Source organism: Rhizobium album (assembly GCF_003122325.1).
GTDB lineage: Bacteria > Pseudomonadota > Alphaproteobacteria > Rhizobiales > Rhizobiaceae > Metarhizobium > Metarhizobium album.
The window spans coordinates 1-55,458 of record NZ_QFBC01000013.1 but is presented as its reverse complement, the minus strand read 5'-3'; the positions used below and the strand labels follow the sequence as shown (position 1 = coordinate 55,458).

General features: G+C 63.5%; 56 protein-coding genes and 3 pseudogenes (1 of these 59 only partly in view). 46 read left to right on the top strand and 13 right to left on the bottom strand.

From position 1 onward, the window contains the following. Together DEM27_RS23215 and DEM27_RS23210 are read left to right on the top strand one after the other, a co-directional pair. Positions 1 to 508: the 3' portion of an aspartate aminotransferase family protein gene (locus DEM27_RS23215; protein WP_109460632.1), read on the top strand. It extends 776 nt beyond the left edge of the window; the window shows 508 of its 1,284 coding nt (coding positions 777–1,284); its start codon lies beyond the left edge, outside the window; it ends in the stop codon at positions 506 to 508. Positions 509 to 512: 4 nt separating this feature from the next. Further along, positions 513 to 1,511 carry a phosphotransferase enzyme family protein gene (locus DEM27_RS23210; protein ID WP_109460631.1) on the top strand — a complete coding sequence of 333 codons (999 nt, stop codon included), beginning with the start codon at positions 513 to 515 and terminating at the stop codon, positions 1,509 to 1,511. A gap of 98 nt (positions 1,512 to 1,609) precedes the next feature. Here DEM27_RS23210 and hpaR read toward each other — a convergent pair whose 3' ends face one another. Then, entirely contained in the window at positions 1,610 to 2,083 is a 474-nt protein-coding gene (gene hpaR, locus DEM27_RS23205) for a homoprotocatechuate degradation operon regulator HpaR (protein ID WP_109460630.1), read from the bottom strand. 128 nt (positions 2,084 to 2,211) lie between these two features. Between hpaR and DEM27_RS23200 the strand changes: the two genes are divergently transcribed. From DEM27_RS23200 to DEM27_RS23145, 13 genes and pseudogenes are all read left to right on the top strand, one after another. Then, positions 2,212 to 2,598: a 5-carboxymethyl-2-hydroxymuconate Delta-isomerase gene (locus tag DEM27_RS23200; RefSeq protein WP_109460629.1), complete on the top strand. Its 387-nt coding sequence runs from the start codon at positions 2,212 to 2,214 to the stop codon at positions 2,596 to 2,598. A 57-nt stretch (positions 2,599 to 2,655) separates the two neighbouring features. Further along, positions 2,656 to 4,170 carry a 5-carboxymethyl-2-hydroxymuconate semialdehyde dehydrogenase gene (gene hpaE / locus DEM27_RS23195; protein WP_109460628.1) on the top strand — a complete coding sequence of 505 codons (1,515 nt, stop codon included), beginning with the start codon at positions 2,656 to 2,658 and terminating at the stop codon, positions 4,168 to 4,170. A 54-nt stretch (positions 4,171 to 4,224) separates the two neighbouring features. Next, on the top strand, positions 4,225 to 5,205 hold the full coding sequence (hpaD, locus tag DEM27_RS23190) for a 3,4-dihydroxyphenylacetate 2,3-dioxygenase (RefSeq protein WP_109460627.1): 981 nt from the start codon (positions 4,225 to 4,227) through the stop codon (positions 5,203 to 5,205). A 163-nt stretch (positions 5,206 to 5,368) separates the two neighbouring features. Beyond that, positions 5,369 to 6,235 carry a fumarylacetoacetate hydrolase family protein gene (locus DEM27_RS23185; protein ID WP_109460626.1) on the top strand — a complete coding sequence of 289 codons (867 nt, stop codon included), beginning with the start codon at positions 5,369 to 5,371 and terminating at the stop codon, positions 6,233 to 6,235. A 3-nt stretch (positions 6,236 to 6,238) separates the two neighbouring features. Beyond that, positions 6,239 to 7,042: a 2-oxo-hept-4-ene-1,7-dioate hydratase gene (hpaH, locus tag DEM27_RS23180; protein ID WP_109460625.1), complete on the top strand. Its 804-nt coding sequence runs from the start codon at positions 6,239 to 6,241 to the stop codon at positions 7,040 to 7,042. 48 nt (positions 7,043 to 7,090) lie between these two features. Next, a complete protein-coding gene (gene hpaI / locus DEM27_RS23175; RefSeq protein WP_109460624.1) occupies positions 7,091 to 7,903 on the top strand; it encodes a 4-hydroxy-2-oxoheptanedioate aldolase in 813 nt (270 codons plus the stop codon). 146 nt (positions 7,904 to 8,049) lie between these two features. After that, entirely contained in the window at positions 8,050 to 8,271 is a 222-nt protein-coding gene (locus tag DEM27_RS23170) for a hypothetical protein (RefSeq protein WP_128755553.1), read from the top strand. Beyond that, positions 8,235 to 9,743: pseudogene (locus DEM27_RS23165) on the top strand (TonB-dependent siderophore receptor); the annotation flags it as partial. The gene DEM27_RS23170 and the pseudogene DEM27_RS23165, both read left to right, overlap by 37 nt. A 5-nt stretch (positions 9,744 to 9,748) precedes the next feature. Beyond that, positions 9,749 to 10,633, top strand: coding sequence for a siderophore-interacting protein (locus tag DEM27_RS23160; protein WP_109460767.1), 885 nt, complete (start codon positions 9,749 to 9,751; stop codon positions 10,631 to 10,633). Next, the gene (locus DEM27_RS23155; RefSeq protein ID WP_109460622.1) at positions 10,630 to 10,842 is read left to right on the top strand and encodes a hypothetical protein; all 213 of its coding nucleotides are present in this window, start codon (positions 10,630 to 10,632) and stop codon (positions 10,840 to 10,842) included. Before DEM27_RS23160 ends, DEM27_RS23155 begins: the two co-directional genes overlap by 4 nt. Next, on the top strand, positions 10,843 to 10,986 hold the full coding sequence (locus tag DEM27_RS34135) for a hypothetical protein (protein WP_165823543.1): 144 nt from the start codon (positions 10,843 to 10,845) through the stop codon (positions 10,984 to 10,986). A 154-nt stretch (positions 10,987 to 11,140) separates the two neighbouring features. Continuing rightward, positions 11,141 to 11,560 carry a hypothetical protein gene (locus DEM27_RS23150; RefSeq protein WP_128755552.1) on the top strand — a complete coding sequence of 140 codons (420 nt, stop codon included), beginning with the start codon at positions 11,141 to 11,143 and terminating at the stop codon, positions 11,558 to 11,560. A gap of 125 nt (positions 11,561 to 11,685) precedes the next feature. Continuing rightward, on the top strand, positions 11,686 to 12,333 hold the full coding sequence (locus DEM27_RS23145; RefSeq protein ID WP_109460620.1) for a hypothetical protein: 648 nt from the start codon (positions 11,686 to 11,688) through the stop codon (positions 12,331 to 12,333). Between the two features lie 51 nt (positions 12,334 to 12,384). Here the strand turns inward: DEM27_RS23145 and DEM27_RS23140 are convergent, their stop codons facing one another. Further along, the gene (locus tag DEM27_RS23140) at positions 12,385 to 13,488 is read right to left on the bottom strand and encodes a saccharopine dehydrogenase family protein (RefSeq protein ID WP_109460619.1); all 1,104 of its coding nucleotides are present in this window, start codon (positions 13,486 to 13,488) and stop codon (positions 12,385 to 12,387) included. 123 nt (positions 13,489 to 13,611) lie between these two features. Here DEM27_RS23140 and DEM27_RS23135 point away from each other — a divergent pair, with 123 nt between their 5' ends. From DEM27_RS23135 to DEM27_RS23085, 11 genes are all read left to right on the top strand, one after another. Continuing rightward, positions 13,612 to 14,043, top strand: a complete 432-nt coding sequence (locus DEM27_RS23135) for an Lrp/AsnC family transcriptional regulator (RefSeq protein ID WP_109460618.1) — start codon at positions 13,612 to 13,614, stop codon at positions 14,041 to 14,043. Positions 14,044 to 14,149: 106 nt separating this feature from the next. Continuing rightward, a complete protein-coding gene (locus tag DEM27_RS23130; protein ID WP_109460617.1) occupies positions 14,150 to 15,031 on the top strand; it encodes a PaaX family transcriptional regulator C-terminal domain-containing protein in 882 nt (293 codons plus the stop codon). A 193-nt stretch (positions 15,032 to 15,224) separates the two neighbouring features. Beyond that, a complete protein-coding gene (pcaF, locus tag DEM27_RS23125) occupies positions 15,225 to 16,430 on the top strand; it encodes a 3-oxoadipyl-CoA thiolase (protein ID WP_205908950.1) in 1,206 nt (401 codons plus the stop codon). Between the two features lie 25 nt (positions 16,431 to 16,455). Beyond that, on the top strand, positions 16,456 to 17,460 hold the full coding sequence (paaA, locus tag DEM27_RS23120) for a 1,2-phenylacetyl-CoA epoxidase subunit PaaA (RefSeq protein ID WP_109460615.1): 1,005 nt from the start codon (positions 16,456 to 16,458) through the stop codon (positions 17,458 to 17,460). A 75-nt stretch (positions 17,461 to 17,535) separates the two neighbouring features. Then, a complete protein-coding gene (gene paaB, locus DEM27_RS23115) occupies positions 17,536 to 17,820 on the top strand; it encodes a 1,2-phenylacetyl-CoA epoxidase subunit PaaB (RefSeq protein WP_109460614.1) in 285 nt (94 codons plus the stop codon). Further along, positions 17,820 to 18,602 carry a 1,2-phenylacetyl-CoA epoxidase subunit PaaC gene (paaC, locus tag DEM27_RS23110; protein ID WP_109460613.1) on the top strand — a complete coding sequence of 261 codons (783 nt, stop codon included), beginning with the start codon at positions 17,820 to 17,822 and terminating at the stop codon, positions 18,600 to 18,602. The genes paaB and paaC overlap by 1 nt, the downstream gene beginning before the upstream one ends. Positions 18,603 to 18,614: 12 nt before the next feature. Further along, the gene (paaD, locus tag DEM27_RS23105; protein ID WP_109460612.1) at positions 18,615 to 19,139 is read left to right on the top strand and encodes a 1,2-phenylacetyl-CoA epoxidase subunit PaaD; all 525 of its coding nucleotides are present in this window, start codon (positions 18,615 to 18,617) and stop codon (positions 19,137 to 19,139) included. 20 nt (positions 19,140 to 19,159) lie between these two features. Next, on the top strand, positions 19,160 to 20,236 hold the full coding sequence (paaE, locus tag DEM27_RS23100; protein WP_109460611.1) for a 1,2-phenylacetyl-CoA epoxidase subunit PaaE: 1,077 nt from the start codon (positions 19,160 to 19,162) through the stop codon (positions 20,234 to 20,236). A 29-nt stretch (positions 20,237 to 20,265) separates the two neighbouring features. Beyond that, positions 20,266 to 21,021, top strand: coding sequence for a Phenylacetic acid catabolic protein (locus tag DEM27_RS23095; RefSeq protein ID WP_109460610.1), 756 nt, complete (start codon positions 20,266 to 20,268; stop codon positions 21,019 to 21,021). A gap of 57 nt (positions 21,022 to 21,078) precedes the next feature. Next, complete coding sequence (gene paaZ, locus DEM27_RS23090) at positions 21,079 to 23,136, top strand: phenylacetic acid degradation bifunctional protein PaaZ (RefSeq protein WP_109460609.1); 2,058 nt, start codon at positions 21,079 to 21,081, stop codon at positions 23,134 to 23,136. A 40-nt stretch (positions 23,137 to 23,176) separates the two neighbouring features. After that, the gene (locus DEM27_RS23085) at positions 23,177 to 23,659 is read left to right on the top strand and encodes an acyl-CoA thioesterase (RefSeq protein WP_109460766.1); all 483 of its coding nucleotides are present in this window, start codon (positions 23,177 to 23,179) and stop codon (positions 23,657 to 23,659) included. A gap of 15 nt (positions 23,660 to 23,674) precedes the next feature. Here the strand turns inward: DEM27_RS23085 and DEM27_RS23080 are convergent, their stop codons facing one another. The 4 genes from DEM27_RS23080 to paaG all read right to left on the bottom strand — a co-directional run bounded on the left by DEM27_RS23080 (position 23,675) and on the right by paaG (position 26,963). Continuing rightward, entirely contained in the window at positions 23,675 to 24,271 is a 597-nt protein-coding gene (locus DEM27_RS23080; protein ID WP_109460608.1) for a TetR/AcrR family transcriptional regulator, read from the bottom strand. 104 nt (positions 24,272 to 24,375) lie between these two features. Continuing rightward, the gene (paaK, locus tag DEM27_RS23075) at positions 24,376 to 25,686 is read right to left on the bottom strand and encodes a phenylacetate--CoA ligase PaaK (RefSeq protein ID WP_109460607.1); all 1,311 of its coding nucleotides are present in this window, start codon (positions 25,684 to 25,686) and stop codon (positions 24,376 to 24,378) included. Positions 25,687 to 25,722: 36 nt separating this feature from the next. Further along, a complete protein-coding gene (paaI, locus tag DEM27_RS23070; RefSeq protein WP_109460606.1) occupies positions 25,723 to 26,172 on the bottom strand; it encodes a hydroxyphenylacetyl-CoA thioesterase PaaI in 450 nt (149 codons plus the stop codon). Next, positions 26,169 to 26,963 carry a 2-(1,2-epoxy-1,2-dihydrophenyl)acetyl-CoA isomerase PaaG gene (gene paaG / locus DEM27_RS23065; protein ID WP_109460605.1) on the bottom strand — a complete coding sequence of 265 codons (795 nt, stop codon included), beginning with the start codon at positions 26,961 to 26,963 and terminating at the stop codon, positions 26,169 to 26,171. The genes paaI and paaG overlap by 4 nt, the downstream gene beginning before the upstream one ends. 100 nt (positions 26,964 to 27,063) lie before the next feature. Between paaG and paaN the strand changes: the two genes are divergently transcribed. The 15 genes from paaN to DEM27_RS22990 all read left to right on the top strand — a co-directional run bounded on the left by paaN (position 27,064) and on the right by DEM27_RS22990 (position 45,374). Next, the gene (gene paaN, locus DEM27_RS23060) at positions 27,064 to 28,725 is read left to right on the top strand and encodes a phenylacetic acid degradation protein PaaN (protein WP_109460604.1); all 1,662 of its coding nucleotides are present in this window, start codon (positions 27,064 to 27,066) and stop codon (positions 28,723 to 28,725) included. A gap of 46 nt (positions 28,726 to 28,771) precedes the next feature. Continuing rightward, positions 28,772 to 29,920, top strand: coding sequence for an ABC transporter substrate-binding protein (locus DEM27_RS23055; protein WP_109460603.1), 1,149 nt, complete (start codon positions 28,772 to 28,774; stop codon positions 29,918 to 29,920). A 75-nt stretch (positions 29,921 to 29,995) separates the two neighbouring features. Then, positions 29,996 to 30,868, top strand: coding sequence for a branched-chain amino acid ABC transporter permease (locus tag DEM27_RS23050; protein ID WP_109460602.1), 873 nt, complete (start codon positions 29,996 to 29,998; stop codon positions 30,866 to 30,868). A gap of 2 nt (positions 30,869 to 30,870) precedes the next feature. After that, complete coding sequence (locus tag DEM27_RS23045; protein WP_109460601.1) at positions 30,871 to 31,827, top strand: branched-chain amino acid ABC transporter permease; 957 nt, start codon at positions 30,871 to 30,873, stop codon at positions 31,825 to 31,827. Continuing rightward, positions 31,824 to 32,609, top strand: coding sequence for an ABC transporter ATP-binding protein (locus DEM27_RS23040; RefSeq protein WP_109460600.1), 786 nt, complete (start codon positions 31,824 to 31,826; stop codon positions 32,607 to 32,609). Before DEM27_RS23045 ends, DEM27_RS23040 begins: the two co-directional genes overlap by 4 nt. Next, positions 32,596 to 33,297, top strand: coding sequence for an ABC transporter ATP-binding protein (locus tag DEM27_RS23035; protein WP_109460599.1), 702 nt, complete (start codon positions 32,596 to 32,598; stop codon positions 33,295 to 33,297). The genes DEM27_RS23040 and DEM27_RS23035 overlap by 14 nt, the downstream gene beginning before the upstream one ends. Positions 33,298 to 33,301: 4 nt before the next feature. Further along, positions 33,302 to 35,365 carry a 3-hydroxyacyl-CoA dehydrogenase NAD-binding domain-containing protein gene (locus tag DEM27_RS23030; protein ID WP_109460598.1) on the top strand — a complete coding sequence of 688 codons (2,064 nt, stop codon included), beginning with the start codon at positions 33,302 to 33,304 and terminating at the stop codon, positions 35,363 to 35,365. A gap of 75 nt (positions 35,366 to 35,440) precedes the next feature. Then, entirely contained in the window at positions 35,441 to 36,358 is a 918-nt protein-coding gene (locus tag DEM27_RS23025; protein WP_109460597.1) for a helix-turn-helix domain-containing protein, read from the top strand. A 109-nt stretch (positions 36,359 to 36,467) separates the two neighbouring features. Then, positions 36,468 to 37,871: an aldehyde dehydrogenase family protein gene (locus tag DEM27_RS23020; protein WP_109460596.1), complete on the top strand. Its 1,404-nt coding sequence runs from the start codon at positions 36,468 to 36,470 to the stop codon at positions 37,869 to 37,871. A gap of 39 nt (positions 37,872 to 37,910) precedes the next feature. Further along, positions 37,911 to 39,887 (top strand): copper amine oxidase, encoded by a 1,977-nt coding sequence (locus DEM27_RS23015; RefSeq protein ID WP_205908949.1) that lies wholly within the window; start codon positions 37,911 to 37,913, stop codon positions 39,885 to 39,887. Between the two features lie 129 nt (positions 39,888 to 40,016). Next, a complete protein-coding gene (locus DEM27_RS23010) occupies positions 40,017 to 40,691 on the top strand; it encodes an HAD family hydrolase (protein ID WP_109460764.1) in 675 nt (224 codons plus the stop codon). Positions 40,692 to 41,023: 332 nt separating this feature from the next. After that, on the top strand, positions 41,024 to 42,250 hold the full coding sequence (gene repA / locus DEM27_RS23005; RefSeq protein ID WP_109460595.1) for a plasmid partitioning protein RepA: 1,227 nt from the start codon (positions 41,024 to 41,026) through the stop codon (positions 42,248 to 42,250). Beyond that, on the top strand, positions 42,247 to 43,272 hold the full coding sequence (gene repB / locus DEM27_RS23000; protein ID WP_109460594.1) for a plasmid partitioning protein RepB: 1,026 nt from the start codon (positions 42,247 to 42,249) through the stop codon (positions 43,270 to 43,272). The genes repA and repB overlap by 4 nt, the downstream gene beginning before the upstream one ends. Positions 43,273 to 43,493: 221 nt before the next feature. Further along, entirely contained in the window at positions 43,494 to 44,834 is a 1,341-nt protein-coding gene (repC, locus tag DEM27_RS22995; RefSeq protein WP_109460593.1) for a plasmid replication protein RepC, read from the top strand. Positions 44,835 to 44,882: 48 nt separating this feature from the next. Continuing rightward, a complete protein-coding gene (locus DEM27_RS22990; RefSeq protein ID WP_109460763.1) occupies positions 44,883 to 45,374 on the top strand; it encodes a GAF domain-containing protein in 492 nt (163 codons plus the stop codon). Between the two features lie 11 nt (positions 45,375 to 45,385). Here DEM27_RS22990 and DEM27_RS22985 read toward each other — a convergent pair whose 3' ends face one another. From DEM27_RS22985 to DEM27_RS22965, 6 genes and pseudogenes are all read right to left on the bottom strand, one after another. Beyond that, positions 45,386 to 45,799 (bottom strand): hypothetical protein, encoded by a 414-nt coding sequence (locus tag DEM27_RS22985; protein WP_109460592.1) that lies wholly within the window; start codon positions 45,797 to 45,799, stop codon positions 45,386 to 45,388. A 187-nt stretch (positions 45,800 to 45,986) separates the two neighbouring features. Then, positions 45,987 to 46,766, bottom strand: a complete 780-nt coding sequence (locus tag DEM27_RS34745; protein ID WP_165823557.1) for a siderophore-interacting protein — start codon at positions 46,764 to 46,766, stop codon at positions 45,987 to 45,989. A gap of 273 nt (positions 46,767 to 47,039) precedes the next feature. Beyond that, positions 47,040 to 47,267: pseudogene (locus tag DEM27_RS34740) on the bottom strand (PadR family transcriptional regulator); the annotation flags it as partial. A gap of 248 nt (positions 47,268 to 47,515) precedes the next feature. Beyond that, on the bottom strand, positions 47,516 to 47,818 hold the full coding sequence (locus tag DEM27_RS22975) for a DUF6522 family protein (protein ID WP_245446054.1): 303 nt from the start codon (positions 47,816 to 47,818) through the stop codon (positions 47,516 to 47,518). After that, the gene (locus DEM27_RS22970) at positions 47,815 to 48,282 is read right to left on the bottom strand and encodes a group III truncated hemoglobin (RefSeq protein ID WP_109460590.1); all 468 of its coding nucleotides are present in this window, start codon (positions 48,280 to 48,282) and stop codon (positions 47,815 to 47,817) included. The genes DEM27_RS22975 and DEM27_RS22970 overlap by 4 nt, the downstream gene beginning before the upstream one ends. A gap of 96 nt (positions 48,283 to 48,378) precedes the next feature. Next, on the bottom strand, positions 48,379 to 48,828 hold the full coding sequence (locus tag DEM27_RS22965; protein ID WP_109460589.1) for an RrF2 family transcriptional regulator: 450 nt from the start codon (positions 48,826 to 48,828) through the stop codon (positions 48,379 to 48,381). 217 nt (positions 48,829 to 49,045) lie between these two features. On the opposite strand from DEM27_RS22965, the gene DEM27_RS22960 reads away from it, so the two are divergent. Further along, the gene (locus DEM27_RS22960) at positions 49,046 to 49,423 is read left to right on the top strand and encodes a DUF488 domain-containing protein (protein ID WP_109460588.1); all 378 of its coding nucleotides are present in this window, start codon (positions 49,046 to 49,048) and stop codon (positions 49,421 to 49,423) included. Between the two features lie 25 nt (positions 49,424 to 49,448). On the opposite strand, the gene DEM27_RS22955 is transcribed toward DEM27_RS22960, so the two are convergent. Further along, positions 49,449 to 50,027, bottom strand: coding sequence for a TetR/AcrR family transcriptional regulator (locus DEM27_RS22955; protein WP_109460587.1), 579 nt, complete (start codon positions 50,025 to 50,027; stop codon positions 49,449 to 49,451). Between the two features lie 197 nt (positions 50,028 to 50,224). On the opposite strand from DEM27_RS22955, the gene DEM27_RS22950 reads away from it, so the two are divergent. The 4 genes and pseudogenes from DEM27_RS22950 to DEM27_RS22935 all read left to right on the top strand — a co-directional run. Continuing rightward, complete coding sequence (locus tag DEM27_RS22950) at positions 50,225 to 50,722, top strand: (2Fe-2S)-binding protein (RefSeq protein WP_109460586.1); 498 nt, start codon at positions 50,225 to 50,227, stop codon at positions 50,720 to 50,722. Further along, positions 50,719 to 51,777 (top strand): FAD binding domain-containing protein, encoded by a 1,059-nt coding sequence (locus tag DEM27_RS22945; RefSeq protein WP_109460585.1) that lies wholly within the window; start codon positions 50,719 to 50,721, stop codon positions 51,775 to 51,777. Before DEM27_RS22950 ends, DEM27_RS22945 begins: the two co-directional genes overlap by 4 nt. Continuing rightward, a complete protein-coding gene (locus DEM27_RS22940; RefSeq protein ID WP_109460584.1) occupies positions 51,767 to 54,016 on the top strand; it encodes a xanthine dehydrogenase family protein molybdopterin-binding subunit in 2,250 nt (749 codons plus the stop codon). The genes DEM27_RS22945 and DEM27_RS22940 overlap by 11 nt, the downstream gene beginning before the upstream one ends. 166 nt (positions 54,017 to 54,182) lie before the next feature. Next, a pseudogene (locus DEM27_RS22935) lies at positions 54,183 to 54,810 on the top strand (IS701 family transposase); the annotation flags it as partial. Between the last annotated feature and the right edge of the window lie 648 nt (positions 54,811 to 55,458).

Genomic DNA, 55,458 nt, shown 5'->3' with positions numbered 1-55,458 from the left:
CGGCATCGTGCCTGACGTGGTGACGCTGGGCAAGCCGATGGGCAACGGCCATCCGGTCGGCGGCGTGGTCACGGGTGCGGAAACGCTGAATGCCTTCCGCAAGGCCTTCCGCTACTTTAATACTTTTGGCGGCAATCCCGTATCCTGTGCGGCGGCCATGGCGGTGCTCGACGTGCTGGAGGAGGAAAAGCTGCAGGACAATGCCCGCGAGGTTGGCGCCTATGCCGTCGAAGGACTGGCAAAGCTGGCGGATAAACACGCGATCATCGGCAATGTGCGTGGCAGCGGTCTCTTCTTCGGTGCCGAACTCGTCCTCGACCGGGCCGAAAAGACGCCGGCCACCGATATCGCCACGCGGGTGATCAACGGCATGCGCGAGCGGGGGGTGCTGATGGGCAAGCTTGGCATCCACCAGAATGCCACCAAGATCCGGCCGCCGATGCCGTTCACGAAAGAGAATGCCGATTTCATGCTGTCGATCCTCGACGACGTGCTGGCGGGGCTCTGACGGCATGGGCGACATCATCGAGACGCTGACAACGCGGGCGCAAGCCGTCGCCCGGCATTGGCGCCTGCCGCCGCAGGCGCCGCACCTGCTGAAATACCGCGAGAACGCGGTGTTCAAGGTGACGCTGCCGGACGGCGGCAAGGCGGCACTGCGTCTGCACCGGCCGGATTATCACTCACCCGACGCGCTGGCCTCCGAACTCGCCTGGATGGCAAGCCTGCGCCGGAGCGGCATCGCCGTGCCGGAACCGGTGGCCACGGCGGATGGCCGCCTGCTGGTCGCTTTCGACATCGAAGACGGCAAACGGCAATATGCCGACCTGATCGGCTGGGTAGACGGCGAGCCGCTGGGTGAAAGCGGCACGCCGCTCCGCCGCGGCGGCAGCGAATTGCAGGCAGTTTTCGGTGCCATCGGCCGCGAAATGGCGCGCCTTCACCAGGCGGCCGATGGCTTCATGGTGCCGGAAGGTTTCGAGCGGCCCGCTTGGGATGCGCAGGGGCTGCTCGGCGAGGCGCCGTTCTGGGGTCGCTTCTGGGATTGCCCAGGGCTCCATGAAGATGATGCCGTTTTCCTGGCCGGGCTGCTCCGGCAACTGCGAGATCGGCTGGCTTCCCTCGCCCCGTCGCTCGACTACGGCCTGATCCATGCCGATATCGTGCGGGAAAACGTACTGGTCCGCGGTACGGATGTCGCTTTCATCGATTTCGACGATTGTGGTTTCGGTTTCCGACTGTTCGATCTGGCAACGACGCTGCTGCGCAACCGGCTGGAGCCGGACTATCCGCTGATCGAAGCGGCATTGCTGGATGGTTATACAAAAATCCGGCCGCAGATGCGGGCGGAGTTCCGGCACCTGCCGCTGTTCCTGCTGCTGCGCAGCCTCACCTATATCGGCTGGGCCGGCGCGCGACCGGAGCTACCGGATACCGTGGATCGGTTGCGACGTTACGTCGCTGATGCCCGGGATCTCGCGGACATGCAGGAATGGACTGCCGCGCCATAACGTAATCCCAGCAGAAATGGGCAGCGATTTTTGTGTCCGGAATTGCATAAGAACAAAGAGATAGAGCGTTTTTGCGTTTAGGAGGGAAGCGGAAATGCTCAGTCGTGGATGGTTGCGAGTTCGTCGAGCATGTCGAGAAGCTGGTCGATGCGTTCGCGGCCGAAGCGCTTTTCGAGCGTTTCGTAGATCAGCCGGCTTTCCGGCGCCACTTCGTTGATGATGGCGAGGCCGGCCGGGGTGATCTGCAGCAGGACGCGGCGGCCGTCATTGTCGTCCTTGGCCTTGGTGATCAGCCCGCGCTCTTCCAGCGAGCGGATGATGCGGGTCAGGCTCGGTGCCAGGATGAAGGCGCGGTCGGCCATCTCGGAGGCGTCGACGGTGCCGGCCTCGGCGAGGATGCGGATGACGCGCCACTGCTGCTCGGTGATGTCGTGTTCGGCCAGCATCGGCCGGAAATGCGTCATCACCGCTTCGCGCGCCCGCAAGAGGGCGATCGGCAGGGAGCGGCGCGTGTTGCGCGGCAGCAGTGCATCCTGCTGCACTTTGGGTCTGGAAGGGGAGTGGTCGGTCATGGCGGTTGTATCGTTTATTTCCCGCGGCTTTGCAATCGCACCCGGCTCTTCGGAGCGACAAGACACTTGACGCCGTCGACCGATATCTTTAACATGTTAAATATAATAAGAAGCGTTCGGGAGGACAAATGCCTCATTTCACCATGGAATATTCCGCCAACCTCGATGCGTCGGTGGATCTTGCCGGCCTTTGCCAGGCCGTGCACGGAACGATCCTGTCGACCGGCCTGTTCGAACTCGGGGCCGTGCGTGTGCGCGCCATCCGCTGTGAGGCTTATGCGGTGGCCGACCTCTTGCCGGAAAACGGTTTCATCGACATGTCCTTTCGCATCGGCAAGGGCCGGAGTGCCGAAGAGAAGCGGCAGGCCGGCGAGGCGATCTTCGCCACCGTGACGCAGTTCCTGGCGCCGCTGTTTGCAACGCCGCATTTCGCCCTGACGCTGGAGATCCGCGAGATCGATGCGGAGTTGAGCTGGAAGAAAAACGCCATCCATCCCCGGCTTCGCCAGGGTTGACATCAAAGATCCTCCCGCCGAACCCGCGCCGGTTACCGCCATCCCATGGAGACACGCATGTCCAAGCTTGACGAAAACATTGCCAAGGCGAAGGCCTATCTCGCCAAATTCGAAAACGGTGTGCTCAACCGCATCAATGGCGAAGATGTCGCTGCCAGCGATGGTGCGACCTTCGAGACCATCTCGCCGGTCGACCTGAAGCCGCTGGCCAGGGTGGCGCTCGGCAAGGCTGCCGACATCGATCGCGCCGCCAGGGCCGCCAAGGCCGCCTTTCCGGAATGGGCTGCCCTCCCCGGCGATGCGCGCAAAAAATTGCTGCATAAGATCGCCGATGCCATCGTTGCCCGCGCCGAAGAAATCGCCTTTATCGAATGCATGGATACCGGGCAGTCGCTGAAATTCATGGCCAAGGCGGCGTTGCGCGGCGCGGAAAACTTCCGCTTCTTTGCTGATCGCGCCCCCGAGGCCCGTGATGGCAAGGCGCTGCGCGGCCCCGGCCAGGTCAACATGACGACCCGCGTGCCGATCGGTCCGGTCGGCATCATCACGCCGTGGAACACGCCGTTCATGCTGTCGACCTGGAAGATCGCCCCGGCGCTCGCCGCCGGCTGCACCATCGTCCACAAGCCGGCGGAATTTTCGCCGCTGACGGCGCGCCTGCTGGTCGAGATCGCCGAAGAGGCCGGCCTGCCCAAGGGTGTCTGGAACCTCGTCAACGGTTTTGGCGAGGATGCCGGCAAGGCGCTCACCGAACATCGCGACATCAAGGCCATCGGCTTCGTCGGCGAAAGCCGCACCGGCTCGATGATCATGAAGCAGGGTGCCGATACGCTGAAGCGGGTGCATTTCGAACTCGGCGGCAAGAACCCGGTCGTGGTCTTTGCCGATGCCGACCTGGAACGCGCGGCGGACGCCGCCGTTTTCATGATCTACTCGCTCAACGGCGAGCGCTGCACCTCCTCCTCGCGCCTCCTGGTCGAGGACAGCGTCTACGACAGGTTTACGGCGCTGGTTGCCGAGAAGGCCAAGCGCATCAAGGTCGGCCACCCGCTCGATCCGGAAACCGTCGTCGGCCCGCTGATCCATCCGGTGCACGAAAAGAAGGTGCTGGACTATATCGAAATCGGTCGTGGCGAAGGTGCGACGGTTGCCGCCGGCGGGGCGAAATTCGATGGTCCGGGCGGCGGTTGCTACGTCTCGCCGACGCTGTTTACCGGCGCCAACAACCAGATGCGCATCGCGCAAGAGGAGATTTTCGGCCCGGTGCTGACCGCCATCCCGTTCAAGGACGAGGCGGAAGCGCTGTCGCTTGCCAACGACGTGCAGTACGGCCTGACCGGTTACCTCTGGACCGGCGACGTCACCCGCGCCTTCCGCTTCACCGACGCGCTGGAAGCCGGGATGATCTGGGTCAATTCCGAAAACGTCCGGCATCTGCCGACGCCCTTCGGCGGCGTCAAAAGCTCCGGCATCGGCCGCGACGGCGGCGACTGGTCCTTCGATTTCTACATGGAAACCAAAAACATCGCTTTCGCCACCGCAGCACACGCAATCCAGAAACTCGGCGGCTGAGACCGGCACCTTGACGCCTGTTTCGCCGCATCTGACACATTGAGGAGGAAACCCATGCCTTTGCCGACACCCAATCTCCACCCGCCGTTCAACATCGTGCGCTTGAGCCACGTCGAACTGGCCGTCACCGATCTCGCCAAGTCACGCGCCTTTTATGTCGATACGCTCGGCCTGCAGGTGACCGACGAGACCGCCGACACCATTTACCTGCGCGCCATGGAAGAGCGCGGCCACCATTGCATCGTTCTGAAGAAGTCCGATACGGCGGTTGCCCGTGATCTCGGTTTCAAGGTCTACTCGGAAGACGATCTCGACAGGGCCGAGCACTTCTTCAAGACCAAGGACCTGCCGGTGGAATGGGTGGAGCGGCCCTACCAGTCGCGCACCTTCCGCACCCGCGATCCGCACGGCATTCCGCTGGAATTCTATTCCAAGATGGACCGCCTGCCGCCGATCCACCAGAAATACGCGCTCTACAAGGGCGTGAAGCCGCTGCGCATCGACCACTTCAACTGCTTCTCGCCGAACGTCGATGAGAGCGTCGCCTTCTACAACGAGATCGGCTTCCGGGTGACGGAATATACCGAGGATGCCGAAACCGGCCGCCTCTGGGCTGCCTGGACGCACCGCAAGGGCGGCGTCCACGACATCGCCTTCACCAACGGCCGCGGCCCGCGCCTGCACCACACCGCCTTCTGGGTGCCGACGCCGCTGAACATCATCGACCTGCTCGACCTGATGTCGACGAGTGGTTGGCTCGCCAACATCGAGCGTGGTCCCGGCCGCCACGGTATTTCAAACGCCTTCTTCCTCTATATCCGCGATCCGGACGGCCACCGCATCGAGATCTATTGCTCGGATTACCAGACGGTCGATCCGGACCTGGAGCCGATCAAGTGGGACCTCAAGGACCCGCAGCGCCAGACCCTGTGGGGCGCGCCGGCGCCAAAATCGTGGTTCGAGGAAGGCAGCCTGTTTGCCGGTGCCGAACCGCGCGAATCGATCCTCAAGGCACAGCCGATCGTGGCGCCTTGAGGTGCTGGCTAACACTCCCCTCACCCTGGTCCTCTCCCCGAGGAGAGAGGGGACTGGAGTGCTCGGCGGAGCCACACCACTTTCTCCCCAGCGGGGAGAAGGTGCCGGCAGGCGGATGAGGGGCTTCCGGCCCACATAAAGACATCAGGAAAGCGAGGCGCAGATGGCCAGAATTTTGAGTTTTTCGACCGCCAGCGGCAGCGGTTACGGTTTGCTGAAGCAAGACGGCGTCGTCGATCTGTCGGCGCGACATGGCAAGACCTGGCCGACCCTGCGCGAGGTGATCGAGGCCGGTGCGTTGACGCGGCTTGCCGAAGAGGGCGAAAGCCTGGCCGCCGATGTGCCGCTCTCCGAGATCACCTACGAAATCCCGATCCCTTCGCCGGAAAAGATCATCTGCGTCGGCGTCAATTTTCCCGACCGCAACGAGGAATACAAGGATGGGCAGGCAGCCCCCTCCAATCCGTCGCTGTTCATCCGCTTCCCGCGCTCCTTTACCGGCCATGACCGGCCGCTGATCCGCCCGCCGGAAAGCCCGCAGCTCGATTACGAAGGCGAGATCGTCATCGTCATCGGCAAGGGTGGCCGCCGCATCGCCGAAAAGGATGCGCTCGACCATGTCGCTGCGCTCTCGCTCTGCAATGAAGGCACGATCCGCGACTGGGTGCGCCACGCCAAGTTCAACGTCACCCAGGGCAAGAACTTCGATGCGACCGGCTCGATCGGTCCCTGGCTGGTGCCGTTCACCGACGAAAGCCAGCTTGCCGACATCCAGCTGACGACACGCGTCAATGGGGAGGTGCGCCAGCAGGACCGCACCAGCCGGATGATCTTTTCCTTCCGCAAGATCATCAATTACATCTCCACCTTTACAACGCTGGTGCCGGGCGACGTCATCGTCTGCGGCACGCCGACCGGGGCGGGCGCCCGCTTCGATCCGCCGATCTGGCTGAAACCGGGCGATGTGGTCGAGGTGGAGGCCGACGGCATCGGCATCCTTCGCAACACGATTGCCGACGAAAAGGTCTGAGCCATGCTGACGAAAGACGAGATCGCAGCCGCCGCCACAGCACTTGACGGAGCCGAAAAGAGCCGCAGGCAGATCGGCCTGCTGTCGCTGAAACACCCCGACATGACGATGGACGATGCCTATGCGGTGCAGGCCGCCTGGGTGAAGCAGAAGATCGCCTCCGGCCGCAAGGTGATCGGCTGGAAGATCGGCCTGACCTCCAAGGCGATGCAATATGCGCTGAACATCGACATTCCCGATTCCGGCGTGCTGTTCGACGACATGGGGTTCGAGGACGGCGCCGTTATCCCTGCCGACCGTTTCATCCAGCCGCGCATCGAGGCGGAAATCGCCTTCGTGATGAAGGCGCCGCTGAAGGGGCCGAACGTTTCAATCTTCGACGTGCTGAACGCCACGGATTACATCACTCCGGCGCTGGAGATCCTCGACACCCGCATCCTGCGCGTCGATCCCGAGACGAAGAAGGCGCGCAGCATCGTCGATACGATCTCCGACAATGCCGCCAATGCCGGCATCGTCATCGGCGGTCGGCAGATGCGGCCGGACCAGATCGACATGCGCTGGATGGGCGCCATCGTTTCCCGTAATGCAGAAGTCGAGGAAACCGGGCTCGGCGCCGGCGTGCTCAATCATCCCGCCCGCGGCATCGCCTGGCTTGCCAATCGGCTGGCGCACTATGGCGATGGCATCGAGGCCGGGCAGATCGTGCTCGCCGGCTCGTTCATCCGGCCGGTCGAAGCCCGCCACGGCGATACGATCAATGCCGATTTCGGGCCTTACGGCACGATTGCCTGCCATTTTCTTTAAGTTCTGCCGGTATTCCAGTCCGCTGGAATGGCGCGTTAGGAGGTTTTCATGCCGGCTCCCAAAAACCTGTTCAAAGCTGCGTTGAAGGAAGGCCGCGCCCAGATCGGCCTGTGGCAGGCGCTTGCCAGCCCCTATACGGTGGAGATCAGCGCCGGCGCCGGTTACGACTGGCTGCTGCTCGATGGCGAACACGCGCCGAACGACGTGCCGATGCTGGTCGCCCAGCTTCAGGCGATGAAGGGCACGGCGTCGCATGCGGTCATCCGGCCGCCGGTCGGCGAGACCTATATCGTCAAGCAGCTTCTCGATATCGGGGCGCAGACGCTGCTGATCCCGATGGTCGACAGTGCCGAACTGGCCGAAGCAATGGTCAGGGCCGTTCGTTATCCTCCCCACGGCGTGCGTGGCGTCGGCGCCTCGCTGGCGCGTGCCTCGGCTTTCAGCCGCATTCCCGACTATCTGCAGACGGCCAATGACGAAATCTGCCTGTTGCTGCAGGTGGAAAGCCGCGCTGGAATTGCCAATCTCGACGCGATCGCTATGACTGAGGGCGTCGACGGCGTGTTCATCGGCCCGGCGGATCTTGCCGCCGACATGGGTTATCTCGGCAAGCCGGGCGCCCCGGAGGTGCAGGCAGCGGTCGAGGACGCGCTGAAACGCATCCAGGGACATGGCAAGGCGGCCGGTATCCTCACGGCCGATCAATCGCTCGCCAAACGGTATCTCGAACTCGGCGCGACCTTCGTTGCCATCGGTTCGGATGTCGGCGTGCTGGCCAACGCTACGGCCAAGCTGCTTGCCGACTTTCACAAGGCCACCGCCGCGGCGCCCGGGCAATCCATAGACGCAAAGGTCTATTAAGGGCGCCGATGACCGGTGGGCGGATGGCTTCGGTTCGCGGCATGCCATGACCGTCGAAAAATTCATGACTTCAATTGTCATATTATCTTGCTGATGCCGGCGATTTGGTTCACAAAGGCGCTACCAGCGGGATGACGGGCGCGGCCATGGGTTTCAGCAGACCGAATATCGATGTCGAAGAGGCAAACCTCGGCGAAGGCGGCATCGAAGCCGCCAAGGCCCAGCTGGATGCGGCGTTCAGCCTCTATTACCAGGAGATCCGGCGTAGCTCGGCAACAACGACCGCTACCAGACGCAATTCGATTTTTCCGGCCCCGTCGCCGGCAATGACGAGTTGCTCTATCGCCTCACCGGTGTCGGCCGATTGAGCGACACGGAAATCGAGGCCGTCCCGGATGATCGGGCTTTCTTCGCGCCCGCCCTGACCTGGAAGCCGGACGAAGACACGAAGTTCACGCTGCTCGGCGAATATTCCGCCTCCAAAAGCGGCGGCAATCCGGCCTATTACAACGACAGCTACGGACACGTCAGCAACTACATCAACGGCGACCCGGCCTTCACCGACCTGATCCACAAGCAGGGCCGCATCGGCTACGAATTCGAACACAAGTTCAACGACACCTTTACCTTCCGCCGGAATGCCCGCTTCTCGACCCAGGATATCGACGCGAAATACACCTATATCTGGCGCAGGAACCCGGCCGACCCGACCCTGCTCGATCGCGGCGCCGGCCGCGACATCCAGCGCCTGAACAGCTTGGTCATCGATACGCAGTTCGAAAGCCGCTTCGATACCGGCCCTCTGGACCACACGCTGCTGGCCGGGCTCGATATCACCACCGTGCGTTACAATGCGCTCTCCGGCACGGGCGATATCGCGCCGCTCGATACGCTCGATCTGAATTACGGCGATCCCATCACCTCGCCGACGCTGACGTCGAAGGTGCACCAGAGCCAAGTGCAGACCGGTATCTACTTGCAGGACCAGATCCGTTATGACGCCTGGACCCTGACGCTCGGCGGCCGCTACGATTGGGTATCGACCGATACCGACAACACCGACCTTTCCTCCGGCGCTCTGGATTCGCTCGACCAGACGGACGGGGAGTTTTCGGGCAGGATCGGTCTTACCTACGAAACCTCCTTCGGTGTCGCGCCTTATGCCAGCTATTCGACGGCATTCTCGCCGAATGTCGGCTTCAACAAGACGACCAATGCGCCGTTCAAACCGACGACCAGCACCCAGGAAGAAATCGGCGTCAAATATCTGCTGCCGGATGCCAATGTCATGCTGACGGCGGCCGTTTTCAACATCGACCAGGAAAACGGCCTGTTCTACGAGGCATCGCATACCGGCACCGTGCAGGTGCAGCGCGGCAAGCTGCGTTCGAAAGGCGTAGAGCTGGAAGCGACCTCGACGCTCGACAACGGCCTGTCGTTTACCGCCGCCTATACCTACACGGATCTCAGGATCCTCGAAGGGCCGAGCAACACCATCGACAACTATGTATCGAGCGTGCCGTTCCATTCCGCTTCGGCCTGGGTCGATTACACGGCCCCGGATGACAGCCCGCTCCATGGCTGGAGCGGCGGTTTTGGCGCACGTTTTGCCGGGTCGAGCTACGGCGACGATACCAACACGCTGAAGAATACCGGCCGGACCTTCTTCGACGCGGCGCTACGCTATGATTTCGCCGCGCTGAATTCGAAATTCGACGGCGTCAAGCTGCAGATCAACGCGACAAACATCTTCAACCGTCAGGATACGACCTGCACATCCGGTTATTGCTACCGGGATCAGGACCGGACGGTCATCGGTTCGTTACGATATACATGGTGAGTGGCATGGGGAAGACTTTTCATAATGTGACGGTAGCCCGGCATCAGGTTCTGACGCCGGGCATGGTCCGCTTGACCTTCGCGGGCGAAGAGCTTGCGGATTTCCGGCCGACCGGCATCGGGGACGAATATCTCCGGCTGTTCTTCCCCAATGAGGAAACCGGCGAAGTCGTGTTGCCGATCATCGACGGCCAGGGCAATTGGAGTTACCAGGACGGCAAGCCGCCGGTGCGCTGCGCCACCTACACCGTCCGCCGCTTCGATGCCGACGGCCGGGAGATCGATATCGACTTCGTCGTGCATGAGGGCGGCGTCGCCAGCGAATGGGCCCAGAAGGCCCGCCCCGGCGATCCGATGATCATCAACAATCCGCGCGGCCTGTATGCGCCGCCGGAGGATTTCGCCTGGCAACTGCTGATGTGCGATGCGACAGGCCTGCCCGCTCTTGCGCGGATCCTGGAGGAGACGCCGCGGCACGTCACCTCGCGCCTCATCATCGAGGTTGCCGGGCCGCAGGACCAGCAGGCGCTTCCCGCCCATCCGGGCGCGACGGTGACCTGGCTGCATGGCGGCAACGGCATGGCCCCAAGCCGCCTGCACGAGGTGATGCTGGCGCTGAAACTGCCGCCGGCACCCGGCTATATCTGGGTGGCCGGCGAGCAGAAAGCCGTGCGCGCCATCCGCAAATATGTCCGTCAGGACCTGAAGCTGCCGGCCGAACGCTACAAGCTCGTCGCCTACTGGATCGAAAAGCGCCAGGAATGGGATGCCGCCTGGGAAGCGCTCGATGCGGATGTGAAGCAGCAGATCGAAGCCGCCTGGTCTTCCGGCCGCAACGAGGAAGAGATCCGCGACGAGGTGGAAGCCACGCTGGAGAAATACCGGTTGTGACCCTGTCTTTCGGCCATCCGGTCCACGAAGACGGCGACTATCCCCGGTGGCTGCGCCGCACCGACCTCGCTATTTCCCTGGCGATGCTGGCCGCCATCTGCCTGCTGAGCCTGGCGGTCGGCGCCCAGCCGATGTCGCCCGGACGGGTGATCGCCGCCCTGGTCACCGATCCGCCGACGGACGATTACGCCGTGGTCAGCGGATTGTGAATGCCGCGGACGCTTCTTGGCATCGTCGCTGGCATGGCGCTCGGTGTCGCAGGGGCGCTGATGCAGGCCGGCATCGTCACGGCTTTTGTCGGGGCGCCCATGCTGATCCTGCTCGCCAACAATCGCCGGATGAAACGGTCGTGACCGGCGCTCCGAACCGGGATTCGCCGATCGATTTTGGCCGGCCGCTCGTTGGCCTGCGCCTTTTCGGCGGCAGGTTGTCCGGGCGCTGCTACCTGCGCACGCTTGGCGTCGGCGTCGCGATCATGGCGGCGGCACTGCTGGTGGCGCTTGCGTTTTGCATCGGCGTTATCCTGCTCTTGCGGGCAAATCCGCCAGCCTGGCCGACATGCGCGACGGCCAGTTCGTGCTGTGGAGCCGCAAGACGGCGTCCGGCCGTTTCCTCGCCGGCCTCGGCTGCCGCCTTCCCGAGCACCTCGAACGACTGGCGACGGCCGCCGGCTGGATCCATATCAGTTTCGAAAAGGCCGGCGACATCGACCTCGACGCCGTGCTCTGGCCGAACGGCAAGCGTGAGGATGTCGAAGCCGTCCCGACCTATCGCCGGCTGCGGCTTTTCCGGGAAAACCGCTCGATCTGGCTCGACGACAATGAACGCGTGCTTTCAGCGGCCTTGTGGTTCCAGAGCCCGCTATCGATCCGTTTTGCCGCCGAGCCGGTGGCGCGACGGCTGGCGCAGGTGCTGTCCCCGACCTGATGCCGGGATTTCCGGCGAGACGCTTGATTCTCCCGGCGCAGGCGTTACCCTTCCGCCGACAGATCCGGCCGGAGCATGCCTTGGTTTCAGGGCGAGGCCGGCCTGCTCGAGGAGAAAATCGCGTGATGAGCCGCATCATTGCCTGGGCGTTTGCCGCTCTGTTCCTGGTATCGGCGGAAAGCCGCGCCCATGGCTTGCGGCCGCCGGCGGATACGTCGGGCATCGCCATCACGCCGATCTCGCATGGCCAGATGGCGGTGATTGCCGACTACCGCAACCAGATCCACGTGCTTGCGTCCTGGACGGCCGAGCGCGACGTGACCGTCGCCAAGTTGCTCGATTTCAGCCGGCAGCAATATGCCCGCTGCCTGTGGGGCTGGGTTCCGGGCAGCGTGACGGATGAGGCAAGCCCGTTCAACGAATGCAGCCACGCCTATCTGGCGGCGGACCAGGCCATGCTGCTGCGCATTCGCGACGGCGGCTACTGGCCGGAGATCACCAGCGAATTGTTCGACAAGATCGAGAGGCAGATGGTTCGCAAAGGATCGTCGCTGGTGTTATGCGCTTTCAGCGCCGCGGCGTTCAACACCGCCAGCCTGATCGGGCCGCACTGGATCGACGTGCTGTACCACCTGCCGAGCCTGCTGACGGTCGCCCTGCTGGCTTTGGCGGTGCTCGCCGGCTTGGTGATCGTGGTGATGCGCCTGCGTGCGTCGGAGGAAGGCGATGCTGTGGCAGGAAAGATAAGCGAGCAGGCGACGCCCGGTCCATGAGGCTTGCCGGGACGCTCCACCACTGGAGCGCCCCGATCGGAGGTCTATGGCTTAGCCAGCCTTGGCAAGGTCGCCGGCTTTCGGGTCGTAGACCCGGCCGAAGCGGTTGGTGATGACGTCGGACAGGCTCATTTCTTCCTGGCGGACGAAGCCGCGGGCCGGCAGCTTGCCGGTGGCCAGGAGGTCGAGCACGGTGGTGATGCCCGCCGCCGTGGTGACCTGGATGGCGCTCATCTTCTTTCCGGCGATGACGGTGGCGTAGACCTTGTTGGCATAGGTCTCCTGCAGGTAACGGCCGTCCTTCCAGCCGCAGACGGTGACGAAGATCACCACGACATCCTGCATCGTCGCCGGCAGGGCGTTCTCGAAGAGATCCTTGAGAACGTCGCGGCGGTTCTTGAGATTGAGGTCGTTCAGCAGCGCCTTGACGATGGCCTGGTGGCCGGGATAGCGGATCGTGCGGTAATTCATCGTCCGCACCTTGCCTTCCAGCGACTTGGCGAGCGTCCCGAGGCCGCCGGAGGTGTTGAAGGCCTCGTAGGTCACGCCGTCGAGCGAGAATTCCTCGCGCTCTTCCATGGCCGGCACGGTGACCAGCCGGCCTTCGACGATGGCTTCGCAGGGCTCGATATACTCGTTGATCAGCCCGTCCGTGCTCCAGGTGAGATTGTAGTTCAGGGCATTGGACGGATATTGCGGCAGGGCGCCGACGCGCATGCGCACGCTGTCGAGCTTGTCGAAATGACGGGTCAGGTCATTGGCGACGATCGAGATGAAGCCGGGCGCCAGGCCACATTGCGGTATGAGCGCGGAGTTCGCCTTTGCGGCAAGGGCTTCGACCTTGCGGGTGGTGGCGACGTCTTCGGTGAGATCGAGATAATGCACGCCGGCTTCGACGGCGGCTTCGGCCACGGCGCCGGTGAGATGGAAGGGGGCGGCCGACAGGACGGCGAACTTGCCGGTCAGCACGGCGACGAGGGCAGCGTGGTCGGTGATGTCGAGCGCGGCGACGGAAATTGCCGGATGCTCATCGAGGCCAGCCAGGTGCGCTTGGCTGCGGTCGACGATGGTGACGCGATAATCGCCGGATGCGGCCAGCATCATGGCGATTGCCCCGCCGATCTTGCCTGCGCCAATGACTGCGATGTCTTTCATGAAAACGGCCCCTCTTGCCTCGTGCGTTTGCAAAAGGATGCGAGCATGTTATGTCGATTCATAGCTGCGGTTTGGGATATTCGCCGTAGATAATTATGCAAAACGACGAGAAGATTCGGCAGAATGCAGATCACGGACAAAGATCGCGAGCTTTTGGCGCTGCTGGGCGAAAACGCCCGCCTTCCGGTGGCGACGCTGGCCCGACGGCTCGGCCTGTCGCGCACGACGGTGCAGGCCCGCATCGAGCGTCTGGAGCGGGAAGGGGTGATCGCCGGTTACGGCCTGCGGCTGTCGGAAGCCTATCTGGCCGGCCTGATCCGCGCCCATGTGCTGATCACCATTGCGCCGAAAGCCCTGTCGGCGGTGACAGCGGAGCTGGCCGCCATCGGCGAGGTGACGGCGCTGCATTCCGTCAACGGTCCCTACGACCTGATTGCAATCATCGCCGCGCCGTCGATTGCCGAACTCGACCGACTGATCGACCGTATCGGCGAACTCGCCGGCGTCGAGCGCACCTTGTCGTCGATCATCCTGTCGACCCGGATCGCCCGGTAAGCTGGTTCGTGGCCGTGTGGATGGCTGTCGTTTGAGCTTTTGGGGTTGCCCCGCCGGCCGCAATGGTACAATCGGGGAGCAATCTGTTCCAGAAGGGGTAGCCGTATTGGCAACCGACAAGTCCAGCCAGGCAGGTTCATGCCTTGCGATCCTGCTCGACGACAGCCCGCCGCGGGCGGCGGCATTTATCGTGACGATCTACGGCGATGTGGTGGAGCCGCGTGGCGGCGCGACCTGGATCGGCAACCTGATCGAGATCTGCGCTGCGGTCGGCATCAGCGAAACGCTAGTGCGCACGGCGGTCTCGCGCCTCGTTTCCGCCGGGCAATTGTCCGGCGAGCGTGACGGGCGGCGCAGTTTTTACCGGCTGGCGGCACCGGCGCGGGCGGAATTCGCGGCGGCGGCGAGCCTGTTGTTCGGTCCGCCGGAAGTGCCGGACTGGCATTTCGTGCAACTGACAGGGCCTTCGCCCGACGAGGCGATGCAGAAGCTTGAGCGGGCGGGACATGCACGGCTTGGGCCACGGCTGGCTGTCGGCGCCCGTCCCCTTCCCCGCATTCCGGAGGCGGTGGTTTTTCGCGCCGAGGTCGTCTCAGGCGAGGCTGCCCTTGGGGATTTTGCCGCCGATCACTGGGATCTTGCCCCGCATATCGAGGCCTACCGCAGTTTCCTCGACCGGTTCGGCCGGTTTTCGGCCTGCCTCGCTGCCAACATGCCGCTGTCGCCGGCCGATTGCCTGGTGGGGCGCCTGCTGCTCGTCCACGAATACCGGCTGGCGCTGCTGCGCGATCCGCGCCTGCCGCGGATGGCATTACCTGCCGATTGGCCGGGCGAGGAGGCGCGGCGGCTCTTTGTACAGCTCTACCTGCAGCTTTCCGCCCGGGCGGACCGGCATGTCGCCCACTCCTTCCTGACGGCAGATGGCGCCTTGGCGGAAGTGACCGAAGCAACGTCCCAGCGCCTCGTTTCGCTCCAGGCTGGCGCCTGAGCACCCGTTGCGGATGATTTTTCGGCTCGATTGACCTTGGATGTGCTATGATCTGTCAACGCATCGGCAAACATCACAGAAATTGGAGAAAGGCGGATTGATTTGTGATGTTTCAACTGCTAAATAGATAACCGATCGGTCGGTTAATTTTGGGAGATGGTTGACCGAGCCAGGTGTCATGGGAGGAAATTGCGTGTCTCAAGCCTTTATCTGCGATGCCGTTCGCACACCCATCGGCCGTTACGGCGGGGCGTTGTCATCGGTGCGCGCCGATGATCTGGCCGCCGTTCCGCTGGCTGCCTTGGCCGAACGCAATCCGCAGGTCGACTGGTCGAAGGTCGATGATGTCGTCTACGGCTGCGCCAACCAGGCCGGCGAAGACAACCGCAATGTCGGCCGCATGGCCGTGCTCCTCTCCGGCCTGCCGCTGTCCGTTCCCGCCACGACGATCAACCGTCTCTGCGGTTCCGGCATGGATGCCGTCGGCATGGCGGCGCGGGCGATCCGCGCCGGCGATTGCGATCTGGTCATTGCCGGCGGTGTCGAGAGCATGAGCCGCGCCCCCTTCGTCATGCCGAAGGCGGAAGCGGCCTTTTCCCGCAGCAACGCGGTCTATGACACCACCATCGGCTGGCGTTTCGTCAACCCGAAGATGAAGAAGGCGTTCGGCGTCGATTCCATGCCGGAGACGGCGGATAACGTCGCGGCCGATTTTGCCGTCACCCGCGCCGACCAGGACGCGTTTGCCGCCCTGAGCCAGGCGCGCTGGGCGGCGGCCGATCAGGCCGGCATCTTCGCTGATGAGATCGTGCCGGTTCGTGTTGCGCAAAAGAAGGGCGATCCGCTGGTCGTCGATCGCGACGAGCATCCCCGCCCCGGCACGACGGCCGAGCAGCTCGCCAGGCTCAAGGGCGTCAACGGCCCGGACCTGAGTGTCACCGCCGGCAATGCGTCCGGCGTCAATGACGGCGCCGCCGCCCTGCTCATCGCCAGCGAGGCGGCTGCGAAGGCGCAAGGGCTGCAGCCGAAGGCGCGCATCGTTGCCATGGCTGCGGCCGGAGTCGAGCCGCGCATCATGGGCGTCGGCCCCGTTCCGGCCGCGCGCCGGGTGCTGGAGCGCACCGGTCTGTCGCTTGGCCAGATGGACGTCATCGAGCTCAACGAGGCTTTTGCCGCGCAGGCGCTTGCGGTGCTGCGCGATCTCGGGCTGCCGGACGACGCGGCCCATGTCAACCCGAACGGCGGCGCGATCGCCATGGGCCATCCGCTCGGCATGAGCGGCGCCCGGCTCGTGATCACTGCCAGCTACCAGCTTCACCGCCAGGGCGGCCGCTATGCACTTTGCATGATGTGCATCGGCGTCGGCCAGGGCATCGCCATGATTCTCGAGCGCGTCTGACGCGTTCCGCAAAGAGGAGACGACCATGTATGCACAGATGGTGAAGACGGACAGCGCCCGCGTCCGATCGCTCGACGAGATGGACCCGGTGGAGCGCGCCTTCCAGGAACGCATCGATGCCGGCCAGAAGATCGAGCCGAAGGAATGGATGCCGGAAGGTTATCGCAAGACGCTGGTCCGCCAGATCAGCCAGCACGCCCATTCCGAGATCGTCGGCCAGCTTCCCGAAGGCAACTGGATCACCCGTGCACCCACCTTGGAACGCAAGGCGATCCTGCTCGCCAAGGTGCAGGACGAGGCGGGCCACGGCCTCTACCTCTATTGCGCCGCCGAAACGCTCGGCGTCAGCCGCGACGAGATGTACGAGCAGCTGCATTCCGGCAAGGCGAAATATTCCTCGATCTTCAACTATCCGACGCTGACCTGGGCCGATATCGGCGCCATCGGCTGGCTGGTCGACGGCGCGGCGATCATGAACCAGGTGCCGCTGCAGCGCTGTTCGTATGGCCCGTACTCCCGGGCCATGGTGCGCATCTGCAAGGAGGAAAGCTTCCACCAGCGCCAGGGTTACGACGTGCTGATGAAGATGGTGAAGGGCACGCCGGCACAGAAGGCCATGGTGCAGGACGCGCTGAACCGCTGGTGGTGGCCGTCGCTGATGATGTTCGGTCCCTCGGACGACGCTTCGGTACACTCCGCCCAGTCGATGGCCTGGAAGATCAAGCAGAACTCGAACGACGAGTTGCGCCAGAAATTCGTCGACCAAACGGTGCCGCAGGCCGAATATCTCGGCCTCACCGTTCCCGATCCCGACCTCAAGTGGAACGCGGAAAAGGGCGGCTACGACTTCGGCGAGCCGGACTGGCAGGAGTTCTTCAACGTCATCGCCGGCAACGGCCCCTGCAACGCCGAACGTCTCAACGCCCGCAAAAAGGCCTGGGACGACGGCGCCTGGTTCCGCGACGGGCTGGTCGCCCATGCGGAAAAGGCGGCCTCGCGCCGGCAGGCCGCGCGGATTGCCGCCGAATAAGCCCGTTACCAACGAACAAAACGCGGACGATCCTCGGCATGTGCCGGGATCGCCGCATGCCAGGGAGTGAAATACATGTCCAGCGAATGGCCCCTCTGGGAAGTCTTCATCCGCGGCCAGCACGGCCTCAACCATCGCCATGTCGGCAGCCTGCATGCGCCCGATGCGGAGATGGCGATCCACAATGCCCGCGACGTCTATACCCGCCGCAACGAAGGCGTCAGCATCTGGGTGGTGCGCTCGAGCGAGATCACCGCCAGCGCGCCGTCCGAAAAAGGACCGCTGTTCGACCCGTCCAACTCCAAGGTCTACCGTCACCCGACCTTCTTCGACATTCCGGACGAAGTGGGGCATATGTGATGGCGACCGCGACACTTGATCCGGCGGTCGACCAGGCCGCGCTCTTCGAATTCCTGTTGCGTTTGGGCGACAATGCGTTGATCCTCGGTCATCGCGTGTCAGAATGGTGCGGCCATTCGCCGGCGCTGGAAGAGGATATCGCGCTCTCCAACACCGCACTCGACCTGATCGGCCAGACGCAGCTCTGGCTGGGCCTGGCCGGTGAGGTGGAAGGCAAGGGCCGCTCGGCCGACACCCTCGCCTATCTGCGCGACGGTTTCGAATTCCGCAACATCCTGCTGGTCGAGCGCCCGAACGGCGATTTCGGCAAGACGCTGATGCGGCAATTCCTGTTCGACGCCTGGCATTTCCTGATGCTGAAGGCATTGAAGGGCTCCACGGACCGGCGCATTGCCGAGATCGCCGAAAAGGCCTCGAAGGAAGTCGCCTACCATCTCGACCGCAGCCGCGATCTCGTCATCCGGCTCGGCGACGGCACGGCCGAAAGCCATCGCCGCATGCAGGAGGCGCTGGACGACCTCTGGGCCTTCACGGGCGAGATGTTCATGGGCGACGCCGTGGATGCAGCGTTGGCCGAGGCCGGCGTCGCGCCCACCCCGCACAGCCTGAAGGCCGGCTGGGACGAGATCATCGAGGAGACGCTCGCCGAAGCGACGTTGAAGACGCCTGCCGATGCCTACATGCACAAGGGCGGCCGGCGCGGCGTTCACACCGAGCATCTGGGCTTCATCCTCGCCGAATTGCAATTCCTGCAGCGCGCCTATCCTGGCGCAACCTGGTAGGAGGCGGCGATTATGGCGACAGCGCTGCGTCCTTCCGTCGACCAGGTCTGGCAGTGGCTGGCCGAGGTGCCGGACCCGGAGATCCCGGTGATTTCGCTCACCGACCTCGGCATTATCCGCAACGTTGCCTGGCAGGACGACACGCTGGTGGTAACGGTGACACCGACCTATTCGGGCTGTCCCGCCACCACGGTGATCAACCTCGATATCGAAACGGCGCTCACCGGCCACGGCATCGAAAAGCTGCGCCTCGAACGCCAGCTTTCGCCGGCCTGGACGACCGACTGGGTCACCGCCGAGGGCCGGGAGAAGCTGCGCGAATACGGCATCGCCCCGCCGGTCGACGGTACTGCGGCCGACGGCCTGCTGATGAAGCGCATCGACCGGCTCGGCGGCCGCTCCAACCTGACGATCGCCTGTCCGCGCTGCGGATCGGCCAACACCGAAAAGATCAGCCAGTTCGGCTCCACCCCCTGCAAGGCCAGCTATCGCTGCACCGACTGTCTGGAGCCTTTCGATTATTTCAAGTGCATCTGACCCTACGCAAAGGACGAGGCATGGCACGTTTTCATTCCCTTACGGTTACCGAGGTTCGCCGCGAAACGCGCGATGCCGTGGTCGTGACGCTGATCCCCTCCGAGGAGGATCGCGGCACCTTCGATTTCACCCAGGGCCAGTACCTGACCTTCCGCCGGAAGTTCGAGGACGAGGAACTGCGCCGTTCCTATTCGATCTGCGCCGGGCGTGACGAGGGTGTGCTGAAGGTCGGCATCAAGCGCGTCGACGGCGGCTGCTTCTCCACCTGGGCGAACGAGAACTTGAAGGCCGGCGACACGCTGGAAGCGATGCCGCCGATGGGCGCCTTCTTCACGGCACTGGAGCCGGAGGTGGCAAAACACTATCTCGGTTTTGCCGGCGGCAGCGGCATCACGCCGCTGCTGTCGATCATCAAGACGGTGCTGTCGCGCGAGCCGCGGGCGCGCTTCACCCTCGTCTACGCCAACCGGCAGATCAGCTCGATCATGTTCCGCGAGGAGCTGGAGGATCTGAAGAACCTCTATCTCGGCCGTCTCTCGGTGCTGCATGTGCTGGAGAGCGAAGCGCAGGACATTGACCTGTTCACCGGCCGCGTCGATGCCGACAAGTGTGCGGCGTTGTTCAAGAGCTGGATCGACATTAAGTCGGTTGCGACGGCCTTCATCTGCGGGCCGGAACCGATGATGCTGGCGATTGCCGCGGCATTGCGTTCGCACGGCCTGCGCGACGAGCAGATCAAGTTCGAGTTGTTCGCATCCTCGCAGCCGGGCCGCGCCCGCCGCAAGACGGAGCAGGCGGCCGGCGGCGACCAGGCGGCGACCTGTGAGGCGACGGTGACGCTCGACGGCGCCACCCGCACCTTCCGTTTTCCCAAGCACGGCCAGAGCCTGCTCGACGCGGCGCTCGAAAACGCCATGGACGCGCCATATGCCTGCAAGGCGGGTGTCTGTTCCACCTGTCGCGCCAAGGTGATCGAAGGCGAGGTAGAGATGGAAACCAACCATGCGCTGGAGGATTACGAGGTGCGTCAGGGCTACGTGCTGACCTGCCAGTGCTACCCGCTCACCGACCGCGTCGTCGTCAGCTACGACCAGTGATCATCGCCTTCGGCCAAGGGAGAGACAGCATGTCGGATACACTACCGATCGAGGATTATCTGGCGCAGGGCGGCGTGCTTTCGTCGCCCGCCAACGTGCCGCCGCGCTATCGCGGCGAGTTGCTGCGGTTGATGGCGAGTTTTGTCGACAGCGAGCTTGCCGGCTCCGCCGGTTTTGCAGATACGATCAACGATGCGCCGGGCATCCAGGAACGGATCGCCGCTGCCCGCATCGTGCTTGAAAAGACCGACCACGCCGGCCGGGTGCTGGAAATCATGGAGAGTTTCGGCGCCGATGGCGACCGGTATGCCGTGCATCACCCGTGGGCCGACCGCCTGCCCCGCGATGCCGATATCGGCGCTGCGCGGCAGGGCGGCGACATGCGTCTTTCCGTCTTCCACTATCCGTTGCTCGGCTGGATCGATGCGGTGGTCATGAACGTGCTGATGGGCCATGCCAGCGTCATCCAGCTCAAGGAACTTTCGCGGGTATCCTACCAGCCGCTCGCCGAAGTGTTCCGCGCCATCCTGCCGCGCGAGCAGCGTCATGCCGAGCTTGGACTTGCCGGTCTTGCGCAGATCGCCGAAACCGAGGGCGGGCGGGAAGCTGCGCGCGCTTCCATCGATTACTGGCATCCCCGTGTCGCTGAAAGTTTCGGCCACTCTGGATCGAAGCGGTTCGAGACGCTGTCGCGTTTCGGCCTGCGGCATACTCCCAACGAGACCCTGTCCGCTACCTGGCAGGCGGAGGTCGATATAAAGCTTGCCGCGCTGAACCTGAACTGAGCGATCCCACGCACGGGCGAAGCGGTTTGCGTGAAGAATTACAGGAAGGATAACGAAATGAACGTCATGGCAACCCGGCCGCGCCGGCTCGAAAGCTATGTCCACGGCGCATGGGCCGCAGGTGCGCGCGAAGGCGTGCCGCTGCTCGACGCCTCGACCGGCGCGCCGGTGGCCTTCATCGATTCCAGCGGCATCGACTTCAAGGCCGTGCTTGGCTACGGCCGCGAGACCGGCGGCCCGGCATTGCGGCGCCTGTCCTTCCACGAGCGGGCGGCGATGCTGAAAGCGCTCGGCCAAAAACTTCTGGATTTCAAGGAAGAATTTTACGCGCTGTCGGCGGCGACGGGTGCGACCAAGGCCGACAGCTGGGTCGATATCGACGGCGGTATCGGTACGCTGCTTTCTTATGCCTCCAAGGGACGGCGGGAACTGCCGAATACCCGCGTGCTGCTCGATGGCGACGTCGAGCCGCTGTCGAAGGACCAGACCTTTTCGGCGCAGCACATCCTGAGCCCGCTGCAGGGTGTGGCCGTCCATATCAACGCCTTCAACTTCCCCTGCTGGGGTATGCTCGAAAAGCTGGCGCCGACGCTGCTCGCCGGGGTTCCCGCCATCGTCAAGCCCGCCAGCCAGACCGCCTATCTCACCGAACTGATGGTCCGGCGCATCATCGAGACCGGCATCCTGCCGGAAGGGGCGTTGCAATTGGTCTGCGGTTCGGTCGGCGATCTTTTGGATCATGTCGAAGGCCAGGATGCGGTGACCTTCACCGGTTCGGCGGCGACCGGCCGGCGGCTGAAGACCCACAAGGCGATTGTCGAAAATTCCGTGCGCTTCACCATGGAGGCCGACAGCCTCAACGCCGCAGTGCTCGGCCTCGATGCCGCGCCCGGAACGGAAGAGTTCGACCTCTTCGTCAAGGAAGTGGCGCGGGAAATGACGGTAAAGGCCGGGCAGAAATGCACAGCCATCCGCCGCGTCATCGCACCCCGCAGCTATAGCGAGGCGTTGATCGAAGCGCTGCGCGACCGTCTCGGCAAGACCGTTCTCGGCAATCCGGCCGAAGAGACGGTTCGAATGGGGCCGCTCGCCAGCCTGGACCAGCGCGAAGAGGTCCGCGCCCGCATTCGCGATCTGTCAGCCGATGCCGAGATCGTCGCCGGCGATCCGGCCAATCCGAGCATAACCTCCGGGGATGCCGTTGCCGGCGCCTTCCTCAATCCCGTGCTGCTCTATTGCGATAAACCGGGCTCGGCGCAGGCCATCCATGATGTCGAGGCTTTCGGCCCGGTCAGCACCGTGATGCCTTACGATACGGCTGATGAAGCGGTCGATCTTGCCCGTCGCGGCAAGGGCAGCCTGGTGGCCTCCGTCTTCACCAACGATCCGGCTTTCGCCGAGGAAGTGGTGCTCGGCCTCGCGCCGTTCCACGGCCGCGTCATGATCGGCAACCGCGTGTCCGCCAAGACCTCCACCGGCCATGGTTCGCCGCTTCCGGGCCTCGTGCACGGCGGCCCCGGCCGGGCCGGCGGCGGCGAGGAACTGGGCGGTCTGCGCGGCGTCAAACACTATATGCAGCGCACCGCCATCCAGGGCGCGCCGACCCTGCTTTCGGCTGTCACCGGCCGCTGGTTGCCGGGGGCCGAGGCGCGTTCCGGCGGCGAGCATCCGTTCCGCAAGTCGCTCGCCGAACTGAAGATCGGCGACCAGCTGGTGACCGGCACGCGCACGGTGACGCTGGAGGATATCGAACATTTCGCCCATTTCACCGGCGACACGTTTTATGCCCATATGGACGAGGAAGCCGCCAGGGCCAATCCGTTCTTCGACGGCCGTGTGGCGCATGGCTACCTGATCGTCTCCTTCGCCGCCGGGCTGTTCGTCGATCCCGATCCGGGTCCGGTTCTGGCCAATTACGGCGTCGATAACCTGCGCTTCTTGACACCGGTCAATCCGGGCGACACGCTGCAGGTCCAGTTGACGTGCAAGGACATCAATCCGCGCGCCAGCGCCGAACACGGCGAAGTGCGCTGGGATTGCCGCGTCACCAACCAGACCGGCGCCACCGTCGCCCAGTACGACGTGCTGACGATGGTGGCCAAGACGAGAGAATAACACCGTGACGCCGATCGAGCAGGACCCCCGCCATCTGGAAATGACCGTGTTGATGACGCCCGACATGGCGAATTTCAGCGGCAAGGTCCATGGCGGCGCCCTGCTCAACCTGCTGGATCGTGTTGCCTTCTCCTGCGCCTCGCGCTTCTCCAAGCAGTATGTGGTGACGCTGTCGGTCGACCAGGTGATGTTCAAGGAGCCGATCCATGTCGGCGAACTCGTGACCTTCCGGGCCGCGATCAATCATGCCGGCCGCACCTCCATGGAGGTCGGCATCCGTGTCGAGGCGGAGAACATCCGCTCCGGTCAGCGCCGGCACACCAACTCGTGTTATTTCACCATGGTGGCGGTCGATGACGAGGGCCGGCCGGTAAAAGTGCCGGACTGCCGGCCGCTGACGCCGGTGGAAAACCGCCGCTACAAGGCCGCCGAGCTGCGGCGCACGCTGCGACGCGAATTCGCCGAGCGTCTGGAAAGCGTTGCCGCGACCGGCCGCGACGTCGAGAGGACGGGAGAGGATTGACGGCGCCGGGATCGGTCAGCGCACCGCCTTGACGCCTTCGAGGATCAGCGTGGTGGCGATGTCGGCATATTGGTCGCGGGTGATCGGACCGTCGGCGCGGAACCACATGTAGACCCAGTTCATCATGCCGAACAGCGACATGGTGACCGGCATCAACAGCGGCTTGTCCTTGGAGAGATCGGGATTGATATCCCTGATGACGCCGGAGAAACGCTTGACGATGCGGCGCTCGATCGCCTGCAGTTCCGTCAGCTGTTCCTGAGACAGGGCGCTGGTGCCGTTGAGCTGCACCTTGTGTTCGTTGTCCCTGCCTTCATAATTTTTCAGCACAGCCTTCACCAGCAGCCGTAGCCGGTCCTGCGGCAGAACGTCGGTGCGGTCGGCCGTTTCGATTGCGCTTTCGAGTTCGGTCAGGTGCGTGCGCACGATATCGAAGATCAGCGCGTCCTTGCTCGGATAATAGTGATACAGCAGCGCCTTCGAGACCTTGCTGTGCGAAGCGATCATCGACATGGAGGCCTTCTCCATGCCCACTTCCGCAAAGACGGTTGCGGCGCTTGCCAAAATGCCACGCTGTTTCTCTTCGAAATCGACTGCGCGTGTCCGTGCCATGTGTCCTGCTCTGCCTGTTCGCCGGCCCGACCGCGTTTCGGGAGGAGGGCAAGCCCTCCCCTTACGCCGTCAAGCCGGTACGGGGCTTGCCCGTCCTTTTCGATTCATTCCTTCGGGCGGTTGTCGACCACCCGCTTTGCCTTGCCTTCGGAGCGCGCCACGCCGCCCGGCGCGTGCACCAGCACCTTGGTGGTGACCCCGACCACGCTCTTGATATGGTGGATGAGTTCCTTCGCCGAGCCGGTGCGTGCACCCTCGTCCGCCGCTTCCAGCGTACATTCCACATGGATGGTCATGTTGTCCATGCGGCCGGCACGCGTCAGTTCGATCTGGAAGTGCGGCGCAAGCCCGCGACATTTGAGGATCTGCTCCTCGATCTGCGTCGGGAAGACGTTGACGCCGCGCAGGATCATCATGTCGTCGGAGCGGCCGGTGATCTTCTCCATGCGGCGCATCGAGCGGGCAGTGCCGGGCAGGAGGCGCGTCAGGTCGCGGGTGCGGTAGCGGATGATCGGCAGGCCTTCCTTGGTGAGCGTCGTGAACACCAGCTCGCCCATCTCGCCGTCCGGCAGCACGTCGCCGGTAACCGGGTCGATGATTTCGGGATAGAAATGGTCTTCCCAGATGTGCAGGCCGTCCTTGGTCTCGACGCATTCGTTGGCGACGCCCGGCCCCATGACCTCGGAGAGGCCGTAGATATCCACCGCATGCATGTCGAAGGCCTGTTCGATCTCTTCACGCATGGCGTTGGTCCACGGTTCGGCACCAAAAATGCCGACCGCAAGCGAGCTTTCGCGCGGATCGATGCCCTGGCGGCGGAACTCGTCGAGGATCGACAGCATGTAGGACGGCGTCACCATGATGATGCGCGGCTTGAAATCCTGCATCAGCGTCACCTGGCGCTCGGTCATGCCGCCGGAGATCGGCACGACGGTGCAGCCGAGTTTTTCGGCGCCGTAATGGGCGCCGAGGCCGCCGGTAAACAGGCCGTAGCCGTAAGCCACATGCACGATATCGCCGGCTCGGCCGCCGGAGGCGCGGATCGAGCGGGCGACCATGCCCGCCCAGGTATCGATGTCCTTCAGCGTGTAGCCGACGACGGTCGGTTTGCCGGTCGTGCCCGAGGAGGCATGGATGCGAGCCAGCTTCTCACGCGGCACGGCGAACATGCCGAACGGATAGGTATCGCGCAGGTCCTTCTTCGTCGTGAACGGGAACTTGGCGAGGTCCGACAGGCTGTTGAGATCGGAGGGATGCACGCCGGCCTGGTCGAAGCTCTGGCGGTAGAAGGGGGAATTTTCGTAGGCATGCGCCAGCGACCATTTCATGCGGTCGAGCTGCAGCGCCGAAATCTCGTCGCGCGAGGCGGTCTCGATCGGCTCGAGGTCGCCGGGACGGGGGGAAAGGTCTTCCATGAATGTCTCCTCCGAGAATGCTGGATGAAATGCCGGTCAGCCCTGCTCCGGCAGATGCGTACCCTTGACGGTGCGCGAGTGGCCGCGGAATTCCGCGATCTGATCGCCGTGCTGATTGGTGATGTGGATGTCGTAGATGCCGCCCCTGCCCCGGCGTGACACCTCCTGCGCCGCTGCCGTCAGCACGTCGCCCTTGAAGGCGGGCGCGATGTAGGTCACCGAGCAATGCTGGGCGACGGCCTTCTGGTTGTGGCTGTTGCAGGCAAATGCGAAGGCGGAATCCGCCAGCGTAAAGATGTAGCCGCCATGGCAGGTGCCGTGGCCATTGGTCATGATCCCGGTGATCGCCATGGAAATCGTCGCCGCGCCCGGCGCTATCGCCACCAGCGTCATGCCGAGGTGGCGGGTGGCGTTGTCCTCCACCCACATGGCGTCGGCACAGGCCTTGGCGATGTCGTGCGGCGAAAGGCTTCCCATATCGCTCATCGACCCGTAAACTCCGGCTTGCGCTTTTCGAGGAAGGCGGTGACGCCCTCGGCATAATCGGCGCTGCGGCCGGCTTCGCGCTGCAGGTCGCGTTCGAGTTCGAGCTGCTCGTCGAGCGAATGGGTGGCGGCCGCCTGGATGGCGCGCTTGGTCATGCCGAGACCCTTGGTGGGGCCGGCGGCGAGGCGGGCGGCAAGCGCCGTTGCTTCGCCCATCAGCGCCTCGTCGTCGACGGCACGCCAGATCAGGCCCCAGTCGGCGGCGGTTTCGGCGCCCAGCGGTTCGGCGGTCAATGCCAGCGCCTTGGCGCGGGCCTCGCCGATCAGGCGCGGCAGGCTCCAGGTGCCGCCGGAATCCGGTACGAGGCCGATTTTGGCGAAGGCCTGGATGAAGCGGGCCGAACGGGCTGCGAGCGTGATGTCGCAGGCAAGGGCAATGTTGGCGCCGGCGCCGGCGGCAACGCCGTTGACGGCGCAGATCACGGGTTTTTCCAGGCTGCGGATCAGCCGCAGCAGCGGATTGTAGAAGGTTTCGATGGTGTGGCCGAGATCCGGCGGCGCCCCGCCCTTGCGCGGATCGCGATCGCCGAGATCCTGGCCGGCGGAAAAACCGCGCCCGGCACCCGTCAGCAGCACGGCGCGGACGGCCGCATCGGCATGGGCGCGCTCGAAGCCGGCGCGCAAGGCCAGGTGCATCTCTTCGTTGAAGGCGTTGAGCTTGTCCGGCCGGTTGAGCGTAAGGGTGAGAACTCCGTCGGCGAGCGCCGACAAAACCGTGTTCGTCTCTGACATGTTTCCTCCCGAGCGCCGATCTTCCCGGCAGCGTAAAAAAACTCTTGCATAAACCGACCGGTCAGTCAATTATAAATGCGGAGATTGGGAGGAACGATCGATGAGCGCACTGTTCGAACGGCATCGGCCGACGCTGGAAGCCGCCTTGAAGGCAGCGCGCGAGCGTGGCTACTGGTCCGCCTATCCCGAGATCCCGAGCGGCAAGATCTACGGCGAAACCGCCAGGGACGACGGGCTTGCCGCCTACCGGGCTCGTCTCGGCCAATCGTTCGCGCTTTCCGGGCATCCGGCTGATGGTGATGTCGGTGCGGAAGTCTCTCCTTACGGTTCGCTCCTCGATATCCGGTACCCCTCCGCTTCCGTCGATACCCTCATCGAGGCATCCCGCACGGCTGGGCCGCAATGGGCGGCCGCATTGCCGCAGGATCGCGTCGGCATCTGCCTGGAAATCCTGGCGCGGCTGAACCGCAAGAGTTTCGAGATGGCCAACGCCGTCATGCACACGACCGGACAGGGTTTTGCCATGGCCTTCCAGGCTGGCGGCCCGCATGCGCAGGATCGTGGTCTCGAAGCGGTCGCTTACGCCTTTGCCGAGATGGACCGCACCCCTGCAGAGGCGCTTTGGACCAAACCGCAGGGCAAGGGCCAGCCGATCGTCATGGAAAAGCACTGGCGTGTCGTGCCGCGCGGCATTTCGCTCGTCATCGGCTGCAATACGTTCCCGACCTGGAACAGCTATCCCGGCCTCTTCGCCAGCCTTGCCACCGGCAATACGGTGATCGTCAAGCCGCATCCGGCTGCCGTCCTGCCGCTGGCACTGACGATCGAGGTGGCGCGCCAGGTGCTGGCCGAGGAAGGTTTTTCGCCCGACATCGTGCTGCTCGCCGCCGATGCCCCCGGTGCGGAAATCACCCAGGCGCTGGTGCAGCACCCTTCTGTGGCGATCGTCGATTACACCGGCTCCAGCACCTTCGGTTCGTGGGTGCGCGGCCATGCCGGCAGCGCCCAGGTCTATACGGAAGAAGCCGGCGTCAACTGCATCGTCATCGGCACCACCGACAATTTCGCCGGCATGTGTACCAACATCGCCTTTTCGCTGTCGCTCTACAGCGGCCAGATGTGCACCGCGCCGCAGAATATTTTCGTGCCGCGCGGCGGCATTGCGACGAACGAAGGCCACAAGAGCTTTGACGATATCGCGACCGGCATCGCCGCAGCCATCGACGAGCTGCTCGCCGATCCGGCCCGTGCTGCCGGCATCTGTGGCGCCATCGCCAATCCGGCGACGCTGGAGCGCGTGCAGGTGGCTCGGTCCATGGGCCGCATCGTTCGCGACAGCACGGCGATCGAGGGCCTGGAAAGCGCCCGCACCGCCACGCCCCTGCTTCTCGCCGTCGATGCCGACAGGACGATGGTTCATGAAGAAGAACGTTTCGGCCCGATCGTGTTCCTGATTGCCGTGGCCGATGCCGCCGACGGATGCGAGCGTGCCGCAGCGCTTGCCGAACGCACCGGCGCCATCACCGCATCGCTCTACGAGACCGACGAAGGGAAGATTGCCGCTGCCACCGACCGCTTTGCCATTGCCGGCGTCAACCTGTCGGTGAACCTGACGGGCGGCATCTACGTCAACCAGAGCGCCGCCTTCAGCGATTTCCATGTCACCGGCGCCAATCCGGCCGGCAATGCCAGCCTGACGGATGCGGCCTTCGTCGCCAACCGCTTCCGCGTCGTGATGTGGCGCCGCCCCGCGGCGGCGTGAGAGGAGTTTTGACTTAACCCTTATCTTTCCTGGGAGGAGAACCGACATGAAACTATCGATGACAACCGCGCTCGCCGGAACGCTTGCGCTCGTGCTGGGCTTCGCCGCCCCTGCTTTTGCCGACATCAAGATCGGTGCCACGGTTTCGGAAACCGGCCCGGCATCCTTCCTCGGCGATCCGGAAGCCAAGACGCTGAAGATGCTGGTCGATGCGCTAAATGCCGCCGGCGGCATCAACGGCGAGAAGATCGAATTCGTCATCTATGACGACGGCGGCGATCCGAACAAGGCCCGCACCTTCGCCACCCGCCTCGTCGAGGACGACGAGGTCGTCGCCATCATCGGCGGCACGACGACGGGCACGACCATGGCGATCATGCCGGTCGCCGAAGATGCCGAGATCCCGTTCATTTCGTTGGCCGGCGCCATCGAGATCATCGATCCGGTGCGGCCCTACACCTTCAAGACGCCGCACACGGACCGCATGGCCTGTGCCAAGATCTTCGAGGACATGAAGAAACGCGGCTTCACCAAGATCGGCATGATCTCCGGCTCGGACGGTTTCGGCGCCTCGATGCGCAAGCAGTGCCTGGCGATCATCGGCGATTACGGCATCGAGGTTCTCGCCGACGAAACCTACGGCCCGACCGATGCCGACATGACGCCGCAGCTCACCAACATCAAGGGCAAGGATGGCGTCCAGGCCGTGCTCAACCCCGGCTTCGGCCAGGGGCCGGCCATCGTCACCCGCAACTATGCCCAGCTGGCCATCGGCCTGCCGCTCTACCAGTCGCATGGCGTTGCGTCCGACAGCTTCATCGAGCTTGCCGGTGCGCAGGCTGCGGAAGGTGTGCGCCTGCCGGGCACCGCCCTGCTGGTCGCCGGCCTCTTGCCGGAAAGCGATCCGCAATATGCCGTCGTGAAGGCCTACAAGGAGGCTTACGAAAAGGCGACCGGCAAGCCGGTTTCGACCTTCGGCGGTTATGCGCATGACGCATTCGCCATCCTGGTCGATGCCATCAAGCGGTCGGGCGGATCGGAATCGTCGGCTATTCGCGATGCGATCGAAGCGACTTCCGGTCTGGTCGGCACGACCGGTACGGTGACCATGTCGGCCACGGATCACCTCGGCCTCGATCTCTCGGCCTTCCGCATGCTGGAAATCCAGAAGGGCGGCTGGAAGATCGTCGAATAAGTCGAAAGGCTTGCATCCCCGTCTGCGCCATAACGGCGTGGACGGGGAGATATGAGGCACGTAGCGGAGGCTTCCATGCCCGAACTCATGCAATTTTTCCTGTCCGGGATCACGGTCGGTGCGGTCTATGCGCTGGTCGCGCTCGGCTTTACCATCATCTACAACGCATCCGACGTCGTGAATTTCGCCCAGGGTGAGTTCGTGATGCTCGGCGGCATGATCACCGTGTTTGCCTTCGAGGCCGGCCTGCCGCTGCCGCTGGCGGCGCTGATCGCCATTCTCGGCACGGCAGTGATCGGCGTGGCGCTGAACCGGCTGGCGATCGAGCCGGCTCGCGGCGCCCCCGTCGTGTCGCTGATCATCATCACCATCGGCGCCTCCATTTTCATCCGCGGCGTGACGCAGATCGTTTTCGACAAGCAGATCCACCGCTTTCCGGCTTTTTCAGGCGATGCGCCCATCGCCGTCGGCGGAGCGACGATCCTGCCGCAGAGCCTGTGGGTGATCGCCGGAGCGCTCGCCGTCTTCATCGGCCTCTGGCTGTTCTTCACCCGCACGCTGGTCGGCCGCGCCGTGCTGGCGACGGCGAACAACCGCATCGCCGCCCAGCTCGTCGGCATCAACACCAAGTTCATCATGACGCTGTCCTTCGCCATGTCGGCCGCCATCGGCGCGCTCGCCGGCGTGCTGGTGACGCCGATCACGCTGACCAGCTACGACATCGGCATTTCGCTGGCGCTGAAGGGTTTCGCCGCCGCCATGCTCGGCGGCATGGGCAACCCCAAGGGGGCGCTGGTCGGCGGGTTGCTGCTCGGCATCCTGGAGGCGATGACTGCCGGCTATATCAGCTCGCAATACAAGGATGCGGCCGCCTTCGTCGTCATTCTGGCGGTGCTGTTCGCCATGCCCCAGGGCCTGTTCGGCCGCAAGCAGACGGATCGGGTGTGACCATGCGGCTTTCCAGCAAAACCATCACACTCCTGGGGCTCGCGGTCGTCATCGCCATTGCGCCGGTGTTTTTCCCCTCGTCCTTCTATTATCGCGTCGGCTCGCTGATCTTCGTCAACGGCCTGGCCGTGACCGGCCTCGTCATCCTCATCGGTTATGCCGGCCAGATCAGCCTCGGCCATGCGGGGTTCGCCGGCATCGGCGCTTATGCCTGCGCGCTGGCGCCCGTGCATTTCGGCCTGCATCCGGCCTTGGCTGCCGTGCTCGGTGCCGTTTTGTCCGGTATCATCGCTTGGCTGGTCGGCCGTCCGATCCTGCGGCTCAAGGGGTATTACCTCGCCGTCGCCAGCCTCGGCTTCGGCGTACTGGTCTCCATGGTGCTTGCCAACGAAGCGGCGATCACCGGCGGGCCGGACGGCATGGCGGTGGAGGACCCCGGCCTGCGCGGCGCCCTCAAGGCCATCGGCATCGATCTGTCCAACACGGAATTCTGGTATGCCTTCTCCGGCCTGATCCTGGTGATCGGCGCCTGGTTGGCGCTCAACCTCTACCACAGCCCCACCGGCCGCGCGCTTCGGGCTCTGCACGGGTCGGAAGTCGCCGCCCGTGCCGTCGGTATCGATGTCGCCGGCTACAAGTTGAAGGCCTTCGTGATTTCCGCCGTCTACGCCTCGGTCTCGGGATCGCTGCTGGCGCTGCAGAACAAGTTCATCACCCCCGATGTCGCCGGCTTCATGCATTCCATCGAGATGGTCACCATGACCGTTCTCGGCGGCGCCGGTTCGGTCATCGGCGCCATCCTCGGCGCCGCCATCCTCACCATCCTGCCGCAGATCCTCACCGTGTTCCAGGAATACGAACAGCTGCTGCTCGGCCTGGTGATGATGCTCGTCATGATCTTCATGCGCGACGGGCTTCTGCCCAGCATCGCGCGCCGTTTGCGGAGGGGTGGGGAATGAGCCTGTTGCAGATCGAAGGCCTCGGTATCGATTTCGGCGGCCTGCGCGCCGTCAACGATGTCAGCTTCTCCCTGAAGGCCGGCGAGATCGTCTCGGTCATCGGCCCGAACGGCGCCGGCAAGACGACGCTGTTCAACATGATTTCCGGCGTCTACCTGCCCGGCCGCGGCAAGGTCATGCTGGATGGCGAGGACGTGACGCGGCTTTCGCCGCATCTCTTGGCGCGGCGCGGGCTGTCGCGCACCTTCCAGAACCTGCAGATCTTCCATGCGATGACGGTTTTGGAAAATGCCGTCGTCGGGCATCACCTGCACGAGCGCGGCAACATTCTCGCCGACCTCCTCTCGCTGCCGGCCTCGCGCCGCAGCAGCCGGGAATCGGAAGAAAGCGCCCGTCGTCTTCTCGACCGCGTCGGCCTCGGACGCGCCGCCGAGCAGGAGGCGGGTTCGCTCTCCTATGGCGCGCTCAAGCGGCTGGAGATCGCCCGGGCGCTGGCGTTGAAACCGCGTGTGCTGCTGCTGGACGAACCGGCGGCGGGCTGCAATGCGGTGGAGACGGAAGAGATCGACCACCTGATCGCCCAGATGGCGGCGGAAGGCATCTCCATCCTGCTCGTCGAGCACGACATGAAGATGGTCATGCGCATTTCCAACCACATCGTGGTGCTCGATCACGGCGAGAAGATCGCCGAAGGCGAGCCGGCGGCCATCGCCCGCAATCCCCGTGTCATCGAAGCCTATCTGGGTGCCCAAGCGACGGAGGCGAACCATGCTGACGGTTGAAGGACTGCGGTCGCGTTACGGCCGCATCGAGGTGCTTCACGGCCTCGATATCGAGGTGGCCTCGGGCCAGATCGTCACGGTCGTCGGCGCCAATGGCGCCGGCAAAACGACGCTTCTGCGGTGTCTTTCCGGCATCCAGCCGGTGTCGGCCGGCTCGATCGTCTTTCGCGGCGAGGCGCTGACCGCGGTGCCGGCGTTCCGACGGGTGCAGCGCGGCCTTTCCCAATCCCCCGAGGGGCGGCAGATCTTCACCAACCTGACGGTGGAGGAAAACCTGCGGCTCGGTGCCTACCTGTTTGCCGACGACAAGGTCGATCGCGACATGCAGGACGCCTTTGCGATGTTCCCCATCCTCAGGGAAAAACGCAACCTCGCCGCCGGCGGGCTTTCCGGCGGACAGCAACAGATGCTGGCGATCGCCCGCGCCCTGATGGCCCGGCCCTCCTGCCTGCTGCTCGACGAACCGTCCATGGGACTGGCGCCGATCCTCGTGGCGCAGATTTTCGAGGTCGTCAAAAGCCTGAAATCGCTCGACGTCACCGTGTTGCTCGTCGAGCAGAACGCCTTCGGCGCCTTGTCGATCGCCGACCGCGGCTATGTCATGGAAACCGGCCGGATCACCATGTCCGGTCCGGCGGCCGAGCTGATTGCCGACGAGCGCATCCGCGCCGCCTATCTTGGAGTCTGACCGCATGCCCGTTGTCATTGCCCGCGAGGGCAGGATCGCCGTCGTCACCATCGACAATCCGCCGGTCAACGCGCTATCCCAGGCGCTGCGGCAGGATCTTTTTGACGCGGCCGAAAGCCTCGATGGCGATGGTGACGTCGATGCGGTGGTGCTGATCTGCGCCGGCCGCACCTTTATCGCCGGCGCCGATGTCAACGAGTTCGGCAAGCCGCCCCAACCGCCGCACCTGCCGGATGTCGTGTCCCGCGTCGAGCGGGCGGCAAAACCCTGGATCGCCGCCGTTCACGGCAGCGCGCTCGGCGGCGGGCTGGAGGTGGCGCTCGGCTGCCGGTTCCGCGTCGCCACTGCCTCCGCAAGCCTCGGCCTGCCGGAGGTCAAGCTCGGCCTGGTACCGGGTGCCGGCGGCACCGTCCGCCTGCCGCGGCTGGTCGGGGCGGCCGCGGCGGTCGAGATGGTCACCGGCGGCGCACCGGTCGATGCCCGCAAGGCGGCGGCCATGGGGCTGGTCGATCATGTCGTCGACGGCGACCTGCGCAGCTTCGCCGTCGAATTTGCACAGGACGTGGTCGGCAAGCCGTTGCCGCGACCGATTGCCGACCGGGCGGTGGCAGCGGTCGGGGACGGCTTCTGGGAGGCGGCGGAAAAGACCGTGGGCGCCAAGGCGAAACGGGAGATTGCGCCGTTGCGGGCGCTGGCCTGCTTGCGCAAGGCGTCGGAGGCCAGTTTCGACGCTGCCATGGCCTTCGAACGCGAGACGTTTCTGGAATTGCGCGGTTCGCCGCAGGCGGCGGCCTTGCGTCATGTGTTTTTTGCCGAGCGCGCCGCGTCGCGTCCCGCCGAACTGGCCGGCATCGCCTCGCGCGACATCCGTTCCGCGGCGGTGATCGGCGGCGGCACGATGGGAGCCGGCATCGCCGCGGCGCTGCGCGACGCCGGCCTGCCGGTCATCCTGATCGAGCGGGATACGGCCGCCGTGGAGCGCGGCCTTGCCAATATCCGCGGCATTTTCGACGCGGCGGTGAAACGCGGCAGGCTGACCGCCGAGGCCGCGGCTGCGCGCATGGCAGGCGTTTCCGGCGGCGACGATTACCGGCTGCTGGCCGATACGGATCTCGTCATCGAAGCCGTCTTCGAGGATCTTGCCGTCAAGCATGCGGTTTTCGCCACGCTGTCCGCCGTCTGCCGGCCCAATGCCGTCCTGGCGACGAACACCTCCTATCTCGACCCGGAGCGGATCGGTGAGGGTATCGCGGGGCCGGAGCGTTTTCTGGGACTGCATTTCTTCAGCCCGGCGCAGGTGATGAAGCTGCTGGAGATCGTGCCGACGGCAGCGACCGCGCCGGATGTGCTGGCAACAGGCTCTGCCCTGGCGCGCCTGCTCGGCAAAATTCCGGTGCGCGCCGGTATCTGCGACGGTTTTATCGGCAATCGCATACTCAAGGTGACGCGGGCGCAGGCGGAGCGTCTGCTGCTGTCGGGCGCGACGCCTGCGGCCGTCGATGCGGCGATGCGGGCCTTCGGCCTGCCGATGGGGCCGTTCGAGGCGCAGGATCTCGGCGGGCTCGATATCGCCGCCTTCCAGCGCCAGGCGGCGCGAGCGCGGGGCGAAACGCCATTCGCGCCGGTGGCCGACAGGCTTTGCGAGATGGGTCGTTTCGGCCAGAAGGCGGGAGCCGGCTGGTACGATTACGCCGATGGCGGGCGGACGCCCTCCCCTTCCCCGGTCGTGGAGCAGGTCGTTGCGGAGCTAGGCGATGGCAAGACGCGGCGTCACTGGGACGAGGCGTCGATTGCCGATGCGATCATCCTGCCGGTGGTGAACGAAGGCGCGGCGATTCTCCGCGACGGGGTCGCCCTGCGCCCGGCCGATATCGATCTTGTCAAGATCCACGGCTACGGTTTTCCGCGCTGGCGCGGCGGGCCGATGCATCATGCCGAGCAACGGGGTTTACAGGCGGTGGTCGAAATCCTGCGGCAGCTGGCCGATGAGGGGCTGGCGGATCCGCCGGGTCAAGGATTGCTGCAGGCAGCCGCTGCCGGTGATTTTTCGAGTGCCCTTGCGCAATAGCATTTCAGGCCGGGCGCTTTTGCTCGTACTATCCGGTCTCAGGGAGAGGGACCTGAACACACGGAGGAGGAGGCAATGCAGCAATTGGTGGTGCCGACACACAGGCCGATACCCGTCGAAAGCATGAGGAGCGAACTTCGCCGGGTCTGCGGTGTGTTCGACGTCGAGCCGTCGCGGGCCAGCAACGGCATCGTCTGCGGCGATGTCAGCCTTCGCCGCATGGGCTCCTTCGACACCGCCGTCGTTGCCCTCGACGCCAGCCATGTGGCGCGCAGCGGCCACGCGATCCGCCAGGACCCGGGCGAACATCTCTTCCTGCTGCTGCAGGACGAAGGCCATTGTCGCATCGAGCAGAACGGCCGCAGCACGGCGCTGGCGCCGGGCGACATGTTCCTCGTCGATGCGGTCAAGCCGTCCTGTTTCACCTATGACGGCCAGCGGTCGAACCAGCTTTCCCTGCATCTGCGGCGCGATGAAATGCTGCATCGTTTCGGCGATATCTGCACCGGCGGCATCGCCATCGACCGCCAGGATCCGCTCTGGCTCGCCATGCGCGCCGTCATTGCCAAGATGGTGGCGGCGCCAACGGCCTCGACGCCGCTGCAGGAAGCCTTTTTCGGCCTTCTCGGCGCCTATTTCCACGGTCTGCGCGAGGCGGGCCGCCCAAGGGAAACCGTCCTGTCGCGGGCGCTGGCGCTGATCGACCGCCATGCCGCGGATCCGGATTACGGGGCGAGCGAGCTTGCCTTCCAGCTCAATGTCTCGGAGCGCACGCTGCAGCGGCATTTCGAGCCGTTGCGGGAAACCCCGAGCCGGCGGCTCTTGAAACGGCGGCTGGAGCTGGCCCGTGGCCGGCTGGCCACGGATGGCATCGCCCGACCCGCCAGCGGCATTGCCGCCATCGCCTTCGAATGCGGCTTCAACGATCTTTCCTATTTCTACCGCGAATTCCGCAAGCAATATGGCGAGACGCCCGGCAAGAGCCGGCATTGACGCAATAGTCCAAAGCATCTGGCGGTTTTCTCCAAGCCGCCTGCCGCCAAGGCTCCTATCCTGCAGCCTCAGGACGTCCGCATGCGGGCGATGGCGAGGAGGATTTGCGATGGAACATGTGGCGACGATCAGTGGCGAACCGGTGGCTGCTCCCGGATATTTCGCCGTCATCAATCCTGCCACCGGCGAGGACGCCGGCAAGGCTCCCAATCTCGGTGCGGCCGAACTCGACAAGGCGGTGGCAGCCGCCGGACGCGCTTTCGAAACCTGGTCGCAGAAAAGCGACGCGGAACTGCAGGCCGCCTGCGCCGCCGTCACCAAGAAGATTGAGGAACACAGCGAAGAACTGGCGAAGCTGATCACCCTCGAGCAGGGCAAGCCGCTGAACGGCCTCGGCTCGCGCTGGGAAATGGGTGGCGCGGTCGCCTGGGCCGGTTATACGACCAGCCTGTCCCTGCCGGTGAAGGTGCTGCAGGACAACGAGCAGGGCCGCGTCGAGCTGCATCGCAAGCCGGTCGGCGTCGTCGGTTCGATCACGCCGTGGAATTTCCCCGTCATGATCGCCATCTGGCACATCATGCCGGCGCTCAGGACCGGCAACACCGTCGTCATCAAGCCGTCTCCCTATACGCCGCTGTCGACGCTGCGGCTTGTCGAGATCATGAACGAGGTGTTGCCCGCCGGCGTGGTGAACGTCGTTACCGGTGACGACCGCGCATTCAATCTCGGCGCGGCGATGTCGGCGCATGCAGGCATCCGCAAGATCGTCTTCACCGGCTCCTGCGCCACTGGCCAGAAGATCATGCAGTCGGCTGCCGCCACCATGAAGCGCCTGACGCTGGAGATGGGCGGCAACGACGCCGGCATTGTTTTGCCGGATGCCGATCCGCAGGCGATTGCCGAGGGCCTGTTCTGGGGCGCCTTCATCAACAACGGCCAGACCTGCGCGGCGATGAAGCGCCTGTATGTGCATGACAGCATCCATGATGCGGTCTGCGAGGCGCTGGTCGCTTATGCGCGCAATATTCCTGTCGGCAACGGCCTCGACGAGGCCAGCATTCTCGGGCCGATCCAGAACCGCATGCAGTTCGACAAGGTGGCGCGGCTGGTCGCCGATGGAGCCCGGCGCGGCAAGGTGCTGCTCGGCGGTGCGCCGGGCGAAGGCCTGTTCTTCCCGCCGACGATTATCAGCGGCCTGACGAACGGCGATGCCCTTGTCGACGAGGAACAGTTCGGCCCCGCCCTGCCCGTCATCCGCTACAGCGACGTCAATGAGGCGATCGCCATGGCCAATGCATCGGACAACGGTCTCGGCGGCTCCGTCTGGTCGTCGGATATCGCCGCGGCCAAGGCGGTCGCCAGCCGCATGCAGTGCGGTTCGGTGTGGATCAACAAGCACGGCGCCATCCAGCCGAACGCACCGTTCGGCGGTGTCAAGCTGTCCGGTCTCGGTGTCGAATTCGCCGATGAGGGGCTGGAGCAATACACCGATATCCAGGTGGTTTTTGCCTGAGCGTGATATGAAGTGATGAGGGAAATGGGAGTGAGGAAGATGAGGATAAGAACATATTTGGCCTCGGCCGCCGTGTTGGCGTCGATCGTCTCGACGTCTGCCGTGGCGCACCCGCTGGATGGGCTGTCGGCGGAAGAATACCAGCAGATCAACAAGATCCTGCGCGAGCAGAAGATCGTCGACGATACGACGCTGTTCCCGCTGATCGAGCTCGATGAGCCGGCCAAGGCCGACGTGCTGAAGTGGAAGGACGGCGACACGCTCGACCGCAAGGCTTCCGTACAGTTCACCAGCCCGGACGGTTTCCGCGAAGCGCTCGTCAATATCAGCCAGGGCACGGTGGAGAGCAACGAGGCGATCAAGGGCCAGCCGATGGTGCTGTTCACCGAGTTCATGGGGGCGCTGCAGGGCGCGCTCGCCGATCCGCGCATGGTCGACGGGCTGGCGAAACGCGGGCTGAAGCCGGAACAGGCCTTCTGTTTGCCGCTGACGGCCGGCAATTTCTTCACCGAGGAGTTCGAGAACTCCCGCCTGATGAAGGTGCCGTGCTACCACGTTCCCGAGGGCTCCAACTTCTATGCCAAGCCCATCGAAGGCCTGTTTGCCGTCTATGATATCGGCAAGAAGACCGTCGTGAACGTCATCGACACCGGCGCCGTCGATCTGCCCGGCGACAACTGGGGTTATACGGAGGAGGAAGTCGCCGCCCGCACGCCGCTGCGTGAAAAAACCAACAAGGTCACGCTGCAGCAGGATGGCGGGGCGAACTACAAGATCACCGGCAGCCATCTGGAATGGGATATCTGGCGCCTCAATTTCCGCGTTGACAAGCGTCCCGGCCTCGTCGTTTCCAATCTCGACGTCAAGGACGGCAAGGACTGGCGCTCGGTGATCTACCAGGCGCATCTCTCCGAAGTCTTCGTGCCCTACATGGACCCGACGGAAGGCTGGTACTGGCGCACCTACATGGATAGCGGGGAATATGGTTTCGGCCTGTTCCTGAGCCCGCTGACCGCCGGTATCGATTGCCCGACGCACGCTACTTTCCTGCCGGCGACGATTGCCGACGACCAAGGCAATCCGCTCGTTATCCCGAATGCCATCTGCATCTTCGAGCGTTCGAACGGCGATCCGGCCTGGCGCCATTTCGAAGTCTTTGCCCAGACGCCTGAAAAGCCGCTGCCGGCGGAAGGTCGCCCGGCCACGGAACTGGTCATCCGCACCGCCTCCGAAGTCGGCAACTACGATTACCTGATCGACTATCGCCTGCAACAGAACGGCCAGGTCAACATCTATGTCGGCGCAACCGGTCTTGATGCGGTCAAGGGCGTCGCCTCTAAATCGATGAAGGATCCGACGGCCAAGGCCGACACCCAGCACGGCACGCTGATCGCGCCGAACCTGGTGGCCGCCAACCACGACCACTACTTCAACTTCCGCATCGATTTCGACGTCGACCAGCCGATCAACCATTTCTCGACGATGGACATCGTGCCGGCGAAGCTCGACGACAAGAGCCCGCGCAAGTCGATGTGGACGGTCGAGCACAAGATGCCGCATTCGGAGCTGGAAGCGCGTTACAAGATTTCCTCGATGCAGCCGCGCTACTTCATGGTGTCGGACCCGTCGCGGGAGGGGTATCTCGGCCATGAGGGTGGTTACATGATCCACCATGGCGACGTATCCTACGGCCCGTTCGACTTCACCAACGACCCGCCGATGAAGCGCAACGCCTATATCGAATATTCCGTCTGGAACACGGTCTACGATCCGAAACAGCGCTATACCGGCGGCAAATATGCCATGCAGAGCGACGGTTCCGATACGCTGGCGGAATGGGTGAAGGCCGACAAGCCGCTGATGGGCAAGGATATCGTCACCTGGTTCTCGGCCGGTTTCCATCACATCCCGCGCATGGAGGACTGGCCGGTGATGTCGACGGAATGGAAGACGGTGCACATCATGCCGCACAACTTCTTCGCCCATAACCCGGCCTTGACGATCCGCAACAACTGACCATCGCAAAAGGCGTCCGCAAGGGCGCCTTTTCTTCTTCGAGCCCGTCGGCAAGAAAACGCCGCCGGGCTCTTTCGCCGCCGTAGGCATGCCTCTAAAGTCGCAGCCGAAACGCCGATGGAGGATTTGATGCGTATCGAACATGCTTTCCTTTTCGATCTCGACGGAACGCTGGTCGATAGCGTCTATCAGCACGTATTGGCCTGGAAGGAGGCGCTGGAGGGCGAAGGCATCGAGCTTTCGGTGTGGCGCATCCATCGCAAGATCGGCATGAGCGGCGGGCTCTTCACCAACCAGCTGCTGCGCGAAACCGGCATCGAAATCACCGACGAGCGCAACGAAAGCCTGCGGCGGCGCCATACGGAAGCCTACCGCCGCCTCGGCAGCCAGATCCGTCCCCTGCCCGGCGCGAAAGAATTGCTGCGCTGGCTCGCGGATGAAAAGATCCCTTTCGCCATCGCCACCAGCGGGCGCATGGAGACGGCCGCCGTCAACATCGAGGCGCTCGGCATCGAGCCGGGCTCCTTTCCGATCATCACCCGTGACCAGGTGAAATACGCCAAGCCCGATCCCGATCTTTTCGTTGCAGCCGCCAATGCGCTGGGCGTTTCCATCGAAAAATCGGTCGTCGTGGGCGACAGTATCTGGGACATGCTTGCCGCCGTCCGCTGCCGGGCGCTGGGTGTCGGCCTGCTGAGCGGCGGTTACGGCCGCGAGGAACTGCGCGATTCCGGCGCCATTCGTGTCTATGAGGATCCGGCCGACATGCTCTATCATATCGACGAGGTCGGCGGCCGCCGCTGAACCTGTCGTTTTTGCCGGATACGCGCCTGGTTACGGGCAGAGAATCGGCAACTGATTCTGCCTGAGGAATAGCGATTCCTTTGTTGGCATTGCGATGGACTTGTTTGACGGAGCTTCGCCTGACGGAGTCATACGTCGTTCACGCAATCTTCTGTTTTTATTAAGATATTGATTTTATTATGATTAATTTATTTTAGCCGGATTCCTTTCTTTTCGCGTTTGGGCAGATTCACCGGCATAAAGACTCTTTCCTCTGGACGGCATGAAAGAATCGTGACCTATGTTGTCGGGTAAAGGCCGACAAAACGAGGGTTGGCCGACAAGAGGGACAGATGGCGCTAAAGAAGCAAGAGCAACCGGCATTGGCGGCTCCCGAGGATGCAGCGGTGAAGATCGTGCGTCATGCCAATCTTCTATCGACGCAGCTGCAGGCGCTCCGGTCTCGCATGTATCCGCCGAAAGCCGAAAAAGGGCTGCGGCATTTTTTGACCAATGAAGTGTCGAAGCTGACATCCATACCGGATTCGACGCTGAAATTGTTGTCGAATGAAGGGCGCGGCCCGGTTCCCAGCCGGCTGGAGAACAATCACCGCGCCTACACCCTGGCGCAGATCAACGAGTTACGCGTGCTGATGGCGGAACAGAAGCCGGCCGATGCGCTACGTTTCCTGCCGCATCGCCGCCGCAACGAACATTTGCAGGTGCTGGCGATCGCCAACTTCAAGGGCGGCAGCGCCAAGACCACGACGAGCGTGCATCTGGCACAATACCTCGCCTTGCATGGCTATCGGGTTCTCGCCATCGACCTCGATCCCCAGGCCTCGCTTTCGGCGATGTTCGGCGCCCAGCCGGAGGTGGACGTCAAGGCCAACGAGACGATCTATGCGGCGATCCGTTATGCCGACAGCGAGCGCCGGCCGATGCGCGACATTATCCGCAAGACCTATTTCGACGGCATCGATCTCATTCCCGGCAACCTCGAAGTCATGGAATATGAGCACGAGACGCCGCGTGTCCTGGCGCAGCGCGCCGGATCATCCGGCGGCGTCTTCTTCGAGCGGCTGCGTCTGGCGCTTGCCGAGGTTGAGGACGATTACGATGTCGTCATCCTGGATACCCCGCCTTCCCTCGGCTTCCTGACGCTTGGCGCCATCTATGCCTCCACCGGTATGGTGGTGACCGTACATCCGGCGATGCTGGATGTGGCGTCGATGAGCCAGTTCCTGTTGATGATGGGCGACCTGATGCAGGTGCTCAACGAGAACGGCGCCATGCTCAACCAGGATTTCTTCAAATATCTGGTGACGCGCCACAATCCGAACGACCAGCCGCAGTCGCAGGTGGTGGCGATGCTGCGACACCTTTTCGGCGACGACGTTTTTGTGCCGACGGCCGTCGAAAGCACGGCCATCGAGGCGGCGGGCCTCGCCAAGCGCAGCCTCTACGAGCTGGAAATGGGCCAGGTCGGCCGCGATACGCATCGGCGTGCCCGTGAATCACTGGACGCGGTCAACGAGGCGATCGTCGACCTCGTCAGGAAAAGCTGGGGGAGGCCATGAGCAAGTCCCCCAAGCGGCCCTCGATCATCGCAAGTTTTGGCGCGCTCTCCGCGGATATCAATGCTGCGGCACCAACGGCTGCCGAACAGCCGCCCGTTGCCCCGCCGACCCCGGCATCCCGTGTCGGCGCCGGTGTCATCGGCGTTGCGCATCGCGCCATCAGCGATATCCGCAGCGAGCGTGACCGCCTGCAGGCGATGCTGGATTCCGGCGGCTCGGGATTTGTCGAGATCGATCCTGCGCTGGTAGACCCCTCCCCCTTTCCCGACCGCCTTCCCGATGACAGCGATGCGGACTATCGCCAGTTCCGCGAGAGTTTTGCGGCGGAAGGTCAAAAAGTTCCGATCCAGGTCAGGACGCATCCCGATGCCGCCGGGCGGTATCAGGTCATCTACGGCCATCGTCGCCTGCGGGCCGCGCAGGATCTCGGCCGCAAGGTGCGGGCACTGGTCTTCGACATGTCCGACCGGGATCTCGTGGTCTCGCAAGGCATCGAGAATGCCAGCCGGCAGGATCTCAGCTGGATCGAGCGGGCCTTGTTTGCGGCGCGCATGGAGGCGGCCGAGATAAAACCGCGCGATATCAAGGCTGCCCTGTCGATCGACGATGCCGAACTGGCGAAAATGCGCGCCGTCTATCGTGTCGTGCCGGTGGATGTGGTCGAGATGATCGGCCGCGCCCCCAGGATCGGTCGGCCGCGCTGGGGCGAGTTCGCGAAATTGCTGGCGGGCAACCAGGCGCTCGAGACCGTTCGCAAAACCTTGTCAGATGCCAGGGATCGCGGCGATTCAAACGACCGGTTCCAGCTGGCTTTGTCGGCCTTGGTGAGTGTGAGCCCCGACCCGGCGGAAGAGGTGGAAGTGCTGGATGGCAGCGGCGTCCGTCTCGGCCGGTTGCGCGTCACGCCGAAAGAATTGAAGCTGACAGCCGATACGGCGCGAGGAGCAGCCTTCGCTGCCTTCGTGCAAGGCCAGTTGCCGGCGCTGATGGAGCGCTTCGAAGCGCTCGAGCAGACCAAATAATATGACAGGCCGGACCATGGGGACCGGCATTTCAAGGCTATATTCAACAGGAAGGAAAGATCCATAACGGCAAAAAGAAAAGGCCCCCTAACGGCGAACCATTCGAGAGCCTTTGTTTTCTTGTAGCAAAGACAGCTTTAGCTCTCCCCGAATCGATTGTCAATAATTGAACGCCGCTTTGGTGAACCCTTTCGCTTTGCCTGACGTATCGAGGCGAAGAGATGGAAACATATATAACGACAACGCCCTTCGGGCGGCGGCCGGTGTCGCTTGGCGTGCTCGCAAACCAGTTGAGCGTTCAGGAGGCAGCGCCGGAGCGGATTGTCGACAAATGGAAGCTGTTCCGCAGCCTGTGCATCGCCAAGGATAAGCTTGGCGTCAGCGACAGGGCTTTGGCGGTGCTTAACGCACTTTTGAGCTTTCATCCGGGCAACGATCTGGTCGGAGGCAACGGGCTTGTGGTTTTCCCGTCGAATGTCCAGCTATCGCTACGAACCCACGGTATGGCCGAGCAGACGATCCGCCGGCATGTCGCGTTGCTGGTCGAGAGCGGGCTGGTGATCCGCCGCGACAGTCCCAATGGCAAACGATATGTCCGCCGTAACCGCGCTGGCGACATTGGCGAAGCTTATGGGTTCTGCCTCTCTCCTCTCGTGGCACGATCCGTTGAAATCGAACAGATCGCCGCTGAGGTCGAGGAGGAACGCATGATCCTTGTGCGGATGAAAGAAAGCCTTTCGTTGCTGCGTAGGGATGTCGGAAAGCTGATCGAGGCAGGATTGAGCGAGAATGCGTCTGGTGGCTGGGACAATCTGTATATCGAGTTTGTCGCAATCCTGAAGAGTCTTCCCAGAAAACCCGAGGCACCACAGATCGAAGCGACCATGCGGCAACTGGAGGCCATCCGGACAATGGCGATCAATCGTCTGAAAAGTCTTATGAATGTGGAAAAATTTGGCGGCAATGCCTGTCAAAATGAGCGGCAATTACAGAATTCAAATCCCGAATCCTCTTCTGAATTTGAACCACGCTTCGAAACGAAGCAGGGAGCGCAGGCAGAGATGGCTGCAGACGCCGAAAGGATGAATCGGTCACTGGGAGTAGAGGAGAGGCCAGAGGCCGCTATTCAGAAAACCTTTCCGCTCGCCGTCGTCCTCAAGGCGTGCCCGGGGATCGTCGATTACAGTCCCGATGCCCGGATCGAGAGTTGGCGGGCGCTGATGTCCACGGCCGTTGCCGTCCGCGCCATGCTGGGAGTCAGCCCTTCGGCCTATCAGGATGCCTGTGATGTGATGGGGCCGGAAAACGCGGCGACCGTCATCGCCTGCATCCTGGAACGCGGCGGGCATATCAATTCGCCGGGTGGATATCTGCGGGATCTGACACAAAGAAGCCGGCGCGGCGAATTTGCACTTGGTCCGATGCTGATAGCCTTGTTGCGCCAACACGCCGCCGCTCCGGCAAACCGGCTGAAACCTTGTCAGCTGACAAGGTTTTGGATGGTGAAACAGGCCTGCCTTCGCCAGGAAATAACAATCGGCGATCAGGCCGTTATTGAATGACCTGGGCGGAAGGCTTAGGGTTCTGCCATAGAAATGGAGGTGAAGGCCATGCATGTTGTGAAAACGATCGAGCATTCCGACAAGGACAGATTTTATGCGGAACTTGCCGACCAGCTTTCCGGCTTGTTGAGCGGTGAACGCGATGCCATCGCCAATGCCTCCAATCTTTCGGCGCTGGTCTTCGACCTGGTGCCCAGCCTGAACTGGGCCGGCTTCTATTTTCTGAAAGGCGGCGACGAACTCGTGCTGGGACCGTTCCAGGGCAAGGTCGCCTGCGTGCGTATTCCGGTCGGCAAGGGTGTCTGCGGCGGCGCGGTGGCACAAGCTCGCACCTTGCTTGTGCCGGATGTGCACGCCTTCCCCGGACATATCGCCTGCGATGCCGCGTCGCGGTCCGAGTTGGTGGTGCCGCTTGTCAGGGATGGGCGCGTTCTGGGAGTGATCGATCTCGACAGCCCGCTGCCGGGACGTTTCGACGAAGACGATCAGGTCGGGTTCGAACGACTGGCCGAAATCTATCTTGCCGCGAGCGATATCTGACGCGCCGGTGCTCAGGCCGGAGGAATCTTCACGATCTCGTCGCCGACAAAAACGATGACGTAGCCGCCCGATGTGGCGGCTTTTTTGGCCATGGCGTTCAAGCCCGATGCATAGGGTTCGGCCTTCCAGACGTCCGGATGCTCCGGGTCGACAAGGACGGTCATCTGTTGTCCGTGTCGGCAGATCATCAAGTTCGACTGCGCCGGCTCCCACTCGTCCGGCAGATCCGGGTCTGACATCCACAGGCAGAAAAAATCCCGACAGCCGCTCGGGCGGTCCGCGTAGATCGCGCATCCGGTTCCGGGCATACAATGGCGGCAGGGAATGTTTGCGGGCTTGTCGAATTCCTCGATTTCTGGAAGACGGCAGCACAAGGTGCATGTCCCGCAGGACCGGGCGGTAATCGTTTTGTGAGGCGCAATCATACGAACCGATTCCAAGTTTACCGCGTCTTTCTTCCCTGCGACTGATTTCGAACGGCAAGCACCGATCGTCGTTCGCATGCATCGGGGCCGGCATTTTTCGGCGGAAGCGCGGATCTGCCAGCATGGCAGACGGAAAAGCCCCCGGCAAGACAGGCCGTCCTGCCGGGGGCTTTCATAAACAAAACAATCAGTCGCCGAATTTTTCCGTGGTGTCGGCTTTGCCTTTGACCCAGTAGCCGGAGGCTCGCAGCCAGGCGAGGGGGTGCTTGCGTTCCTCGACAAGGTAGGCTCGCACGGCCTTGGTGACCGATCCTTCCGCCGCCACCCAGACGAAAGTTCCGGGTTCAAGCGGAATGTCGCGCAGACGATCGATGAAGACGGCCGCATCACTCGCTTCTTCGCGATGCAGCCAGTGGGACGTGAGGGACGCGGCCGTTTCGAAGACCTGTTCATCCTCGGCGCCGGGCACGGCGACGACACTGGTGACGGGAAGGCCGGCGTCCATTTCCTCGATGCGGCGGCCGATCGAGGGTAGGGCGGTTTCGTCGCCGATCAGCAGCCAGGATTTGATCGGGCCGGTGATCACTTGTGAGCCGCGGGGACCGGCGATCTCAGCGGTATCGCCCGGCTTGACGGCCAGCGCCCATTGCGTCGCAGGGCCCGCCTCGTGGACGGCGAAGTCAAGGACGAGGGTGCGGTTTTGCGGATCGTAATGGCGCGGTGTGTAATCGCGCATCGCCGTGCCGCCTTGCCCGTCCGGCACGATAATCTTGATGTGGTCGCCGGCGGAAAGCGAGGTGAAATTGTCGAGTTCATCGCCGCCAAGGGTGATACGGATCATATTCGGTGTCAGCGAGACGACCGAAAGCACCGTCAGCTTGCGGCGACGCAAGTCGTGGCGGATGCGTTCGATGCGCGGCAGGGTATCGGCATTGGCGCTTTCTGGCTCGGCAGTGTGGGCGGTCATGTTTTCCTGTCCATGCGTCTGGTTGGATGGAGTGCCGGCGGTCGGCCGGTCGTCATTTTCTATCTGCCGAGCTGCGTACTTCAGGATTGTGACGATACGCTCGACGGCATCTTGCGAGACGCCTGGCCGGCGCAATTGGCCACGCAAGGCGGATTTCAACTCGTCCATCGCCGCAGCGACAGCGAGCGGCGGTCCACGCCTGCCGCCCTCGCCGCATTGTCCGCCACGGGCGCGTAGCGCCTCGACGGTGGCGCGGTTGGCGGCAAGATAGGCCTCGCCCGCCTCGGTGATCCTGTAGCTCTTGCGGTTGCCTTCGCTGGCTTCGGCAACGGCGTAACCGATATCGTCGAGCCAGGAAAGTGTCGGATAAAGAACACCGGGACTGGGCGTGTAGCTGCCGCCGAAATGGTCTTCGACCGACTTGATCAGTTCATAACCATGGCTCGGCCGTTCGGAGATGATCGAAAGGATCAGCAAGCGAAGCTCGCCATAATCCAGCATCCTGCCGCCGCGACGGCGGAAGGGGCGGCCGTTTTCCTCGTCGTGATGCCTGCGATCCGGCCAGGCGCCGGCGCCGGGGAATTTGCGGTCCCCTCCGCTTCTCGATCTGTGTCTCATGACAGTTAGATATATTCCGATATATCGGAAATCAAGATATATCGAGATCTATTTCGAGACAGAGTGATCCGGCGGCTGGATCGGCGAGCAGCGGTGGGCGACCAAAGGCTTTCGAATAAACGACGGGAATGTCAGGGTACCGGCTGTTTTCTTGGCAGAGGCACGAAATCCAGTTGCTGGTCCGCAATGGAGCCGTCCGGGCCGACCACGGCGCGCCAGCGGCGGTTGCCGCATCGCACCGAAAGCCGCCAACTGCCGTGATGCTCGCCCTCGCCGCGCTCGACCTGCGACGCGACCAGGCCGCGCTGCATCATCGTCCGCAATGTCGCAGGCGACCAGCCGAAACGGCCGGCGAGCATGTCGGCCGACAAAGTGACGGCACCCGTTTCGTCGATGTCGATGATGGTTTCGGTTTCGTATTGTGACGGCTTCATCCGAGCGTTTCCCCCGAAATCGGTTTTACCTGCAGGGAATCTTCGCCGCGGTGAAACGCAATGGCGAGGCGGAACGAATGGGCGATACGCATGGCACGGTCGAGGAACAGGGCGGCAACGTCGGACGGGCAGAGGCGCTGCACGACATCGCGGAAAAGCGACAGCCAGCGCCGGAAATGCTCCTCGCCGAGTCCTGGCAACGCCAGGTGCGGGGGCAGGGGGCGTCCGTCGTATCGGTCTGTCCGCAGCAGTGTCGCCGACCAGAAATCACACATCTTGTCGAGATGGGTTGGCCAGTCCTGCGGGGCGATGGCGTTGCCGAAGATCGGTCCCAGCAGGGCGTCCTGGCGGATTTCCGCATAAAACCCGTGAACGACGGCCTTGATCATCGCATCGTCCAGCACGTCGGGCAGCGGTTTGCCGTCGATTACGATCCGGCGTTCGGGTGCGGGGCGTCCTTTCATCGTCTTTGCTCCATTTGTCTTGCAGGTCGGCCTATGCCGGTTCCTGCTATATTCTGAAAATTGCAGCGCGCGCGCATGGCTCATTCCCTCTGCAGATCAGGCCGCGGCGCTTACGCCACCGAGCAACGCGCGCAGCATGGGCCGGTTGTGCAAGACATCGGCAAGCGTATATTTCCGCAGCACCGCGAGGTAGGCGTCGAGCGCTTCCGAAAGCATGCCGCGCAGGCCGCATGCCCCCGCAATTTGGCAACATGCACCGCCATGGGATTGCATGCATTCGGCCAGCGCAAAATCCTCCTCGGTTGCCTGGACGAGGTCGCCGATATTGATGTCGGCCGGCCGTTTGGCCAGTTTCAATCCGCCGCCACGGCCGCGGGCGGTTTCCACCACCCCATGATCGCGGAGGGTCTGGGCAATCTTTGCCAGGTGATTGCGGGACAGGCCGTATGCCGCCGCGACATCGGTGACGGTGTGGACGGCGTCTTCCCGGGCCGCCAGAAAGATCAGCATTCGCAGCGCGTAATCCGTATGCAGGCTCATGCGCATGGCGGTGTCGTTCTCCCAGGCTATACCGGACGCTCCGGCCGCAGGTGATTGAGATGCTTTAATAGGTATTCTATATACCACTTTAATGAAACCCTTCCGCTTGACAACGGACAAATCATCGCAGGCATACGCATCGCTGCAATTTCGGCGGGCAATCTTATGCGGTAGGATGCCGGCAACAGACCCGATTGCAAAACAGCGCAGAAAGGAAGCCGTGATGCCAGTGCAGATCCGGCGTATCTATGAACCTGCCAGCCTTGCCGACGGCGAACGCGTGCTGGTCGACCGTCTCTGGCCTCGCGGCTTTTCGAAGCAATCGGCGGCTATCGATGTGTGGATGAAGGATGTGGCGCCGAGTTCAGAGCTGCGCAAATGGTTTGGTCACAAGGCGGAACTCTGGGACGATTTCCAGGTGCGGTACCGCGCCGAACTGGAGCGCAACCCGCTTGCGGCACAGCTGCGCCGGCGCGCCGCCGAGGGCATGGTGACGCTGCTTTACGCCGCCCGCGACGAAAAGCACAATCACGCGCTGGTGCTGGCCGATTTTCTCTCTGCCGGCGCCGGTGACAGGTCGAAGCATCCGGCCGACGCTTGAAGCCTGTCGCGATCCAAGCCGCGCCTTAACGTTTGCGCAGTCCGTCGACGAAGACATCGACCATGCGCAGGGCGGTGGGCTGCCAATCCGTCGTTCCCTGCGAATAATAGATGCCGACCAGTGTGCGCAGCAGATCCTCGGGCGGGACATCGTCCCTGACGTCGCCGCGCGCGACCGCCCGGTCGAGCAGGAGCCTGATCGCCCCGATCATCCGCTCGTAGGAATAGGCTTTCAATTCGGAAGAACCATGGGCGGCGAGCTGCAGCGCTTCGATCATGCCCTTCTTGGCGGCCACCAGCCGGACATTGGCCTGCAGCCATTTTTTCAGCCCTTCGACCGGCTCGTTATCTCCGGCAAGCTGTTCGGCCAGATCGCCGAGAAGATCGACCTCATGGCGATACACTGCCTCGAACAGCGCCTCGCGCGTCGGAAAATGCCGGTAGAGCGTGCCGATACCGACGCCGGCCCGCCGCGCGACGGCTTCGAGGCTCGCCTGGGTTCCGCCGGCGCTGAAGATTTCCGTCGCTGCATCGAGCAGACGTTCACGGTTGCGAATGGAATCCACACGCGGCTTCCGGCTTGCTTTTTCGATCTTCTGTTCCATCTGCCTAAAACTGAAACTGCCCTCTTGATAAACGGAGGATGCCTCCGTATATTAACCCCTGTGCCGAGACGACGCCAGCATATCGCGTTTTCGGACCGGGTGGCGGTTTTCATGCCAGCCATACCCTAAAAAACCGCAACTCCGTCGATCCTCGGCGGTTTCGATCCATACATCACTATCACTGATTGGAGCACCCGATGTCACTCTCCATCAGCCTCACCATCAATAGGCAATCGCGAACGGTTACGCTCGACGATCCTCGTGTGACGCTGCTCGACCTCCTGCGCGAGCATCTTTATCTGACCGGAACGAAGAAGGGCTGCGATCGCGGCCAGTGCGGCGCCTGCACCGTGCTTGTCGATGGCCGGCGCATCAATTCCTGTCTTTCTCTTGCCGCAAGCCTGGATGGCGCCGAGATCACCACCATCGAAGGCCTGGCGGTCGGCGAGGCGCTGCATCCGGTGCAAGCCGCCTTCATCGCATGTGACGGTTTCCAGTGTGGTTACTGTACGCCCGGGCAGATCATGAGCGCGGTCGGGCTGATCGCCGAAGGCCGGGCCGGCAGCGATCCGGAGCGTATCCGCGAATTGATGAGCGGAAATCTCTGTCGATGCGGCGCCTACCAGGGCATCACCGAAGCGGTGCTGGAGGCGCAGAAGACCATGACCGCGGAAAAGGGGAGGGACGCGGCATGAACCGCTTCGATTTTCTCCGCCCGGCCAGTGTCGCAGAAGCGGTCGCAGCGGCGGCCGAGCCCGGTTCCGCCTATCTGGCTGCCGGCACCAACCTGCTCGACCTGATGAAGATCGGCGCGTCACGGCCGGAACGGCTGATCGATATCAGCCGGCTGCCGGGTCTCGACCGCATCGAATGGCTTGCCGATGGCAGCGTGCGTATCGGGGCGATGGTCCGCAATGCCGACCTCGCCTATGATGCGCGTTTGGCAAAAGCCTTTCCTTCCGTCGCCGAAGCGCTGCTGTCGGGCGCATCCGCCCAGTTGCGAAATGCCGCGACGGTTGGCGGCAACCTGATGCAGCGAACCCGTTGCGCCTATCTCCAGGACACCGCAAGCGCCTGCAATCGCCGTGTCCCCGGTTCGGGCTGCGATGCGTTGTATGGCGAAAACCGTCTGCACGCGGTGCTTGGCTGGAGCGAAAATTGCATCGCCATCCACCCATCGGATTTCTGCGTGCCGCTGGTGGCGCTCGATGCCGTTGTCGAAGTGGAGGGTGCAGACGGGCGCCGCGAAATTGTGGTTGATGATCTGCACAGGTTGCCGGGCGCAACTCCGGAAAAGGAAACGGCGCTGGCTCCCGGCGAACTGATCGTCGGCCTGCGCCTTCCCGCCGCAGCCGCGGCTTTTTCCGCAAACAGCCGTTACCTGAAACTGCGGGAACGCACCTCCTATGCCTTCGCGGTGGTCTCGGCCATGGCTGCGCTGCGCATCGAGGACGGAACTATCAGCGAGGCACGGCTGGCACTCGGCGCCATCGCCGCCAAGCCCTGGCGGGTGCGGGAGGCGGAGGCGGCACTTCTGGGCGTTACACCGAGCGTCGAAGCTTTCGCCCGTGCGGCGGAGATCGCACTCGCGGAGGCCAGGCCCTCCGGCGACAACGCCTTCAAGATCGAACTGGCGCGCCGCATCACCGTGCGGGCGCTGACCCTAGCCTTGGAAGGGACGCCGGCGGTGATGCCTGCACTGCCGGCCTCGCCCTTCTCGACAGATCCGGGAGCCAGCCATGTCGCCTGAAACCAACCCGAGCCACGCCCCCCGCTACGGCTCCAACATGGGCCAGCCGCTGACGCGCCGTGACGGCCTGCTGAAGGTCACCGGCCGGGCTACCTACGCCGCCGACAACCATCCGCCCGGCATGCTTTATGCGGTCACCGCCGTCAGCAAGATTGCTCGCGGTCGCGTCACATCGCTGGATGTAGCCGCCGCCAAGGCCCATTCCGGTGTCGTCGAGGTGATGACCCCGGCCAATCGGCCGCCGCTCGCCCACGATCCCGATGAAAAGATGCCGCCTTTCGGCTTCCGTGTCGAAGTGTTGCAGAATGATCGGGTTCGCTATGTAAATCAACCGATTGCGCTGGTGATTGCGCAAACTCTGGAAGCGGCGACCGAAGGTGCGATGCTGCTCGATCCGCAATATGATGCACAGGATGCACGCGTCGAACGCGCCGACGGCGAGCTTTACGATCCGCCAGCTATCGGAGTCGGTGCACCGCCCGGCGCAGCCTATGGCGACATCGACGCCGGTCTTGCCCGTGCCGCACACCTGGTGGAGGCAGAGTATTTCACGCCGGCGCAATATCACAATGCGATGGAGCCGCACGCCGTGGTTGCCGAATGGGATGGCGACCGGGTGATGCTCGACATGCCCAACCAGGCGCTGGCGTTGAGTTGCGCATCTTATGCCGCCTATTTCGGTATTCCCGCCGAAAACGTGACGATCCGGTCGCCTTTCCTTGGAGGCGGGTTCGGTTCCAAGGCGATCCTGAACGGTCCGCAGATCCTGGCGATCCTCGCCGCCCGCATGCTCGGCCGTCCGGTGAAGCTCGCTTTGACCCGCAGCCAGATGTACGGCCCTGTCGGCCACCGCGGCGCCACCTGGCAGACGCTGCGCATCGGCACGGATGGCGACGGGCAGCTGACCGGGCTTCATCACCGGGCGATTGCCGCGACGTCATCTTTCGACGATTTTCTGGAGCCGGCGGCCAACGCGTCGCTGCCGCTATATGCCAGCCCCGCCATCCTGGTGGAGCACAAGGGCCTGCGGCTGGATACCGGCACGCCCGGGCCGATGCGTGCGCCCGGCGAGGCAAGCGGATCGGCGGCATTGGAGGTGGCCATGGATGAGGCCGCTGAAGCCTGCGGCATGGATCCGCTGGATTTCCGCCTGAAAAACTATGCGGAGACCGAGCCGGGCACCGGCAAGCCGTTTTCCTCGAAGGCCTTGCGAGCCTGTTATGCCGAAGGCGCCAAGCGGTTCGGCTGGTCCCGCCGTCCGCTCGAGGCAGGGCAGATGCGCGACGAGAAGGGCTTTCTCGTCGGCTGGGGCATGGGGACGGCCGTCTTCCATTGCCCGCACTTTCCGGCGGAAGCCCGCGCGACATTGCGGGCCGATGGCACGGCATTGGTCGAAACCGCTGGCGCCGATATGGGGCAGGGCGCATGGACGGCTCTGGCCCAGATTGCTGCGGAAGCCCTTGGCCTCGATCCTCAGCAGGTCGAGTTGCATTCCGGCCTGTCGACGTTGCCCGACGGCGGTATAGCCGGCGGCTCCGGCCATACGGCGAGTGCCGGGCTGGCGCTCAACAATGCCAGCAAGGATGCAATTGCCAGGCTGACCGACCTCGCCACCGGCAATCCGCAATCGCCGCTGTTCGGTGCCGGCAACATCGGCGTCATCGCCCGCAATGGCAGGCTGCATCGCCGGGATGACGAGACGCGCAGCCAGAGTTACGCCGAAATCCTCGCCGGCGCCGGCCAGCCTGAGGTCGTCGGCACGGCCAAGGCTGCCCGCGATCCCTCGGTGGGGGCTGCCCATGCCCTGTATTCGCATGGTGCGGTGTTTGCCGAGGTGAAGATCGATCCCGATCTTGGCCAGATCCGCACCACCCGCCTCGTCGGCGCCTTTGCGGCGGGACGGATCATCAACCCGCGTCTGGTGCGCAGCCAGTATTTCGGCGGCATGATCTGGGGCGCGTCGTTTGCCCTGCATGAGGAGGCGGTCACCGACCGCCGCACCGGCCGGATCATGAATGCCGATCTTGCCGAATACCACGTGCCGGTGAATGCCGACGTGCCGTCGCTGGATGCGATCCTGATTCCGGAAGACGACCCTTACATCAATCCGATCGGCGTCAAGGGTGTCGGCGAAATCGGCATCACCGGAACGGTGGGCGCGATCGCCAATGCCGTCTGGCATGCGACGGGCAAACGCCTGCGGCGTTTCCCGATCCGCATCGAGGATGTCATCGGCTGAAGCAATTCCAGCAAAAGTGCATAGCGGTTTTGCGTCCGGAATTGCGTGAAAACAAAAGGATAGAGCATTTTTTGCGTTTTAGAGAAAAGCGGAAATGCTCTAGCATTACAGTTTCGATTTTGATTGATGTCTGAATCTATAGGTCGCCGTGGTTCGGAGATCGTGGATGACAGGATTGTCGGATTGAGGCGACGCTTGAAGTTTGGGCGTCTTCATTGCGGGATGTGAAGGCACGAATACGCCCGCTGTTCACGCAGGAGCGTGTCGCGGTTTCTGTCGGACAGTTTCTGGACGGTCTGCTGGGAGAAGAGCGCCGCAAGACGGGATGGATGCGAGCGGAAGCTGCAGGCGATTGCGGTCCTTGGCGGGCAGCAGGCGATTTTGGGCCGCGGGCATTGGGATGCGGATGCCCTGCGGGACATTGTTCGCGATTACACGCTGGAGACACTGGCCGATTCTGATGCAGTCCTTGTGGTCGATGAGACCGGCTTTCTCAAGCAGGGCAAGGCATCGTGCGGGGTTGGGCGTCAATATACCGGTTCGGCGGGCAAGATCACCAACTGCCAGATCGGCGTCTTCGCATCCTACGTGTCACGACACGGCCACGCCTTCATCGACCGGGCGCTCTATCTGCCGAAGGCCTGGACGACGACCGGAACCGTATGGCCGGGGCTCACGTGCCGGACCCTGTCGGCTTTCTGACCAAGCCGGCACTGGCGCTCACGATGATCGAGCGGGCCATCGCATCGAACCTGCCCTTTTCTTGGGTTGCTGCCGACAGTGTTTATGGCTTGGCGTCCGACGTCGATTGCGCGTTGCCCGGCCTTCATCAAATTTGCCCTTGTCTCATTGGGCGCGATGTAGGGCCAAGCTCTTCGGGCCAGTCCTCCGGTTTGGTGTAGCGGCCAGTTGCATTTCGACCGCGGCCTCAAGTTGTTCGAGTACTGTCGCCATATCAAACTCCTTCGGGGTAACACTCATCGGCCGGCGCCGGCTCTGATTTCTTCGTGTCGCGCTTAAATCGACCTGCCAAGCGCCTCCAGCGCTTTGCATCAGCTTCGGCAACGATGAGATCGACGTGCGACGCATTCGCCGCTTTCATCAGGTCCGATATGAACCGGCAGTCAAACCCTTTGACGAGGCCGCTCTTGAGCAGTTCGTTCGCGGAATGCAGCACCCATCTGCGCGAAATCGAATGAGATAGTGGCGGTCGTGAGGGACGCTGCACTGGCTGACTGTTCCGGTCGATCAACTGCCACGCATCAGCATTCTGGATAAAGGGGCAGGAACGGGATGCTGTCACCCGTACAGTTCGAGAAGCCGCGAAACTCCAACCTCCGCTGGTCCAGAAACCTGGGGAGGATCACTTCCCGATAGCCATGCGTGTGCGCCTTGGGTCGGTTCGGCTAGCTGTTTCATTGAGGGAAATCCCTCATTTTGCT

Excerpts from the sequence above, each read along its gene's own strand:
- DEM27_RS23210 (WP_109460631.1), top strand. The coding sequence starts at position 513 with ATGGGCGACATCATCGAGACGCTGACAACGCGGGCGCAAGCCGTCGCC.
- hpaR (WP_109460630.1), bottom strand. The coding sequence starts at position 2,083 with ATGACCGACCACTCCCCTTCCAGACCCAAAGTGCAGCAGGATGCACTG.
- DEM27_RS23200 (WP_109460629.1), top strand. The coding sequence starts at position 2,212 with ATGCCTCATTTCACCATGGAATATTCCGCCAACCTCGATGCGTCGGTG.
- hpaE (WP_109460628.1), top strand. The coding sequence starts at position 2,656 with ATGTCCAAGCTTGACGAAAACATTGCCAAGGCGAAGGCCTATCTCGCC.
- hpaD (WP_109460627.1), top strand. The coding sequence starts at position 4,225 with ATGCCTTTGCCGACACCCAATCTCCACCCGCCGTTCAACATCGTGCGC.
- DEM27_RS23185 (WP_109460626.1), top strand. The coding sequence starts at position 5,369 with ATGGCCAGAATTTTGAGTTTTTCGACCGCCAGCGGCAGCGGTTACGGT.
- hpaH (WP_109460625.1), top strand. The coding sequence starts at position 6,239 with ATGCTGACGAAAGACGAGATCGCAGCCGCCGCCACAGCACTTGACGGA.
- hpaI (WP_109460624.1), top strand. The coding sequence starts at position 7,091 with ATGCCGGCTCCCAAAAACCTGTTCAAAGCTGCGTTGAAGGAAGGCCGC.
- DEM27_RS23170 (WP_128755553.1), top strand. The coding sequence starts at position 8,050 with ATGGGTTTCAGCAGACCGAATATCGATGTCGAAGAGGCAAACCTCGGC.
- DEM27_RS23160 (WP_109460767.1), top strand. The coding sequence starts at position 9,749 with ATGGGGAAGACTTTTCATAATGTGACGGTAGCCCGGCATCAGGTTCTG.
- DEM27_RS34135 (WP_165823543.1), top strand. The coding sequence starts at position 10,843 with ATGCCGCGGACGCTTCTTGGCATCGTCGCTGGCATGGCGCTCGGTGTC.
- DEM27_RS23145 (WP_109460620.1), top strand. The coding sequence starts at position 11,686 with ATGAGCCGCATCATTGCCTGGGCGTTTGCCGCTCTGTTCCTGGTATCG.
- DEM27_RS23140 (WP_109460619.1), bottom strand. The coding sequence starts at position 13,488 with ATGAAAGACATCGCAGTCATTGGCGCAGGCAAGATCGGCGGGGCAATC.
- DEM27_RS23135 (WP_109460618.1), top strand. The coding sequence starts at position 13,612 with ATGCAGATCACGGACAAAGATCGCGAGCTTTTGGCGCTGCTGGGCGAA.
- paaA (WP_109460615.1), top strand. The coding sequence starts at position 16,456 with ATGTATGCACAGATGGTGAAGACGGACAGCGCCCGCGTCCGATCGCTC.
- paaB (WP_109460614.1), top strand. The coding sequence starts at position 17,536 with ATGTCCAGCGAATGGCCCCTCTGGGAAGTCTTCATCCGCGGCCAGCAC.
- paaC (WP_109460613.1), top strand. The coding sequence starts at position 17,820 with ATGGCGACCGCGACACTTGATCCGGCGGTCGACCAGGCCGCGCTCTTC.
- paaD (WP_109460612.1), top strand. The coding sequence starts at position 18,615 with ATGGCGACAGCGCTGCGTCCTTCCGTCGACCAGGTCTGGCAGTGGCTG.
- paaE (WP_109460611.1), top strand. The coding sequence starts at position 19,160 with ATGGCACGTTTTCATTCCCTTACGGTTACCGAGGTTCGCCGCGAAACG.
- DEM27_RS23095 (WP_109460610.1), top strand. The coding sequence starts at position 20,266 with ATGTCGGATACACTACCGATCGAGGATTATCTGGCGCAGGGCGGCGTG.
- paaZ (WP_109460609.1), top strand. The coding sequence starts at position 21,079 with ATGAACGTCATGGCAACCCGGCCGCGCCGGCTCGAAAGCTATGTCCAC.
- DEM27_RS23085 (WP_109460766.1), top strand. The coding sequence starts at position 23,177 with ATGACCGTGTTGATGACGCCCGACATGGCGAATTTCAGCGGCAAGGTC.
- DEM27_RS23080 (WP_109460608.1), bottom strand. The coding sequence starts at position 24,271 with ATGGCACGGACACGCGCAGTCGATTTCGAAGAGAAACAGCGTGGCATT.
- paaK (WP_109460607.1), bottom strand. The coding sequence starts at position 25,686 with ATGGAAGACCTTTCCCCCCGTCCCGGCGACCTCGAGCCGATCGAGACC.
- paaI (WP_109460606.1), bottom strand. The coding sequence starts at position 26,172 with ATGAGCGATATGGGAAGCCTTTCGCCGCACGACATCGCCAAGGCCTGT.
- paaG (WP_109460605.1), bottom strand. The coding sequence starts at position 26,963 with ATGTCAGAGACGAACACGGTTTTGTCGGCGCTCGCCGACGGAGTTCTC.
- paaN (WP_109460604.1), top strand. The coding sequence starts at position 27,064 with ATGAGCGCACTGTTCGAACGGCATCGGCCGACGCTGGAAGCCGCCTTG.
- DEM27_RS23055 (WP_109460603.1), top strand. The coding sequence starts at position 28,772 with ATGAAACTATCGATGACAACCGCGCTCGCCGGAACGCTTGCGCTCGTG.
- DEM27_RS23050 (WP_109460602.1), top strand. The coding sequence starts at position 29,996 with ATGCCCGAACTCATGCAATTTTTCCTGTCCGGGATCACGGTCGGTGCG.
- DEM27_RS23045 (WP_109460601.1), top strand. The coding sequence starts at position 30,871 with ATGCGGCTTTCCAGCAAAACCATCACACTCCTGGGGCTCGCGGTCGTC.
- DEM27_RS23040 (WP_109460600.1), top strand. The coding sequence starts at position 31,824 with ATGAGCCTGTTGCAGATCGAAGGCCTCGGTATCGATTTCGGCGGCCTG.
- DEM27_RS23035 (WP_109460599.1), top strand. The coding sequence starts at position 32,596 with ATGCTGACGGTTGAAGGACTGCGGTCGCGTTACGGCCGCATCGAGGTG.
- DEM27_RS23030 (WP_109460598.1), top strand. The coding sequence starts at position 33,302 with ATGCCCGTTGTCATTGCCCGCGAGGGCAGGATCGCCGTCGTCACCATC.
- DEM27_RS23025 (WP_109460597.1), top strand. The coding sequence starts at position 35,441 with ATGCAGCAATTGGTGGTGCCGACACACAGGCCGATACCCGTCGAAAGC.
- DEM27_RS23020 (WP_109460596.1), top strand. The coding sequence starts at position 36,468 with ATGGAACATGTGGCGACGATCAGTGGCGAACCGGTGGCTGCTCCCGGA.
- DEM27_RS23015 (WP_205908949.1), top strand. The coding sequence starts at position 37,911 with ATGAGGATAAGAACATATTTGGCCTCGGCCGCCGTGTTGGCGTCGATC.
- DEM27_RS23010 (WP_109460764.1), top strand. The coding sequence starts at position 40,017 with ATGCGTATCGAACATGCTTTCCTTTTCGATCTCGACGGAACGCTGGTC.
- repA (WP_109460595.1), top strand. The coding sequence starts at position 41,024 with ATGGCGCTAAAGAAGCAAGAGCAACCGGCATTGGCGGCTCCCGAGGAT.
- repB (WP_109460594.1), top strand. The coding sequence starts at position 42,247 with ATGAGCAAGTCCCCCAAGCGGCCCTCGATCATCGCAAGTTTTGGCGCG.
- repC (WP_109460593.1), top strand. The coding sequence starts at position 43,494 with ATGGAAACATATATAACGACAACGCCCTTCGGGCGGCGGCCGGTGTCG.
- DEM27_RS22990 (WP_109460763.1), top strand. The coding sequence starts at position 44,883 with ATGCATGTTGTGAAAACGATCGAGCATTCCGACAAGGACAGATTTTAT.
- DEM27_RS22985 (WP_109460592.1), bottom strand. The coding sequence starts at position 45,799 with ATGATTGCGCCTCACAAAACGATTACCGCCCGGTCCTGCGGGACATGC.
- DEM27_RS34745 (WP_165823557.1), bottom strand. The coding sequence starts at position 46,766 with ATGACCGCCCACACTGCCGAGCCAGAAAGCGCCAATGCCGATACCCTG.
- DEM27_RS22975 (WP_245446054.1), bottom strand. The coding sequence starts at position 47,818 with ATGAAGCCGTCACAATACGAAACCGAAACCATCATCGACATCGACGAA.
- DEM27_RS22970 (WP_109460590.1), bottom strand. The coding sequence starts at position 48,282 with ATGAAAGGACGCCCCGCACCCGAACGCCGGATCGTAATCGACGGCAAA.
- DEM27_RS22965 (WP_109460589.1), bottom strand. The coding sequence starts at position 48,828 with ATGCGCATGAGCCTGCATACGGATTACGCGCTGCGAATGCTGATCTTT.
- DEM27_RS22960 (WP_109460588.1), top strand. The coding sequence starts at position 49,046 with ATGCCAGTGCAGATCCGGCGTATCTATGAACCTGCCAGCCTTGCCGAC.
- DEM27_RS22955 (WP_109460587.1), bottom strand. The coding sequence starts at position 50,027 with ATGGAACAGAAGATCGAAAAAGCAAGCCGGAAGCCGCGTGTGGATTCC.
- DEM27_RS22950 (WP_109460586.1), top strand. The coding sequence starts at position 50,225 with ATGTCACTCTCCATCAGCCTCACCATCAATAGGCAATCGCGAACGGTT.
- DEM27_RS22945 (WP_109460585.1), top strand. The coding sequence starts at position 50,719 with ATGAACCGCTTCGATTTTCTCCGCCCGGCCAGTGTCGCAGAAGCGGTC.
- DEM27_RS22940 (WP_109460584.1), top strand. The coding sequence starts at position 51,767 with ATGTCGCCTGAAACCAACCCGAGCCACGCCCCCCGCTACGGCTCCAAC.